General features: G+C 71.5%; 53 protein-coding genes, 1 tRNA gene and 1 pseudogene (2 of these 55 running past the window's edge). 24 read left to right on the top strand and 31 right to left on the bottom strand.

The genetic code is table 11. The annotated features are described in order from the left end of the window. The 3 genes in view from ACFYRX_RS39325 to ettA are tightly spaced (at most 6 nt apart) and all read right to left on the bottom strand, a layout consistent with a single transcriptional unit that may run on beyond the window. Positions 1–379: the 5' portion of a hypothetical protein gene (locus ACFYRX_RS39325; protein ID WP_389110973.1), read on the bottom strand. Its footprint begins 290 nt before the window's first position; the window shows 379 of its 669 coding nt (coding positions 1–379); the start codon lies at positions 377–379; its stop codon lies off the left edge, out of view. Beyond that, positions 376–789 (bottom strand): acyl-CoA thioesterase, encoded by a 414-nt coding sequence (locus ACFYRX_RS39330; protein WP_389110975.1) that lies wholly within the window; start codon positions 787–789, stop codon positions 376–378. The genes ACFYRX_RS39325 and ACFYRX_RS39330 overlap by 4 nt, the downstream gene beginning before the upstream one ends. A 6-nt stretch (positions 790–795) precedes the next feature. Beyond that, positions 796–2460 (bottom strand): energy-dependent translational throttle protein EttA, encoded by a 1665-nt coding sequence (gene ettA, locus ACFYRX_RS39335; RefSeq protein WP_389110978.1) that lies wholly within the window; start codon positions 2458–2460, stop codon positions 796–798. A gap of 178 nt (positions 2461–2638) precedes the next feature. Here ettA and ACFYRX_RS39340 point away from each other — a divergent pair, with 178 nt between their 5' ends. Beyond that, complete coding sequence (locus tag ACFYRX_RS39340) at positions 2639–3481, top strand: hypothetical protein (protein WP_389110980.1); 843 nt, start codon at positions 2639–2641, stop codon at positions 3479–3481. Here ACFYRX_RS39340 and ACFYRX_RS39345 read toward each other — a convergent pair. The 5 genes from ACFYRX_RS39345 to ACFYRX_RS39365 form a co-directional block, all read right to left on the bottom strand. Continuing rightward, complete coding sequence (locus ACFYRX_RS39345; protein ID WP_389110983.1) at positions 3478–3855, bottom strand: hypothetical protein; 378 nt, start codon at positions 3853–3855, stop codon at positions 3478–3480. The genes ACFYRX_RS39340 and ACFYRX_RS39345 overlap by 4 nt on opposite strands. Positions 3856–3888: 33 nt before the next feature. Next, the gene (locus ACFYRX_RS39350) at positions 3889–5301 is read right to left on the bottom strand and encodes a TQXA domain-containing protein (RefSeq protein ID WP_389110986.1); all 1413 of its coding nucleotides are present in this window, start codon (positions 5299–5301) and stop codon (positions 3889–3891) included. Positions 5302–5615: 314 nt separating this feature from the next. Further along, the gene (locus ACFYRX_RS39355) at positions 5616–6077 is read right to left on the bottom strand and encodes a single-stranded DNA-binding protein (RefSeq protein WP_389110989.1); all 462 of its coding nucleotides are present in this window, start codon (positions 6075–6077) and stop codon (positions 5616–5618) included. 197 nt (positions 6078–6274) lie between these two features. Continuing rightward, positions 6275–8419 (bottom strand): GTP-binding protein, encoded by a 2145-nt coding sequence (locus ACFYRX_RS39360; protein ID WP_389110992.1) that lies wholly within the window; start codon positions 8417–8419, stop codon positions 6275–6277. A 3-nt stretch (positions 8420–8422) separates the two neighbouring features. Continuing rightward, a complete protein-coding gene (locus ACFYRX_RS39365; RefSeq protein ID WP_389110995.1) occupies positions 8423–10030 on the bottom strand; it encodes a dynamin family protein in 1608 nt (535 codons plus the stop codon). A 322-nt stretch (positions 10031–10352) separates the two neighbouring features. On the opposite strand from ACFYRX_RS39365, the gene ACFYRX_RS39370 reads away from it, so the two are divergent. Then, positions 10353–10428 (top strand) — tRNA-Arg (locus ACFYRX_RS39370). Positions 10429–10678: 250 nt separating this feature from the next. Further along, positions 10679–11638, top strand: a complete 960-nt coding sequence (locus ACFYRX_RS39375; RefSeq protein ID WP_389110999.1) for a D-2-hydroxyacid dehydrogenase family protein — start codon at positions 10679–10681, stop codon at positions 11636–11638. Here the strand turns inward: ACFYRX_RS39375 and ACFYRX_RS39380 are convergent. After that, positions 11615–12178: a DUF2087 domain-containing protein gene (locus ACFYRX_RS39380; protein ID WP_389111002.1), complete on the bottom strand. Its 564-nt coding sequence runs from the start codon at positions 12176–12178 to the stop codon at positions 11615–11617. The genes ACFYRX_RS39375 and ACFYRX_RS39380 overlap by 24 nt on opposite strands. 193 nt (positions 12179–12371) lie before the next feature. Between ACFYRX_RS39380 and ACFYRX_RS39385 the strand changes: the two genes are divergently transcribed. Beyond that, positions 12372–12662, top strand: a complete 291-nt coding sequence (locus tag ACFYRX_RS39385) for a chaplin (RefSeq protein WP_389111005.1) — start codon at positions 12372–12374, stop codon at positions 12660–12662. Positions 12663–12766: 104 nt separating this feature from the next. Here ACFYRX_RS39385 and ACFYRX_RS39390 read toward each other — a convergent pair whose 3' ends face one another. From ACFYRX_RS39390 to chpG, 8 genes and pseudogenes are all read right to left on the bottom strand, one after another. Continuing rightward, the gene (locus tag ACFYRX_RS39390; RefSeq protein ID WP_389111008.1) at positions 12767–13633 is read right to left on the bottom strand and encodes a tyrosinase family protein; all 867 of its coding nucleotides are present in this window, start codon (positions 13631–13633) and stop codon (positions 12767–12769) included. Next, positions 13617–14102, bottom strand: a complete 486-nt coding sequence (locus tag ACFYRX_RS39395; protein WP_389111011.1) for a tyrosinase family oxidase copper chaperone — start codon at positions 14100–14102, stop codon at positions 13617–13619. The genes ACFYRX_RS39390 and ACFYRX_RS39395 overlap by 17 nt, the downstream gene beginning before the upstream one ends. A 126-nt stretch (positions 14103–14228) precedes the next feature. Beyond that, positions 14229–14741 carry a hypothetical protein gene (locus ACFYRX_RS39400; protein ID WP_389111014.1) on the bottom strand — a complete coding sequence of 171 codons (513 nt, stop codon included), beginning with the start codon at positions 14739–14741 and terminating at the stop codon, positions 14229–14231. 271 nt (positions 14742–15012) lie between these two features. Continuing rightward, positions 15013–15204 (bottom strand): annotated as a pseudogene (locus tag ACFYRX_RS39405) (vitamin K epoxide reductase family protein); the annotation flags it as partial. Beyond that, a complete protein-coding gene (locus tag ACFYRX_RS39410) occupies positions 15204–15701 on the bottom strand; it encodes a DUF5949 family protein (RefSeq protein ID WP_389111017.1) in 498 nt (165 codons plus the stop codon). The pseudogene ACFYRX_RS39405 and the gene ACFYRX_RS39410, both read right to left, overlap by 1 nt. Positions 15702–15862: 161 nt before the next feature. Next, the gene (locus tag ACFYRX_RS39415) at positions 15863–16150 is read right to left on the bottom strand and encodes a hypothetical protein (protein ID WP_389111020.1); all 288 of its coding nucleotides are present in this window, start codon (positions 16148–16150) and stop codon (positions 15863–15865) included. Between the two features lie 170 nt (positions 16151–16320). Continuing rightward, entirely contained in the window at positions 16321–17139 is an 819-nt protein-coding gene (locus ACFYRX_RS39420) for a hypothetical protein (protein WP_389111023.1), read from the bottom strand. Positions 17140–17398: 259 nt separating this feature from the next. Further along, positions 17399–17638, bottom strand: coding sequence for a chaplin ChpG (gene chpG / locus ACFYRX_RS39425; RefSeq protein ID WP_389111025.1), 240 nt, complete (start codon positions 17636–17638; stop codon positions 17399–17401). A 256-nt stretch (positions 17639–17894) separates the two neighbouring features. Here chpG and ACFYRX_RS39430 point away from each other — a divergent pair, with 256 nt between their 5' ends. From ACFYRX_RS39430 to ACFYRX_RS39470, 9 genes are read left to right on the top strand one after another with little or no spacing between them, the layout of a single operon-like run. Beyond that, on the top strand, positions 17895–18944 hold the full coding sequence (locus ACFYRX_RS39430) for a DUF3344 domain-containing protein (RefSeq protein ID WP_389111028.1): 1050 nt from the start codon (positions 17895–17897) through the stop codon (positions 18942–18944). A 50-nt stretch (positions 18945–18994) separates the two neighbouring features. Next, complete coding sequence (locus ACFYRX_RS39435; protein WP_389111031.1) at positions 18995–20170, top strand: glycosyltransferase family 4 protein; 1176 nt, start codon at positions 18995–18997, stop codon at positions 20168–20170. Further along, positions 20167–21591, top strand: coding sequence for an exopolysaccharide biosynthesis polyprenyl glycosylphosphotransferase (locus ACFYRX_RS39440; RefSeq protein WP_389111034.1), 1425 nt, complete (start codon positions 20167–20169; stop codon positions 21589–21591). Before ACFYRX_RS39435 ends, ACFYRX_RS39440 begins: the two co-directional genes overlap by 4 nt. Before the next feature lie 6 nt (positions 21592–21597). Continuing rightward, positions 21598–22893 (top strand): O-antigen ligase family protein, encoded by a 1296-nt coding sequence (locus tag ACFYRX_RS39445; protein ID WP_389111036.1) that lies wholly within the window; start codon positions 21598–21600, stop codon positions 22891–22893. Beyond that, on the top strand, positions 22890–24554 hold the full coding sequence (murJ, locus tag ACFYRX_RS39450) for a murein biosynthesis integral membrane protein MurJ (RefSeq protein ID WP_389111038.1): 1665 nt from the start codon (positions 22890–22892) through the stop codon (positions 24552–24554). The genes ACFYRX_RS39445 and murJ overlap by 4 nt, the downstream gene beginning before the upstream one ends. After that, complete coding sequence (locus tag ACFYRX_RS39455; protein WP_389111041.1) at positions 24538–25254, top strand: polysaccharide deacetylase family protein; 717 nt, start codon at positions 24538–24540, stop codon at positions 25252–25254. Before murJ ends, ACFYRX_RS39455 begins: the two co-directional genes overlap by 17 nt. A gap of 1 nt (position 25255) precedes the next feature. Beyond that, positions 25256–26410 carry a glycosyltransferase gene (locus ACFYRX_RS39460; protein ID WP_389111043.1) on the top strand — a complete coding sequence of 385 codons (1155 nt, stop codon included), beginning with the start codon at positions 25256–25258 and terminating at the stop codon, positions 26408–26410. Then, positions 26407–27081, top strand: a complete 675-nt coding sequence (locus ACFYRX_RS39465) for a lipopolysaccharide biosynthesis protein (protein WP_389111045.1) — start codon at positions 26407–26409, stop codon at positions 27079–27081. The genes ACFYRX_RS39460 and ACFYRX_RS39465 overlap by 4 nt, the downstream gene beginning before the upstream one ends. Further along, a complete protein-coding gene (locus ACFYRX_RS39470; RefSeq protein WP_389111048.1) occupies positions 27078–28190 on the top strand; it encodes a GNAT family N-acetyltransferase in 1113 nt (370 codons plus the stop codon). Before ACFYRX_RS39465 ends, ACFYRX_RS39470 begins: the two co-directional genes overlap by 4 nt. A gap of 28 nt (positions 28191–28218) precedes the next feature. Here ACFYRX_RS39470 and ACFYRX_RS39475 read toward each other — a convergent pair whose 3' ends face one another. Continuing rightward, complete coding sequence (locus tag ACFYRX_RS39475; RefSeq protein WP_389111051.1) at positions 28219–29541, bottom strand: glycosyl hydrolase; 1323 nt, start codon at positions 29539–29541, stop codon at positions 28219–28221. Positions 29542–29677: 136 nt separating this feature from the next. On the opposite strand from ACFYRX_RS39475, the gene ACFYRX_RS39480 reads away from it, so the two are divergent. Both ACFYRX_RS39480 and ACFYRX_RS39485 read left to right on the top strand, forming a co-directional pair. After that, positions 29678–30997, top strand: coding sequence for an ATP-grasp domain-containing protein (locus ACFYRX_RS39480; RefSeq protein WP_389111054.1), 1320 nt, complete (start codon positions 29678–29680; stop codon positions 30995–30997). Further along, entirely contained in the window at positions 30997–32265 is a 1269-nt protein-coding gene (locus ACFYRX_RS39485) for an FAD-dependent oxidoreductase (protein WP_389111056.1), read from the top strand. Before ACFYRX_RS39480 ends, ACFYRX_RS39485 begins: the two co-directional genes overlap by 1 nt. Positions 32266–32324: 59 nt before the next feature. Here the strand turns inward: ACFYRX_RS39485 and ACFYRX_RS39490 are convergent, their stop codons facing one another. The 3 genes from ACFYRX_RS39490 to ACFYRX_RS39500 form a co-directional block, all read right to left on the bottom strand. Beyond that, positions 32325–33182: a chaplin gene (locus ACFYRX_RS39490; protein ID WP_389111059.1), complete on the bottom strand. Its 858-nt coding sequence runs from the start codon at positions 33180–33182 to the stop codon at positions 32325–32327. A gap of 104 nt (positions 33183–33286) precedes the next feature. After that, complete coding sequence (chpD, locus tag ACFYRX_RS39495) at positions 33287–33514, bottom strand: chaplin ChpD (RefSeq protein WP_389111333.1); 228 nt, start codon at positions 33512–33514, stop codon at positions 33287–33289. 254 nt (positions 33515–33768) lie between these two features. Continuing rightward, positions 33769–34182 carry a rodlin gene (locus ACFYRX_RS39500; protein ID WP_389111062.1) on the bottom strand — a complete coding sequence of 138 codons (414 nt, stop codon included), beginning with the start codon at positions 34180–34182 and terminating at the stop codon, positions 33769–33771. A gap of 221 nt (positions 34183–34403) precedes the next feature. Here ACFYRX_RS39500 and ACFYRX_RS39505 point away from each other — a divergent pair, with 221 nt between their 5' ends. The 3 genes from ACFYRX_RS39505 (at position 34404) to ACFYRX_RS39515 (ending at position 36461) form a co-directional block, all read left to right on the top strand. Beyond that, entirely contained in the window at positions 34404–34805 is a 402-nt protein-coding gene (locus ACFYRX_RS39505; protein ID WP_389111065.1) for a rodlin, read from the top strand. Positions 34806–34913: 108 nt separating this feature from the next. Continuing rightward, on the top strand, positions 34914–35924 hold the full coding sequence (locus ACFYRX_RS39510; protein WP_389111336.1) for an LCP family protein: 1011 nt from the start codon (positions 34914–34916) through the stop codon (positions 35922–35924). Positions 35925–36050: 126 nt separating this feature from the next. Next, positions 36051–36461, top strand: a complete 411-nt coding sequence (locus ACFYRX_RS39515) for a rodlin (RefSeq protein WP_389111068.1) — start codon at positions 36051–36053, stop codon at positions 36459–36461. Between the two features lie 81 nt (positions 36462–36542). Here the strand turns inward: ACFYRX_RS39515 and ACFYRX_RS39520 are convergent, their stop codons facing one another. The 9 genes from ACFYRX_RS39520 to iolC form a co-directional block, all read right to left on the bottom strand. Further along, positions 36543–38462 carry an AMP-dependent synthetase/ligase gene (locus tag ACFYRX_RS39520; RefSeq protein WP_389111071.1) on the bottom strand — a complete coding sequence of 640 codons (1920 nt, stop codon included), beginning with the start codon at positions 38460–38462 and terminating at the stop codon, positions 36543–36545. Between the two features lie 73 nt (positions 38463–38535). Further along, on the bottom strand, positions 38536–40053 hold the full coding sequence (locus ACFYRX_RS39525) for a von Willebrand factor type A domain-containing protein (protein ID WP_389111073.1): 1518 nt from the start codon (positions 40051–40053) through the stop codon (positions 38536–38538). Positions 40054–40200: 147 nt separating this feature from the next. Further along, the gene (locus ACFYRX_RS39530) at positions 40201–41067 is read right to left on the bottom strand and encodes an ABC transporter permease (RefSeq protein ID WP_389111076.1); all 867 of its coding nucleotides are present in this window, start codon (positions 41065–41067) and stop codon (positions 40201–40203) included. Then, the gene (locus tag ACFYRX_RS39535; protein WP_389111078.1) at positions 41064–43700 is read right to left on the bottom strand and encodes an alpha/beta fold hydrolase; all 2637 of its coding nucleotides are present in this window, start codon (positions 43698–43700) and stop codon (positions 41064–41066) included. Before ACFYRX_RS39535 ends, ACFYRX_RS39530 begins: the two co-directional genes overlap by 4 nt. A gap of 300 nt (positions 43701–44000) precedes the next feature. Next, complete coding sequence (gene mmsA / locus ACFYRX_RS39540; RefSeq protein WP_389111081.1) at positions 44001–45503, bottom strand: CoA-acylating methylmalonate-semialdehyde dehydrogenase; 1503 nt, start codon at positions 45501–45503, stop codon at positions 44001–44003. A gap of 16 nt (positions 45504–45519) precedes the next feature. Next, on the bottom strand, positions 45520–47397 hold the full coding sequence (gene iolD / locus ACFYRX_RS39545; RefSeq protein ID WP_389111084.1) for a 3D-(3,5/4)-trihydroxycyclohexane-1,2-dione acylhydrolase (decyclizing): 1878 nt from the start codon (positions 47395–47397) through the stop codon (positions 45520–45522). Continuing rightward, entirely contained in the window at positions 47394–48209 is an 816-nt protein-coding gene (gene iolB, locus ACFYRX_RS39550) for a 5-deoxy-glucuronate isomerase (protein ID WP_389111087.1), read from the bottom strand. The genes iolD and iolB overlap by 4 nt, the downstream gene beginning before the upstream one ends. Before the next feature lie 10 nt (positions 48210–48219). Next, complete coding sequence (locus ACFYRX_RS39555; RefSeq protein WP_389111090.1) at positions 48220–49101, bottom strand: deoxyribose-phosphate aldolase; 882 nt, start codon at positions 49099–49101, stop codon at positions 48220–48222. Beyond that, entirely contained in the window at positions 49098–50048 is a 951-nt protein-coding gene (iolC, locus tag ACFYRX_RS39560) for a 5-dehydro-2-deoxygluconokinase (protein WP_389111093.1), read from the bottom strand. Before iolC ends, ACFYRX_RS39555 begins: the two co-directional genes overlap by 4 nt. Before the next feature lie 131 nt (positions 50049–50179). Here iolC and ACFYRX_RS39565 point away from each other — a divergent pair, with 131 nt between their 5' ends. The 4 genes from ACFYRX_RS39565 to ACFYRX_RS39580 all read left to right on the top strand — a co-directional run bounded on the left by ACFYRX_RS39565 (position 50180) and on the right by ACFYRX_RS39580 (position 53398). Beyond that, complete coding sequence (locus ACFYRX_RS39565) at positions 50180–51097, top strand: sugar phosphate isomerase/epimerase family protein (protein ID WP_389111096.1); 918 nt, start codon at positions 50180–50182, stop codon at positions 51095–51097. A 229-nt stretch (positions 51098–51326) separates the two neighbouring features. Continuing rightward, a complete protein-coding gene (locus ACFYRX_RS39570; protein ID WP_389111339.1) occupies positions 51327–52163 on the top strand; it encodes a helix-turn-helix domain-containing protein in 837 nt (278 codons plus the stop codon). Positions 52164–52557: 394 nt separating this feature from the next. Next, positions 52558–52758, top strand: coding sequence for an AlpA family transcriptional regulator (locus tag ACFYRX_RS39575; protein WP_123989353.1), 201 nt, complete (start codon positions 52558–52560; stop codon positions 52756–52758). Positions 52759–52831: 73 nt separating this feature from the next. Further along, positions 52832–53398, top strand: a complete 567-nt coding sequence (locus ACFYRX_RS39580; protein WP_389111099.1) for a GNAT family N-acetyltransferase — start codon at positions 52832–52834, stop codon at positions 53396–53398. Here the strand turns inward: ACFYRX_RS39580 and ACFYRX_RS39585 are convergent. Next, positions 53379–54422, bottom strand: coding sequence for a zinc-dependent alcohol dehydrogenase family protein (locus ACFYRX_RS39585; protein ID WP_389111101.1), 1044 nt, complete (start codon positions 54420–54422; stop codon positions 53379–53381). The two genes, ACFYRX_RS39580 and ACFYRX_RS39585, sit on opposite strands and share 20 nt — an antisense overlap. Positions 54423–54730: 308 nt before the next feature. Here ACFYRX_RS39585 and ACFYRX_RS39590 point away from each other — a divergent pair, with 308 nt between their 5' ends. Together ACFYRX_RS39590 and ACFYRX_RS39595 are read left to right on the top strand one after the other, a co-directional pair. Beyond that, positions 54731–54970, top strand: a complete 240-nt coding sequence (locus ACFYRX_RS39590; RefSeq protein ID WP_389111104.1) for a heavy-metal-associated domain-containing protein — start codon at positions 54731–54733, stop codon at positions 54968–54970. A 106-nt stretch (positions 54971–55076) separates the two neighbouring features. Further along, a protein-coding gene (locus tag ACFYRX_RS39595) for a heavy metal translocating P-type ATPase (protein WP_389111106.1) crosses the window boundary here: on the top strand, positions 55077–55378 show its 5' portion. The gene runs 1891 nt beyond the window's last position; 302 of the gene's 2193 nt are visible here — the first part of the coding sequence; the start codon lies at positions 55077–55079; its stop codon lies off the right edge, out of view.

Consider the following 55378-nt stretch of genomic DNA (forward strand, 5'->3'; position numbering starts at 1 on the left):
GCGCCCGCAGCGCGTCCGCGGTCGGCAACCCGGCCACCGCCCGCCAGTCACCGCGCGGCGGCAGCACCCCGGCCCACGGCGGCCCGGTCACCGCGTCGGGCACGACAGCCGTACCCGCCGCCTCGTCGACGGACTCCAGGAGCTCACCGGCGGACACGGTCACGTCGAGGGTGACGTCCAGGCCGTTCTCGTACGGCTTCGCCAGCCGCACCGCCCGGATCGCCAGCACCTCGAAGGACGGCGGCCGCCCGAAGACGGCGAGCGCGGTCCCGGCGCCCTGGAGGCGTACCGCGGCCGAGCGGTCGTAGTGGAGCAGCCGGGAGAGGAAGGCCGCGAGGTCGGCCGCCTCCCCCTCGTCGGCGAGGTGGAGCGCCGTCATGCGGCGACGGCCTCGTCCTTGGTGTCGTCCCGGTACCCCTCCAGGAACTCGCGTTCCTCGGCGGTGATCCGGCGCGGCCGCTGCGCCTCGAAGTCGAACGGCACGACCACCGTCGAGGCCTGTACGTAGACCAGGTCGTCGTCCTTCACCTCGTAGGTGATGGTGAAGGACGCCGCCCTGATCTGCGAGACCCACAGCTCGATGTCGACCGGGTGGTGCCGGTGGACGAGCTGCCGCTTGTAGTCGATCTCGTGGCGCGCCACCACGGACCCCTGCTGGAAGTCCTTGTCCGGCCGGAAGAGGAAGTCGATGCGGGCTTCCTCCAGGTAGCGGATGAAGACGGCGTTGTTGACATGGCCGTAGGCGTCCATGTCGGACCAGCGCAGTGGGCAGCGGTAGAGGTGACGCAAGGTCGATCAGCCCCGGGTCAGCTTCTTGTAGGTGGCACGGTGCGGACGCGCGGCGTCGGCGCCGAGCCGCTCGACCTTGTTCTTCTCGTAGGACTCGAAGTTGCCCTCGAACCAGTACCACTTGGAGTCACCCTCGTACGCGAGGATGTGGGTCGCGACCCGGTCCAGGAACCAGCGGTCGTGGGAGATGACCACAGCCGCGCCGGGGAACTCCAGCAGGGCGTTCTCGAGCGAGGACAGGGTCTCGACGTCGAGGTCGTTGGTGGGCTCGTCGAGGAGCAGCAGGTTGCCGCCCTCCTTGAGCGTGAGCGCCAGGTTCAGGCGGTTGCGCTCACCACCGGACAGGACGCCGGCCGGCTTCTGCTGGTCCGGGCCCTTGAAGCCGAAGGCGGAGACGTAGGCGCGGGACGGCATCTCGACCTGGCCCACGTTGATGTAGTCCAGCTCGTCCGACACCACGGCCCACAGGGTCTTCTTGGGGTCGATGTTGGCGCGGCTCTGGTCGACGTAGCTGATCTTGACCGTGTCGCCGATCTTGACCGAGCCCGAGTCCGCGGGCTCGAGGCCCTGGATCATCTTGAACAGCGTGGTCTTGCCCGCGCCGTTCGGGCCGATGATGCCGACGATGCCGTTGCGCGGCAGCGTGAACGAGAGGTCGTCGACCAGGACCTTGTCGCCGAACGCCTTCGAGAGGTTGTTGACCTCGACGACGATGGAGCCCAGACGCGGGCCCGGCGGGATCTGGATCTCCTCGAAGTCCAGCTTCCGCATCTTGTCGGCCTCGGCCGCCATTTCCTCGTAACGGGCCAGGCGGGCCTTGGACTTGGTCTGGCGGCCCTTGGCGTTGGAGCGGACCCACTCCAGCTCTTCCTTGAGGCGCTTGGCGCGCTTCTCGTCCTTGCGGCCCTCGACCTTGAGGCGGGTGGCCTTCTTCTCCAGGTACGTGGAGTAGTTGCCCTCGTAGGGGATCGCGCGACCGCGGTCGAGTTCGAGGATCCACTCGGCGACGTTGTTCAGGAAGTACCGGTCGTGAGTGACGGCGACGACGGCGCCCGCGTACTTCGAGAGGTGCTGCTCCAGCCAGTTCACCGACTCGGCGTCGAGGTGGTTGGTGGGCTCGTCGAGGAGGAGCAGGTCCGGGGCCTCGATGAGCAGCTTGCAGAGCGCGACGCGGCGCTTCTCGCCACCGGAGAGGTTGGTGACGGGCCAGTCGCCGGGCGGGCAGCCCAGCGCCTCCATGGCCTGCTCCAGCTGCGCGTCCAGGTCCCAGGCGTTTGCGTGGTCCAGGTCCTCCTGGAGCTTGCCCATCTCGTCAAGGAGCGCGTCCGAGTAGTCCGTCGCCATGAGCTCGGCGACCTCGTTGAAGCGCTTGAGCTTGCCCATGATCTCGGCGGCGCCGTCCTGGACGTTCTCCAGGACCGTCTTGGACTCGTCGAGCTTGGGCTCCTGCATGAGGATGCCGACGCTGAACCCGGGCGACAGGAACGCGTCACCGTTCGACGGCTGCTCGAGCCCCGCCATGATCTTCAGAACGGTGGACTTACCGGCACCGTTCGGCCCGACCACACCGATCTTCGCGCCGGGCAGGAAGCTCAGCGTCACGTCGTCAAGGATGACCTTGTCGCCGTGCGCCTTACGCGTCTTGCGCATGGTGTAGATGTACTCAGCCAAGAGAAACCGTCCGGCAACTTGAGATCTGGCAGTGGGCAGATACACCCCATCTTGCCTGAGGTCCAGCGTTGGGTGGTAACCCGTTTGGCCGGGGAGCTGTGACCTGGGGTTTCAGCGTCAGGTCCTGACCTGGACGAACATCTCCCAGCCGGACTCCTGTCAGGGATAGCCTGACAAGATGCCCGACGCCCCGGAAACGCCCCACAGCTCTTCCACCCCACCCACCCCCGAGCTGCACCGTCTGTCCCCCCGCGACGAGTCACGGGTCGCCCTCGCGCTCACGCTGCGGCAGCTCGCCGACGCCGTGCTGGACGCCGTGCCGGTGGAGCCGCATCCCGCGCCCGGGGACCTGCTGCGTACCGCTCTGAAGCTGCAGCGTCGGACGGAGGACGTGGTGCGGGAGGCCGTGGTCGCCGAGCGGGAGCGGGGGACCACCTGGGCCGAGATCGGGGAGGTCGCCGGCGTGACCCGGCAGTCCGCCCACGAGAAGTGGTACGGCGATGTGCACGCCTGGGCGGCCATCGGGCGCAGCGCGCTGCCACCGCATCTGAAGACGCTCGACGTGGCGACCGAGGCCGACACCCGGTACGCCGGGCTGCGTCCCGACCGGCCGCACGCGGTCACGTCAGGTCTGGACGCGGTCCGCTTCCCGGGGTCCCACGCGTACGAGGCCAGCCTGCGCGTGCGCGGTTCCGCCCTGCACACCCGGCGCACGGAACTGGACGCGCGGGTCACGAAGCTCAACGAGACATACAGCGCGCTGCACGCCCAGGGCCCCGTCAACTCGCCTCTCGGCGGCGACCCCAGCGTGGTCGACGCCCACCGCGGACACGCGGACGCGGTACGGGCCAACCGGCTCGCCATCGCTGACGTGCACGACGAGATCGCCACCGTCTACGACCAACTCGTCACCGCAGAGCCCCCGTTGGCCGAGGAACACCGCACCCAGTCCGACTGGCACCGCAACGCCTGCGCGCAGGCCCGCAGTTACGCAGGCCTCCTGAACGGCACCCGGGACTAGTCGTCGGCCCCACGCACGGCCAGCAGCACGGCGCCGGCCGCGACCACCGCCACCGCCCCTATCGCTCCCGCCGCCCCCGCGGACCGCATCAGCCCGTGCGACGAACGCCACGACAGCACCGACCACTTCGACTGGGCCGAGAACAGCGACCCCGTACTCAGCCAGGAGCCCGCCGAGACCAGGGACAGGGCCGATCCGATGGACCCCACGGACAGGGCGCTGCCGATCGAGCCGACCGAGAGGGCCGAGCCCACGGATCCGATGGACAGCACCGAACCCACCGAGCCGATCGACAGCACCGAGTCGTGCGACCACAGGGACAGCAGGGACGCCGAGGAGGCGTGACGCGCCGGTCGTGCGGTTGGCTTGGTCATGCCGCCATTCTGCCCGTCACCGACGCGCCGCGGTCAGTCCTGCGTCCCGTTCTGCTTCCTGCCCGTGAGGACCAGGGCCGCGCCCCCGATCACGACCAGCGCGATGGCCGTACCGGCGATCAGCGGGGTCGTGGCGGAACCGCCGGTCTCGGCGAGGTTGACGTCGGCGGAGGGTGCCGCCACCGTCGCCGGGCTGGGCTCGCTGAGGGTCTGGGTCGTGACGCCCGTGTCACCGCCACGGGTGCGGCAGTCGAGGACCCCGGTGAAGCGCGTCGCGAGACCGTCGGGGCCCTTGATCGTGAAGTCGTACGCCTGGTCCTCCTGGAGCGGGACCGTCACCGTGCGGGACTCGCCCGCCGCGATGGCGTACTCCGTGCCCATCAGCTCGAACCCGAACTCCTCGTCGCCCTGGTTGGTCGCCGTGATGTCCAGGCCGCCCACGGTGCAGTTGCGGGCCGCGGAGAGGGCCGGTACGGCACCCTGCTTCGCCCAGGTCGCACCGGCCGTCGCCGAGACCGTGGACTCGCTGGAGCCGGCGAGGATCTGTGTCTGGCTGCGGCTCTCGGAGGCGAACGCGCGGCCCACCGGCACGGTGGTCGAGGCCTGGACGGTGAGGTCGGCCGAGCCCGCCGCCGCGTCCTCGGGGACGTCGAAGTAGAGCTCGCTGCCGTTGCTCGCGGACGTCACCGGCTTGCCGTCCTTGCCGACGATCCGCACCCCGCTCGTGGCCGCGTCCGCCGGAGGGACGACCGTCGCACCGGCCGCGTTGGTGTGCACCGTCACCGGGCCGAGCAGCTCACCGGGGTGACCGGAGACGGCGGGCGGGTCGAGCGTCAGCGACGCCGCCGGTTCCGCGACGTCACGGGCGCTCTTCTCCAGGTAGTCCGCGAGCCTCTCGGCCTCCGGGTCGGCGGCGTCCACGTCCGCGGCATCCGAGTAACGCCAGATCGCGACCTGGGTCCCGGCCGCCGCGTCCTGCTCGGTGAGGCCCACGGAGATGCCGGCCTCGGCGGCGAGCGCCGCGAGGTCGTTCACCTGGGGGTAGGAGTTCTGAAGGATCCAACGGATCTTCCCGGCATCCTTGTTGACGCCCAGTGAGGTGCTTCTCCAGTCGGTCTCGTGGTACTTGGCGTCCTTCTGCGTCGGGTTGTAGAGGTCGACGCAGTACGTCTGAAGGGTGCCGCCGCCCTCCACCGACATCTCGAACAGCCCGGCCGACACCTGCAGATCACCGTCGGTGCCGTGTATCACCGCGTCACCGTAGGTCTTCAGAGCTCCTATCGTGGCGGTCGCCCCTCTCTGGTTCTGTGCCGTCCCCTCCGCGGACGCCGAGCCGGCGGCGGCCACCGTCGCACCGACGGCGAGCAGGCCGGAGACGAACGTGACGGCGGCGAGGCGAGCCGCCCCCCGTCCGCGCACGGACAGCGCAGAGAACGCAGGAAACACGGAATTCCCCTTCGAGCAGGACCCGTTGACGAGCGGGGTGGCGGTCCGGTGGCGGTCCCACCAGCAGAATCAGTAGCCCCGAGAGCTGTGTTCGGCATCCTAGGGACGCTGCTGCGCCCCTCTTCCCGGGAGGCGGTCGGAAGATCGATCCGACTCGGAATCGTTATCGCCGAAGCCCCCCACCGGCATGGCCTATCGACAAATCGACCGGAGGTTTCCGGAACGCATTCGCCGATAAGCCGTACTTCGGTCAGCGCCGGAGCCGGAGCCGGAGCCGGAGCCGGAGCCGGAGAACAGAGTGCCCCGCCCCGACGTCACGCCACCGCGACGGGCTCCTGCTGGTCCGCCGGTTCACCCGGCGATGTCTCCCAGACCGGCTCCGGCTGCGCACTCGTACCGGTGACGGTGTTCTCCGGCCGCTGTGTGCGCCGGAAGGCCGAGGTGCCGCGCGCGAGGTCGTGTCCGATCGCGACCGCGTCGATGTCGGCCGAGGTCCAGGAAGGCTGCCCCTCGCGCACTTCCGAACGCACCTTCAACCGGCCCTGGACGACCACCGGATCACCCACGTTGAGCGATGCGGACACGTTCGTGGCGAGCTGACGGTTGGCCCACACCGTGAAGAAGTTGGTGTGCCCGTCCGTCCATTCGTTCTTCTCGCGGTCCAGATAGCGCGCGGTCGCCGCCAGCCGGAACCGCACCGAAGCTCCCGTCGCCAGCTCCCGGTACACCGGCTGCGTCGCCACGTTGCCCACCGCGCAGATCATCGTCTCGTTCATCTCGGGGAACCCCTCCCTGACATGCGTACGGGCCCGTCCCGTACGGCTGCTGCTGTCTGCGTGCCGACCGCGTCACCGCGATCGCCGCGAAGCCAGACTGCCTCCGCCGGGACGAGCCCGCTGAGCCCTGTGCACCGCCCACGGGTTGTGGAAAACTCCGCCACCCGAACGAGGGACCCAGCCCACACGAACACCCCTCACCCCACCCCGACGACCCTCCCGTACTGCTCCCGGACCTCCCGGTAGCGCAGCAGCTCCGCCGCCACCGGATCCAGCACCCGAGCCCTGCCGCACCCGGCCGCCGCCTCCCGCAGCCGCCGCTCCGCGTCCACGCCGTACCGTCGTGCGGGCCCCCGGGCCGCGATCCGGCAGCTCCACTCGACGAGCGGGCCGCCGATAATGCCGCACACCATCAGCAGCACCGGAACCCCCAGGTTCGGCGCCATGACCCCGGCGATCTGGCCCCCCAGCCACAGCCCGCCGACGATCTGGAGGAGCGTCATGGACGCCTGTGCCAGCACGGCCACCGGCCACCAGCCCGGACGCGGCGGCCTGCCCGGCGGCAGCCAGGCCCGGGCCGTCAGCTCGTCCAGCGCCTCGGACAGCCCCTGGGAGCCGCGTACGGCAGCCTCGCGCACCGCCTGCGCCCAGGGCGCGGGAAGGCCCCTCGAAGCCCGGTCGGCGAGTGTCCGTACGGCCTGCTCGACGCGTTGCCGCGCGGTCGCCTCCTCGTCCGCCTGGGTGCGCACCTGCAGGCGGCCCGTGGGAGGTTCCCGCCGGTCCTGGTACCAGCGCCACAGCCGCAGCCAGGGCGTCCCGCACGCACGGTTGGCGTTGCGCAGCCAGGCACGTTCGGCCGCCTCGCCCGCCGCCGTGGCACCGACCGCGTCCGCGAGCCGGGCGGCGAAGTCGTCGCGCGCCTCCTCACTGAGCCCGGTGCGCCGCGCCGTCGCGTAGACGGGCCGCAGCCGCCACGCGGCCGCGTCCACATCGGCCGCGATCCGCCGCGCCGGGGCCCCGCGCTCCGCCACGAACTGGCCGAGCGCCTCGCGCAGTTCGCCGACGCCGTCCCCGGTGAGCGCCGACAGCGCGAGCACGGTGGCGCCCGGTTCGCCGTACTCCCCGAGCGCGATCCCGTCCTCGTCGAGCAGCCGCCGCAGATCGTCGAGAACCTGTTCGGCGGCCTCCCCTGGCAGCCGGTCGATCTGGTTGAGGACGACGAACATGACCTCCGCGTGGCCCGCCATGGGCCGCAGATAGCGCTCGTGCAGCATGGCGTCGGCGTACTTCTCGGGGTCGACGACCCAGATGACGGCGTCGACGAGAGCCAGGATCCGGTCCACGTGCTCGCGGTGCTGGACGGCGGCGGAGTCGTGGTCGGGCAGGTCGACCAGGACGAGCCCGCGCAACTGGGCCTCCGACTCGGCGGTCTGCAGCGGGCGCCGCCGCAGCCGGGGCGGGATGCCGAGCCGTTCGATGAGGCTGGCCGAGCCGTCGCTCCAACTGCACGCGATCGGCGCGGCGGTGGTGGGCCGGCGCACACCGGTCTCGGAGATGGCCACTCCGGCGAGCGCGTTGAACAGCTGCGACTTGCCGCTGCCGGTCGCGCCCGCGACGGCGACGACGGTGTGCTGCCCGGAGAGTCTGCGCCGGGCGGCCGCCTCGTCCAGGACCTGGCCGGCCTCGGCGAGCGTCCGGCTGTCGAGCCGGGTCCGCGAGAGCCCGATCAGCTCCCGCAGCGCCTCCAGGCGCGAGCGCAGGGAGCCGTCGTACGCCAGTGGGGCCGCGGGGGGCGCGTTGTGGCCGCGGACCTCCACGACGGCGACCTGCTCGGTCTCGGCGGTGACCCGCCGCGCGATGAGCCCGTCGTCCCAGGAACCGCCGGAGTCGCCATCACCGGGCGGCTCGGCGCCGGGCACCCCTTCGGCGACCGACCCGGCCGCTGCGCGCGCGTGAGCGGCCCCGGCCCGTGCGCGCCCCTCTTCAGCACGCCCGTGACCTTCCTCCGCACACCCGTCACCGGACTCGGCCGGCCCGTCACCCGTCTCCGCTCGCGCGTGTGGGGCCTCGGCACGCGGGCGGCCCTGTTCCGCGCCGGCGCACCCCGCCTCCGCGCTCGCCTCCACGTCGGCGTTCACCCGATCACCGCTCGCCTCCCCACGCGCGTGCCCGGCGTCGTCCCGCCCGTCACCGGAGCCCACGCGCGCGTGCTCGTCCTCTCCCTCCGGATCCGTCCCGCCCTCCGGCAGCGGCTTCTCGGTCGGTCCCTCCCCCTCCCCCGAATGTCCCGGTACGGCGTCCCCCGCCCGCTCCGTGTGGTCCTGATCCGTGACGGCGGTCATCGGTCACCTCTCCTTCTGAAGTACGGACAGCGCGGCGATGAGTTCGGCCTGGGGTTCGGGGTGTACGTCGAGGGCGTCGAGCGGAGCGAGCCGGCGCTCGCGCTCGGCGTGCACGACCCGGTCGAGGTGGTCGGCGAGCAGCCGTCCGCCCCGGTCACGCAGCCTGAGGGCCCCGTGGGCGCCGATCCGCTCGGCGAGCCCCTCACCGGCGACCCGTGCCCGGCGACCTCCCAGAAGCGCGGTGGCGACAAGGGCGGCGATCGTCTCGGGGTCGGGCGCGACACCGCGGTCGAGGTCGCGAACCTCCTCCTCGGCGTACTCCTCCAGCTCCCGCCGCCAGCGCCGTACGGCCATCCCGATCCGGTGCTCGGCGCTCTCCAGAGTCGGTTCACGGTTCGTCAGCTCCGGTGCGCCCGCGGCCGGTTCGCGCCGCCAGGCCTCGTCGACGCGCTCGTCGGCAGCGGTGACCGCGCACAGCAGGAGGGCGCCCAGGCTCTCCACAAGGGCGTCCATGAGCTCGGTGGCGGTGCAGTCGAGGGGGAAGGCCCGCCAGCGCTTGAGGGCGTCCCCGGCGAGCACGGCACCGGCCTGGAGCCTCCCCCGCAGACGCCCGTACTCGCTGTCGTACGCCCCGTCGACGGCGGCGGTGAGCCGCAGCGCGGCCGCGTACTGGGCGGCGGCCGCACCGGCCAGCTCGGGCATCCGGGACTTGAGGGAGGCGAGCACGCCGTGGGCCGTACGGGCGACGGCGTGCTGCCGGGCCGCCGGGTCCTGCACCTGGTGGGCGAGCCAGGCCCGCAGCGGTGCCACCGCGGTGGCCGGCAGCAGTCCCCCGCCCCAGGCCGACTCAGGCAGTTCCGGCACCGTGAACCGGGGCACCTCGCCGAGGCCCGCCTTGGTGAGCAGGGCACCGTACTGCCGTGAGACCTCGGAGACGACCTGGTGCGGGACCCGGTCGAGGACGGTCACCAGCATGGCGTCGTACTCCTTTGCGGTGCGCAGGAGATGCCAGGGCACGGCGTCGGCGTAGCGGGCGGCCGTGGTGACCATGATCCAGACGTCGGCCGCGCAGATCAGTTCGGCGGCGAGGACACGGTTGTCGGCGACCAGGGAGTCGACGTCGGGCGCGTCGAGGAGTGCGAGGCCGGGCGGGAGGGTGTCCGCGGTCTCGATGCGCAGCACGCGAGCGGGATTCTCGCCGGGCAGCAGGAGGTCGTCCCCCGGCTCCTGGTCCGGCACCCACACGCGCGTGAGGTCGGGCAGTACGCGCATTCCGCTGAACCAGTGATGGTCCTCCGGATGGCAGACCAGCACCGGTGTCCGCGTGGTGGGCCGCAGCACGCCCGCCTCGCTCACTCGCCGTCCCACAAGGGAGTTGACGAGGGTCGACTTGCCGGCCCCGGTGGAACCGCCCACCACGGCGAGCAACGGGGCTTCGGGGTCTCTCAACCGGGGCACCAGGTAGTCGTCTAGCTGGGCTAGCAGTTCGTCGCGGTTGGCACGCGCGCGTGGGGCCCCCGCCAGGGGCAGCGGGAAGCGTGCGGCGGCGACACGGTCGCGCAGGGCGGAGAGTGCGTCGAGCAGCTGAGGCCGTACGTCCAAGGTCACCACATGCGAAGAATGCCCAATTTTAGGGGATTTCTGAAGCATATGAGCATGTCTGCGCGCCGACAGGACACAAGGGATGGAAGGGATGACTGGGACGTAGGCACAGTCCAGGCATAACGAGTGCACAACACCCGGTGCGTGAGGCGCCAAAAGCGATGCACGATTCGTACCTGCCTGCGATTATCAGGACCGCTTCACCGAACCTCCACATTGAGCCACGGAGGCGAAGCAACAGGGACAAGGTCGTGGGAGCCCTATCCTTGTCCCCGGCAACGTCACGGAACCGCCCACACCCGGGCACCCACGACAGAGGCCACCACACCCGGCCCCCGTAGCTCAGTGGATAGAGCAGGCGCCTTCTAAGCGCTTGGCCGCAGGTTCGAGTCCTGCCGGGGGCGCCACACGGCGGCAAAGTTGGCCGAAATGATCGTCGGCCACCGTAAGAACCCGGCCGTCACCCTCGCATTTCGTCCCCGGTGTCCGCTTCGGCAGGACCAGGCCCCGCTTCCCCCTGCCCCCCACACCGGCGCCCTCAGTAGCCGCGAACGGGCCCCGACCGGGATCCCGCGCGACCGCCACTGACAGTGCCGCGGCGTAGAGTCGATCATCTGGCCCGGACCCGGCCGGGTCCGGGCGAGGGAGGGGACCGACATGCGTCTGCGGTGTGCCGTACTCGACGACTTCCAGGGCGCGGCGCCCGAGTCCGCGGACTGGTCGGCGCTCGCGGACCGGGTCGAAGTCGTCTTCCACGACACCCACTTCGCCGACGACGACGCCCTGGCCGCCGCCCTCGCCGACGCCGACATCGTGGTCACCCTGCGCGAGCGCGTCCCGTTCCGCGCCTCCCTCATCGCCCGCCTGCCCCGCCTGAAGCTGCTCGTGGCGTCCGGCATGCGCAACACCGTCATCGACTACGCGGCCGCCGAGGCCCACGGCGTGACCGTCTGCGGTACGGCGAGTTCCTCGACCCCGCCGGTCGAGCTGACCTGGGCGCTGCTGCTGGGCCTGGCCCGCGGGATCGTCGAGGAGAGCAACGCCCTGCGCACGGAAGGTCCCTGGCAGTCCACCGTCGGCGCCGACCTGCACGGGCGCCGGCTCGGGCTGCTCGGCCTCGGGAAGATCGGCGGCCCGGTGGCGCGGATCGGGCTCGCCTTCGGCATGGAGGTGAGCGCGTGGAGCCAGAACCTCACCAAGGAGCGTGCCGAGGAAGTGGGCGTCCACCGAGCCGCGTCCAAGGAAGAGCTCCTCGCGGACAGCGACTTCGTCTCCGTCCACCTCGCCCTGGGCGACCGCACCCGAGGCCTGCTCGGCCCCGCCGAACTCGCCCTCCTCAAGCCGACCGCCTACCTGATCAACACCTCGCGCGCGGCGATCGTCGACCAGGACGCGCTCCTCGCCGCCCTGCACGGGGGCCGCATCGCGGGCGCGGGCATCGACGTCTTCGACACCGAGCCCCTCCCCGCCGGCCACCCGATGCGCACAGCACCACGCCTGCTCGCCACCCCGCACCTCGGCTATGTCTCGCGGGCCAACTACACGACGTACTACGGCCAGGCCGTCGAGAACATCCAGGCGTACCTGGCGGGTTCACCCGTCCGACGGCTCCCCTGAGAGCGGTCGGCGGTAGATGCCCTCGCTCCGCCGCAGATGACCCAGATCCACCAGGTGCCGCCGCAGCGTCACATGGTCGATGTCGTCGCTGTCCTCGCACCACGCCCGCAGCTTCTCGTTGACGATCCGCTCCGGGTACTCGACGCCGGGCTCGAAGGTCTGCTCGGCGATGTGCTCCAGGACCAGCTTCTTGCGGGTCCACTGAGCGGGCAGCCGGACGAGCCGCCCGTCCCGGACGAAGGTCCGCAGCACCGGTTCGCCCGAAGCCGGACCCGTGTCGGCCTGCCGCGTCGCCTCCCGCGCGTACTCCCTGAACAAGCCGTACGCCACCCCCAGGGCCCCGTCGGCCCCCTCCTCCACCACGCCCTGCTCGCCCAGCCGGTGCAGCGCCACGGCGGTCTCCCGCGCGGACAGTCCGGCGGCCCGGGCGACCTCCGCGGGGCTGCCGGCGCCCAGGGCCACGGCGGCGAAGGCCCGCACGCGCTTCTCCTCGGCGAACAGACGGATCACTTGGTCGACGGGTTCGGTGTCGGTAGCCATGTCCGGAGGCTAGTGGAGCACCCCCGACCGGCCCGAGCGATTTTCCCTCGCACGCGAGAGCGGTCCCCGGATCTCCTGTCCAAAAAGGGTGATCCCCACATGAACGCCGTTACCAGGAGTGAGTGGGCGCGTTGAAGGGGAAGTGCGACGGCGTGTCCTGCCGCCGCACCCCCCGAGTCAAAAGGAGAACGTGATGTCTCGCATCGCGAAGGCAGCGGTTGTCGCCCTCGGCACCGGTGCCGTGGTCATCGGCGGCGCCGGCCTGGCGCTGGCGGACGCGGGCGCCCAGGCCGAGGCCGTCGGTTCGCCCGGCGTCCTGTCCGGCAACGTCGTCCAGGTCCCGGTTCACATCCCGGTCAACGTGTGCGGGAACACCGTCGACGTGATCGGCCTGCTGAACCCGGCGTTCGGCAACACCTGCCTCAACGACGGTGGCCACAAGGGCAACCCCGGCCCGGGTGGACACGGCGGCTACGGCGGCTGATCGTCCGTACGCGACACGGAAGCCCCGGCACCTCGAGCGCCGGGGCTTCTGCCATGTCCGCTGCCGTGTCCGCGGCGTCGGCGGGCGGACTCAGGCGCACCGGCTCAGGCGTACCGGTAGATCCCGCTGACGTCCTCCAGCTGATCCGGCGTCACATCCCACGGGGGCAGTTTCTCGTTGCGTGCCACGACCCGCTCGTGCTGGTCGCTCGCCGGGCCCGGCGGCCTGGCCGGCAGATAACGGGCGCCGTTGTGCCGGCGCTGCCAGCGGTACCAGCACAGGTCGATGAAGGCGTGGTGCATCCAGAAGACGGGGTCGTTGACGGACGCGCCGCCGACCATGGCCCCGCCCACCCAGCGGTGCACCCGGTTGTGGTTGCGCCAGGCGGCACTGCCCCGCCCGCTCCCCCACCCCTCCAGCTTGTTGCGGAACCCCTTGGTCACCGTCGAGTCCCAGGGCGAGACGTCGTAGACGGGGTCGGCGAGCGCCCCCTCCAGCTCGCTCTTCGTCGGCAGGGCGAGGGGCGCGCTCGCGCGTCCGAGGTCCCGGGTGAGGAACTCCCCGTCGGTGACACCCTCCTTGAGGGTCCAGTTGCCGCTCGCGAAGGCGAACGGCCCGGTCATCACCTGACGGTCCGAACGCCGCCCGTTGCCGCCGAGGAGGTCCTTGGTCCAGGGCGCCGACGTCGTCGTACGGTCGCGGGTCCAGTCCCAGTACGGCATGGTCACCGACGAGTCGACCCGGCGCAGGGCCCGCTCCAGGTCCAGCAGGAAGCGCCGGTGCCAGGGCAGGAAGGAGGGCGCCATGTGGGCCGTACGCAGGCCTTCCTCGCCGTCGGAGTTGTAGTACTCGATGTGGGTGCGCACGAACTGGTCGTACTCACCGCGCCGTTTCACCTCCAGCATCGCCTTCACGAACCGCCGCCTCTCGCCTGCGGTCAGTGTGCTGACGTCCTTACGCGTGTACGCCATGGTCTCCCCCCATGTGTTCTTGTCCTCCGTCACGCAGTTGCCGCCCGGGGCCGAGTTCGTCGACGGCGGCACGCGCGGCGTCGAGCGGTGTGGCGTACGACCGGTAGTGGTCGACCATGCTCAGCCAGGTGCCATCGGCGCGGCGCATCAGGTGCAGCGGCCGCCCGTCGACGGTGACGTGCCACCGGGCGTCGCCGAGGAATCCGTCCGCGGCGGCGACCACGGTGGTTCGGATGCCGCGGATGCGGCGGCCCCGGTAGGTCTCGTCGAAGGCGATGTCCGCGGGCGGTTCGGCGACGCGGAGCGAGCGGGAGGCGGCCACGACCGGGACGAACGCCGCTGCGACGGCCACCGGTCCGAACAGTCCGAGCAGCAGGCCCCGCCGGCTCACCCGGGCGGGCCCGCCTCTTTTCCGCGACGCCCCCCGGGGCCCCGCGCCCACCGCTGCTGCGCCGACACTCACGACCATCGCTGCTCCTCCGGTTCGGGTTGTCCCTACCGGTAACCGCCGCACCCCCCTCTCGGTCACCGTCGAAGGGCCGCGAAAACCGACGGGCCCGGGCAGCAGCGCCCGGGCCCGTCCGACAGGTCGGTCCTACAGACCCGGTCCCGTCACCAGGTCCGCGCCGGGGACCGTCTGGAGGACGGGAGCCAGGACGCCCACCTGGGGGAGCTTGGCGTCCGGGAGGCCGTAGTTGTCGGGGTTGGGCGCGGTGAGCGGGGCGTCCACGTCCAGGCCCGGGGCCAGGGTCCGCAGGTCGGAGGCGGGGGCCCCGACGCCGACGTGGTCGAAGTCGTCGCCGAGGAGATGCGGCAGCGGCGCGCGCAGGCCCGCTCCGGGCAGCGCACCGCCGACCGGCACCTGCGGCAGCACCCGCTCGGGGATGAGCCGCCCCTCGACGTACTGCGGGCCCTCGGGTGCGCCCGGCGTCAGCAGCGGAAGCTCCGCGCCGAGCTTGGGCAGCTGCATGTTGAGGGAGTTCTCGACGCCCTCCAGCGGCACGGGGACCGGAACCGTGGCCACCGCGGCGGCGGGGGTCGCGGCGCCCACCGCGGCCGCTACGCCCGTGATGACGGCGGCAATGGTTCCTCGGGTGGTCGACTTCATCTCAGGTACGGTGCCTTTCGGGAATCGGAGAAGCGGGAAGCAGGAAGGGGCAAGCTCAACGTCCTTCCCCCGTAACGATTCCGGGCCGGAGACCAGTACAAGATTCCCCCGTCTGCCGCAGTAATCAGACGTACGGCAATCAGCTCGTCCAGAAGTCCCACCGGCGATCCGGACGTGCAACAGCGGCAGCACCCAGGTGAATTCGGCGAGAAACGCCCTCAACCCGCTTGCCGCGGACAGGAATTGACTGCGTCGACGGCACCGCTGAAGGGACCAGGCCCAGCATCGGGTGGGGAAACCCGAAAACCGAGGCCTGGTCGCTCTTCATGACACCGCCGCAGGACACCACCGGGTTCAGGCTGCGGCCCGGGGTGAAGTCCGGGTCCTCCAGCAGCTTGAACTTGTCGAGGGTGATCACCAGCAGTGCGGCGGACCCGCGACTGCCGCCTGCGGTCCGCTCCATCAGCCGCGCAGGTTGCGGGGCGACAGCACGATGTGCGCCGCCTCGTTCAGCGTCTCCTCGGCACCCGCGAAGGCGGCCAGCGCCTCGGGGTCGACGGGCTTGCCGGGCTCGGCCTCGGGCCAGGGGCGGGTGGTGAACACGAAGTAGCAGAAGCCGCGTTCCTCGACCGCCGCGAGCCACTCCGGCGGCGGGACGCACTGGGCGTTGAAGCCCGGCATGGTGACGACGGCGGTGCCGGCCTCGACAAGCAGACTGACCGGGAGGCTGGGCCGCGCCTTGCCGTCGACGAGGTCGCCGCCGACGGGCAGGTCGTTGTTCTCCAGCAGTGCCTCGACGGCGGCCGTCGAGCCCTCCGGGCCGGCCGCGCCGTCGCCGAGGGAGTAGGCGAGGAGGTAGGGCATGTCGCCGTCGGGGGCTTCGCCGCTCCAGGCCATCACGACCAGCGTGCCCAGATCGGGTGCGTGGAAGGGGCGGGTTTCGCTTGAGGTTGAGGTCACCGCGCGACCTTATCGACGCACCGGATCGCCTCCGGCCGCCTTCTCACCCGACCGGGCGAGTGCCCGCGCCCGCTCCACACGAACGAGGGACGCATGTCGAACAGGCTGACAGGGCCGGTCCCTTGCGGTGTGACACCGGCCCTGACGGAACGAGAGGAAGGTCAGTTCTGAAGCGGAAGGCCACCGAGGAGACCGCCTGAGTTCAGGGTGGTGGTGGCGCCCTTCACGGTGTTGAGCACGGAGTCCTTGTTCTCGGTGTCGAGCGCGTCCGACTGGTGCTGGAGCGGCATCACGTCGGCGGGCTCGAGCCGGCCGCTGGTGAGCGTGTTCACGGCGCCGTTGAGGCTGGTGGGCGTGAGGTCGGCGGTGTTGTAGGCGAACGCGGGCGCGGCGGCACCGGCGAGGGCCAGGGAACCGGCAACTACGGCGGCAGCCTTCAGGGACTTCATCGGGTTCCTTTCTTTCGGCAACTCACGTCACCAGAGGGAATTCGGACGCCGTGCCCAACGATCTCTGCGCGCTACGGAAACCCCGCGCGACGTAATTGGGCTTTCATGAAAAAGCCGTCGTGCCGGCCCCGAAAGGACCGGCACAACGGGATGGTTCGAACGTGGAGGCCTTACGACGCCGGCAGCAGACCCGAGGTCGGCAGCGAACTCGTGGGCAGCGTGCTCGTGGGCAACGTGCTCGTCGGGAGCGAGCTGGTCGGCAGTGTGCTCGTCGGCAGGCTGGGCAGACTCGGCAGCGCCGGCAGCCCGGGCAGGTTGGGGAGCGGCAGGTTCCCGCCCAGCAGCGTGGCCGCCAGGACGTTGACCAGCCCGGTCAGCACGCCCGTGACCGCCGGGACCACCTGTGTGACGTCGCCGGAGGTGACCGCCTTGAGAAGGGTGTCGACCGCCTTCTGGAGAGCGGCCAGCGCGTCGGCGACGAGGTCGGCCGGAAGCTTCGCGGACGAAGCCGACGCAGCCGACGCAGCCTTGGAGTCGTCGGCGCTCTTGGTGAGCGAAGGAAGCGCCGGCAGCGCACTCGTGGGCAGCGTCGCGGCCGGCGGAGCCACCGGTACCGCGGGAGCCGCAGGAACTGCCGGAGCGGCCGGAACCGCAGGAGCAGCCGGAGCCGCCGCGGTGACCTTGGCGATGGCGTCCTTCACGGCGTCACCGAGCTTGGTCGCCTCCTCGGGCGAGAGCTGACCGCTGTCGGCCTTCAGCACGGCGTTGAGCAGATCGGTGACCGGAGTGAGCACCGCGCCGAGATTGCCCAGGCCCTGGACCTGGGCGAGGAGCCCGTCCGCACCGGGGACGGGCGCCCGCGAGGCGGCCTGGACGCGTTCGCGCGCCGTTTCGGTCTCGGCCGCCGCCGCGGCCGGCCCGGCGAGCCCCAGCAGTAGGGCGCCGCAGAGGGCGGAGGAGGCGATACGCCGGACGGACAGACCACGCATGGGTGTTCCTTTCGAAGCACGAGGATCTTGTGCCCACCGTGGAAGTGCCCACCGCGCTCTGCAACCGAGCGAATACCGAACGCAATCGCGCCCGCCGCGTCAACCTGGCGTTCTCCCTGGTGAGGGGCATGTCAAGCGCAGCCGACCGCGTCGGGCGCCCGACCCCCATTCGGGGCAACGGGTCAGGGGAAACAAGAACCGGCCGGGCTCCCGTGATGGAGTCACGGGAGCCCGGCCGGCAAAGGGGACGACGCCGACGTCAGTCGTTGACGCAGGTGTTGCCGAACGCGGGGTTCAGCAGGCCGATCACGTTGACGGTGTTGCCGCAGACGTTGACCGGGATGTGAACCGGAACCTGGACGACGTTGCCCGACAGCACACCCGGGGAGTGGGCGGCGGCGGCCTGCGCGCCGGAGTCGGCGGCAGCGAGGCCGGCACTGCCCGCAACGGCGGCGGCGGCAACAGTCGTCAGGGCCAGGCCCTTCGCAATACGCGACATGGGGAGGTGCTCCTTGGGTTGACACAAAACATCCGGGCGGGGATGCCCGGCGCTGTGTCAACGCGCGACGCGCCCATGGGTTGTGCCCCCAATGGGGTGATCTCACGAGAGCCGCCGCTCCGCCATTCCGACACACTTGTCGGCTTTCAGCTGATTAATACGGATAGCGGCTAGTGTTGCGGATCTCCTGAAACACCCCTATAGGCGGCACATCGCACGCATAGGGGCCGTACTTTCCGGAAGGGCAACGCCGGTCATGCGTCAATCCCCGGGTCCGCTGCTGCGTCGCACCCTGGCGGTCTCCCTGGCCCTCCTCGCCGTAGCCGCCGCGCCGCCCGCCCCGGACGGGCAGAGCATCCCGTTCGCCGAGCGCTATCACGCGCTCCAGCACGGCGGTGTGGTCCGCGCGGCCAACACCTCGATCAGCTGCCGTACGACGACGGCCGCCTGCCCCGCCGCCCGGACGGGCCGGGCCGCCAACGGCGACTTCGACATGTTCTACGTCGATGTCGACAGCGACCCGAACACCTACAACTCCTCCCGCGCCGAGGTCCGGCTGCCGGCGGGCGCCAGGGTCACGTACGCGCGCCTGTACTGGGGCGGCAACCTCAGGGTGGGCGAGCAGAAGCCGCCGAAGGACAACGGGCGGGTGCTCATCGCCGAGCCGGGCGGCCAGTACAAGGCGGTCCTCGCCGACACGCCCGTGGGCCACCGGGTGACCCGGGACGCGGACGCCTTCCAGGCCTCGGCGGACGTCACGAAGCTGGTGCGGGAGAGCGGTTCGGGGCTGTACACCGTGGCCCAGGTCAATGTGGCGATGGGCAGGTCGGCCGCCGGCGCGTGGGGCGGATGGACGCTCGTGGCGGCGTACGAGAACCCGCGCGAGCCCCTGAGACACCTCGCGCTCTGGGACGGGTTCGGCACTCTGGGGTCCGGCGTCGAGATGAGGATGCGGGGGCCCTTCCCGAAGGGGGCCACTGGCCGCGTGGGGCTCGTCGCCTACGACGGCGACCGGGGCCGCATGGGTGACTCGTTCACTCTTTCGACCGACGGCCGACCGGGGGGACCCCTCACCGACACCGCCAACCCCCGTACGGACGTACTGAATTCGACCATCAGCGAGCCCGGACCAGCCCCTGCGCCGCGCGAGCCCTCGTACTCGAACACCCTCGGCTACGACTCGGATGTGTTCGATCTCGGCAAGGCGCTCGGGTCCGGTGGTGACCAGCTGGCCTTCCGGCTCGTTTCCCAGCGCGACGCGGTGTGGGCCGGTGTGCTCTTCGCCGCCGTCGACGCCCGCAAGTGAGGCGCGTTCCCGCCCCTCTTGAGCACCACCCGTGAGCGAGGAAACCGCGCATGCACCAGTCAGGCACCGACCCCCGGCCACGGGTCCTGCACCTCACCCAGCCGGTGGACGGCGGGGTTGCCCGGGTGGTGACGGACCTGGCGCGGGCCCAGCTCGCGGCGGGCCTGCACGTCACGGTCGCCTGTCCGGACGGTCCGCTCCCGCCCGCGCTCCGGGCGCTCGGCGCCGACGTGCGCCCCTGGCAGGCGACCCGCTCGCCCGGTCCCTCGCTGCTTCAGGAAGTACGGCGGCTCTCCCGGGTGATCGACGGGGTGCGGCCCGACCTGGTGCACGCGCACAGCGCGAAGGCCGGGCTCGCGGGCCGACTCGCGGTGCGGGGGCGGATCCCGACCGTGTTCCAGCCGCACGCCTGGTCGTTCGAGGCGGTCGGCGGACTCACCTCGGCGCTCGCGCTGCGCTGGGAGCGGGAGGGGGCGTGCTGGGCGCACCGGGTGGTGTGTGTGAGCGAGGCGGAGCGCGCGACCGGCGTGCGCGCCGGGATCTCCGGACGCTGGAGCGTGATCCCCAACGGCATCGAGCCCGAGCGCTTCCACCCCGCCGCCGTCGGCACCGTCCGCGCGACGCTGCTGCCCGAGGTCGATCCGGCGGCCCCGCTCGTGATGTGCGTGGGGCGGCTGTGCCGGCAGAAGGGGCAGGACGTGCTGCTGCGGGCCTGGGAGGCCATCCTGGCGCGGGTGCCGCGGGCACGGCTCGTGCTGGTCGGTGACGGGCCGGACGCCGACGCCCTCAGGAACAGGTCACCGCGGTCCGTGGTGTTCGCGGGGTCCGTCGCCGACAGCGTGCCCTGGTACCAGGCCGCCGACCTGGTCGTCCTGCCCTCGCGCTGGGAGGGCATGGCGCTGGCGCCGCTGGAGGCGATGGCGTGCGGGCGGCCGGTGGTGGTGACGGACGTCGACGGTGCCCGGGAGAGCCTGCCGCCGGACCTCGCCCCGCGCTGCCTCGTACCGCCCGGCGATCCGGCCGCCCTCGCGCGCGCGGTCGCCGATCTGCTGCTCGACCCGCTTCTGCGCGAGTCCCTCGGCCACCAGGGGCGTCGGCACGTCCTGGCCATGCACGACGTACGGCACACGGCCGGGGCGGTGGCGGACGTGTACCGCGAGCTCCTCGGCGGCGAGTTCGCAGGGCGCCTCGCGCCCACCGAGTACAGGGAGTCCATCCACTCGTGACCGCGGAAAGTACCGTCCCCTCGCCCGGCGGGCAGCCACGGAATCTGCGATTCTCGCCCGTCTCGCTCATGCCGCCACGCGGCACCACCACCGGCTTCCGGTTCCCGCTGCGTCGGCCCCCGGCCCGGCCCGCCTCGCCGGTGCCGCTGCTCGCGGCCGATGTCTTCGCCGCACTGATCGGCGCCTCCGCGATGGCCGAGGCGCTGCGCCATCCGATGCTCGCGGCCCTGCTGGTCGCCGCGTCGATACTGCTGCGCCCGCAGCTGCCCGGCCCCGTGCCGGGAATCCTCGACGAACTGCCCACCGTCTGCGGCCGGATCGCGGTGGCGTGGCTCGCGGTCGCGGCGCTCGTCGCCGCCTACGACCCGGACCTGGCCCTCGGCACCGGCACGCTCGCCGGCGGTTTCCTCATCCAGTCGGTGGTGGCCTGCGCGGGCCGCGGCATCGTGCACCGGCGCCGCCGCACGGCACGGCTGGCCCGTCCGCGGGCCGCCCTCGTCGTCGGCCCGGTGGGCACCGCGCAGCGCGTGGCCGCCGCCGTGCAGCGTCATCCGGGCTGCGGAGTGCGGCCGGTGGGTGTCGTGGCGGACCAGCCGGACGGCGCCGAGGGTCTGCCCGTACTGACGACGGGCGAGGAGGTCCAGCGCGCCCTCATCCAGAACGGCGTACGGGACGTCCTCGCCGTCCATCCCTCCGTACGGTCCGAACAGGGGCCGCTGCTGCGGGCGCTCGCCGAGTCGGGCTGCGCGGTGTGGGAGGTGGACGCGGACTCCCCGTCGTACGCGACGCGGCACCAGCTCGCCGGATTCTCCTGCCGCCGTCTGGACATGGGTGGCCGGCGGCGGGGCAGCGTCGGCAAGCGGGCGCTGGACGTGGCCGTGTCCGGGACCCTGCTGCTGCTGGTCAGTCCGCTGCTGGCGCTGTGCGCGGTGGTGCTGCGACTCACCGACGGCCGGGGTGTGGTCTTCCGGCAGGAGCGCATCGGCAAGGACGGCAAGCCGTTCACCCTGCTGAAGTTCCGCACCCACCGCCCGGTCGACGAGCACGAGGCCGCGACCCGGTGGAGCGTGGCGAACGAGATCCGGATGTCCTGGTTCTGCCGCTTCCTGCGCAAGACCTCGCTGGACGAGCTGCTCCAGCTGTGGAACGTCCTGTGGGGCGACATGAGCCTGGTCGGTCCGCGGCCCGAACGCCCGTATTTCGTGGGGAAGTTCAGCCAGACCTATCCCGGCTACGCAGCCCGGCACCGGATGCGGACCGGCATCACCGGTCTCGCCCAGATCAACGGGCTGCGCGGCGACACCTCCATCGAGGACCGGGCCCGCTTCGACAACGCCTACATCGACAACTGGTCGCTGTGGCAGGACATCTGCATCCTGCTGCGCACCGCGGCCGCGCTCGTGCGTCCGACGGGGAGCTGAGCCGCCATGACCCACGCCCTTACCCTGCCCCGGGTTCGCGAACTTCCCCCGGTCCTGCCGGTGTTGGCGGTGATCGGCCTCCTCGCGCTGCCCATCGGCCCCGGCGGTGAGGGCGGCGCGGGCCCGGCCGACGCGGTCTCCGCGCTGGTGGTGCTGTCCTGCGTGCTGCGGCTCGTGCGGGAGCGGCGGCGCCCGCTGTCGGGTACGGCCGCCGTGCTGCTGGGCCTGCCGGTGGTCGGGCTGGCCGTCGCCGCGATGGGCGCGTCCTCGGCGGGCGCCGGGCTCACCGGCATGGGCCGCTACCTGCAGATCTTCGTGCTGGTACCGGCGGCCGTGCTGCTGCTGATCCGCGGCCGGGCCGACTTCCGGCTGCTGGCCTGGGCGTTCGTGGGGCTCGCGGTGTGGCAGGGGGCGATCGGTGTCCACCAGTTCCTGACCGGGACCGGCGCCTCCTACCAGGGCGAGGAGATCCGGGCGGTCGGCACCTTCGGGGCGCAGGACGTGATGGGCATGGCGACCGTCGTGTCCTTCGGGTTGGTGTGCGCGGTGGGGCTGGCGCTGGGGCGGACTCCGGTACGGCAGCGGGCTGTTGCCGCCGGCTGCGCGCTCGCGCTGCTGGTTCCGCTGGCGTTGTCCTTCAGCCGGGGCGCGTGGATCGCCACCGTGGTGACGATCGTCGTGCAGCTGGTGCTGGCCGGTCTCGGGCGGGCGTTGAAGGTGGGGGCGGTGGTGGCCGCCCTGGGCGTGATCCTCGTCGGTGGTTTCGGGGTGGGTTCGGCGATGCTCCAGGAGCGGGTCGACAGCATCACGCAGGTCACCGACACGCCCGACCAGTCCGTCACCGACCGGTACACGATGTGGGCGGCCGCGGTCGGGATGTGGCGCGAACACCCGCTGACCGGTGTGGGGTTGAAGGGTTTCCCGGAGCACCGGGACGCACATGCCTCGCTTGCCCTGTCCGCGGGCAGCGACACGGAGGGCGCGGGTGCCGCGTTCCGTAAGCAGCCGCTGCTGTCCCCGCACAACATGTATCTGCTGATCCTCGCCGAACAGGGCCTGATCGGGCTGCTGGCACTGGCGGGCGGCTGGCTGGCCCTGCTGGTGTGCGGTCTGCGCAGGCTGGCCCGGGTCCGCCGGTCGGGACCGGGTCTGGACTGCGCGCTGGTCGCCTGCGGGCTGCTGGTCTGGCAGTTGACCGACTTCGCGTACGCCGACATCGGCGGGCCCTCGACGGTGCTGACGGCGGTGTGCTTCGGGCTGGTGGCGTGGTGGGCGCTGGCCGAGAAGGCCGGAACGCGATGACGGTGACACCCTCCACCCCCTCCCGGACACCCGCGACCGGTTCGCCAACCGTTCCCCCGGCCCGCGGTCCCGACCAGGAACCGAGCGAACTCACTCCTGTCTCACGGAAGTTCCTCGCCAAGGCCACCCTCGTCACCGCCGTGCTGTCCATCGCCGGCGCCCTCCTCGGCCTGGTCCGCGATCAGGCCCTGGCCCGGCTCTTCGGGGCCGGCAGCGAGACCGACGCGTTCCTCGTCGCGTGGACCGTGCCGGAGTTCGCGTCCACGCTGCTGATCGAGGACGGGCTGGCGTTCGTGCTGATCCCGGCGTTCAGTCTGGCGCTGGCCCGGCGAGCGCAGGGCGCCCCGGGCGACCCGGTCCGCTCCCTGGTCGCGACGACCCTGCCCCGTCTCTCGCTCGCCTTCGTCGCCGTCTCCGCGCTGATCGTCGCCGCCGCCCCCTACCTGGTCGAGGCCCTCGCGCCCGGTCTGCCCGACCCCGCGCTCGCCGTCGACTGCACCCGTCTGACCGCGCTGTGCGTGCTGGGCTTCGGACTCACCGGATACTTCAGCGCGGCCCTGCGCGCCCACCGCCGGTTCGTGGCACCGGCGGCGATCTACGTGGCGTACAACGCCGGCATCATCGCGGCGATGTACGCCCTCGGCGGGCACTGGGGCGTGCGGTCCGCGGCGCTCGGGGTCGCGGTGGGCAGCGGACTGATGGCGTTGATCCAACTCCCTTCCTTTGTACGGCAGTTGCGCCACCGCCGAACCGCCGTCCAGACCGAGCCCGTCGAGAGCGCCGAGCGCGCGGTGACCGTGGCCCTCGTCGCCACCGTGCTGCTCTTCGCGCTGTGCCGTCAGTCCCAGGTCCTCATCGAGCGCTTCCTCGCCTCCACCCTCCCCGCCGGCGCCATCTCGCACCTGAACTACGCGCAGAAGGTCGCCCAGATCCCGATGACCCTCTCGCTGATGCTGTGCACGGTCACCTTCCCGGTGGTCGCCCGCGCCCTCGCCGACGGTGACATCGAGCGGGCCCGTACCCGGGTCGAGCGGGACCTGGCGCTCGCGGTGTGTGTGGTGCTTCTCGGTGCGGCCACGGTGATCGCGTGCGCCCCGCAGATCGTCGAACTCCTCTTCCAGCGAGGCGCGTTCACCGCCCGGGACACCTCCGCCACCGCGGACGTCATGCGGGTGTACGCACTCGGACTGCTCGGCCAGACGGTCACCGGCTGCCTGGTCCGCTCCTACTTCTCGGCGGGCCGCCCCACCTGGTACCCGGTCTCCGCGATGGCCGCCGGGATCGTGGTGACCTCGTGGGTCGGCGCCTGGACGGTCGGCCCCTGGGGTGTCCTCGGGATCGCCGCCGCCAACGCCTCCGGCATCACCGTCACAGCCGCCCTGCTGCTCGCCGGGATGCGCCGGCGCAGCGTCCCGATCCGCACCCGGCAGGTGCTCGCCGAACTCAGCAGGCCGGTGCGGGCGGCCGTGGTCGCGGCGCTTGCGGGCGCCTTCGTCGCGAGCCGGACCGACTCCGCCCCGACCGGCCTGGTCACCGGCGCGGCGACCGTCCTCGTCGTCTTCTTCCTGCTCGCCCGGGCCCTTGGCTCCCAGGGCCTGGAACCCGTAGTCCGGTCCGTCCGCTCCGTCACACGAAGGCTCACTCATGGCCGCACCCCCTGAATCCATCCCGTGGATCGCGATGTACCACTCGGTGGGCGACTGCTCCGACGACCCGTACCGCATCACCGTCACGCCCGACCGCCTCGACCGCCAGCTGTCGTGGCTGCGCCGGCGCGGTCTGCGGGGTGTCTCGGTGTCCGAGCTCCTCGCCGCACCCAGCCGCACGGGCCTGGTGGGGCTCACCTTCGACGACGGATACGCCGACTTCCTCGACCACGCCCTGCCCGTCCTGACCCGCCATGACTGCGGCGCCACCCTCTTCGTCCTGCCCGGCAGGCTCGGCGGCGACAACGCCTGGGACCCGCTGGGTCCGCGCAAGCCGCTGCTGACGGCCGACGGCATCCGCAAGGCGGCCGCGGCGGGGATCGAGATCGGCTCGCACGGGCTGACCCACGTGGACCTGACCAAGGCGCAGGACATCCCGCTGCACAGTGAAGTGGCCGACAGCAGAAAGCTGTTGGAGGAGCTGACCGACTCCCCCGTCACCGGCTTCTGCTACCCGTACGGCACCCTCGACCAGCGCGTCGTCGACACCGTACGGGAGGCCGGTTACACCTACGCCTGCGCCATCGACCCCGGCGAGATCAACAGCCCCCTCGCCCTGCCCCGCGTCCACATCGGACAGAACGACACCGCCGTACGACTCTTCCTCAAGTACCGGCTGCACCGGCTGCGCCGCCGCCCCGTCGAGGGGATCTGAGGTGAAGGCCCTCCATGTCATCACTGGGCTCGGCGTGGGCGGTGCCGAGCAGCAACTGCGGCTGCTGGTCGGACACTTGCCGGTCGACTGCGAGGTCGTCACGCTGACCAACCCGGGCCCGGTCGCGGACGGGCTGATCGCCGACGGCGTGCGGGTGACGCACCTCGGGATGGCCGGGAACCGGGACCTGGGAGCCCTGCCCCGCCTGGTCCGGCACATCCGTTCCGGCGGCTACGACCTCGTGCACACCCACCTCTACCGGGCCTGCGTCTACGGCCGTCTGGCCGCGCGGCTCGCGGGGGTCCGCGCGATCGTCGCCACCGAACACTCCCTGGGCGACTCGCAGATGGAGGGCCGCAGACTCACCCGGGGGGTGCGCGGGCTCTACCTCGCCAGCGAGCGGCTGGGCCGGTCCACGGTCGCCGTCTCCCCCACGGTCGCCGACCGGCTGCGCCGCTGGGGCGTGCCCGCGCCCCGGATCGAGGTCGTCCCCAACGGCATCGACCTGGACCGCTTCCGCTTCGACCCGGCGCGCAGGCTGCACACGCGGCGGCTCCTGGGCCTGCCCGAGACGGCGTACGTCATCGGCGGCATCGGACGCCTCGCGCCCGGTAAGCGTTTCGACGTCCTGATCCGAGCCCTGGCCCAACTCCCGGACATCTTCCGGTTGTTGCTGGTCGGCGGCGGCCCCGAGGAACACGTCCTGAGGCGCACCGCGCACGAGGCGGGCGTGGCCGACCGGGTCCTGTTCACGGGCGAACGCCCCTACGTCCCCGACGGCTCCCCGGGTCCCGACCTGCCCTCCCTCACCTCGGCGATGGACCTGCTGGCCTCCCCCTGTCCTGAGGAGGCCTTCGGGCTCGCGGCCGTGGAGGCGCTGGCGGCCGGGCTGCCCGTGCTCTACGTCTCCTGCCCGGCGATCGAGGACCTGCCGCCACAGACGACGGGAGCGGCACGCCAAGTCGCCTGCGACACCCGCGCGTTCGCCCGTGCCGTCGCGGCCACCCGCGCCCAGGACTCCGGTCCGCGCATCGCGCCCGACGCCGCCCACCACTACAGCATCACCCGCAGTGCCGCCCGGCTGATGAACGTCTACGCGGCCGCCGTGGCCGCCCCTTCCGTGTCCCCTCCACCCCAGGGAGCAAGTTCGCCATGACCTCCACGACCTCCACCACCGAGCACCCCGCCGCACCGCGCCGCCCCGCCCTGGCCCGCGCCAAGGCCCTCCCCTCCTGGTCGCTGATCGCGGCCGGCGTCCTCGCCGGCGGACTGCTCGGCGGCGTCTACGGCGTGGCCAAGCCGCCCGCGTACACGGCCACGGCGTATGTCGTCGCCGTACCGACCGAGAAGTCCGACTCGGCGTCCGCGCTCGGCTTCGCGCAGGCCTACGGCCGGGTCGCCACGCAGGTCGCGGTGCTCGGGGACGCCCAGGTGTGGGCCGGGGTGCCGGTGAAGACGCTGCAGTCGAGCGTGCAGGCGGCGACCTCGCCCGACGCGCCGATGGTCGCCATCACAGCGACCTCCTCCCGCCCCGACGTCGCCGCCGACATGGCCAACGCGGTCTCCCGCGCGCTGACCCGGCACGCCAACGACACCAAGAACGCCACCAACGTCGAGCTCCAGCAGTTCGCCCGCGCCACCAAGCCCGCCGAACCGTCCTCGGCCTCACCGGCGGTGACGGGCCTGGTCGGCGCGAGCGCGGGCGGGCTGCTCGGCGGTCTGGTGCTGCTCGCCCGGCCGCGCCGGTCCGGGGCCGGCCGGGACCAGGGCCGCCCTGCCTCGGTGCCCGCCCCGGCCGTGGCCGCCGAAGCCCACGGCCAGCTGTGACGTACACGACCCACCTCGTCACCGACGAGCGGGCCTTCGCCGAACTGGGCTCGGAGTGGGCCGGGCTGTACCGCCGCTGCGAGGCCGCGACCCCGTTCCAGAGCCACCCCTGGCTGCACTCCTGGTGGCTGTCGTACGGCAGGCCCGGGCGGCTGCGCCTGGTGCTGGTCCGGCACGAGGGCGAACTGGTCGCCGTCGCCCCGCTGATGCGGGTGGGCCGCCCGGTGCCGTCCCTCGTGCCGCTGGGCGGGGCGATCTCCGACTACGGGGACGTCCTGCTGGACGACGAGCGGGGCGAGGAGGCGGTGGCCGCGCTCACCGAGGGCCTCGCCCGGGCTGCCCGTACCGCGCTGGTCGACTTCCGCGAGGTGCGCCCGGGCGGCGCGGCCGAGCGGATCTACGACCACTGGAGCGGGCCCAGGCGCCGGGTCGGCGACTCGGTGTGCCTGGAGCTGCCCGCCGTGCCGATGGACGAGCTGGTCGCCCGACTGCCGTCCACGAAGGCCCAGCAGCGGGTGCGCGCCAAGCTGCGCAAGCTGACCTCGCTCGGGGTCGAGCGTCATGTCGTACACCCGGACGGAGTGGACTCGGCGCTCGGGCGGCTCATCGAGCTGCATCAGCTGCAGTGGCAGGGACGCAAGGTGACGTCGGAGCATCTGCGGCCGCGGTTCCGCGACCACCTGGTGCGCTCGGTCGGACCGATGGTGCGCTCCGGGGACGCGGTGGTCACCGAGTTCCGGCTGGACGACGACGTGGTGGCGGTCGATCTGACCCTGCTGTCACGGCGTCTGGCGGGCGGCTATCTGTACGGCGCGCATCCGCGGCTGCGGGAGCGGAAGGCGGACGTGGCGGTGATGCTGCTCGACGCGTGCACCGAGCACACCCGCGCGGGCGACCGCGGCACGCTGAGCCTGCTGCGCGGCAACGAGCCGTACAAGCAGCACTGGCGGCCCGAACCGGTGGTCAACCAGCGGCTGCTGCTGGCCCTGAACCACACGGCCCCGCTGCTGACCGCGGTCGTCTGTGACGTGGCCGCGCGGCGGCGGGGCAAGGAACTGCTGCTGCGCTGGAAGGGGCGGAGGGAACATGCCGGTGGCGGCAGGTCCTGAGGGGGCCTGCCGCCACCGGCCGACGGGGCTAGCGGTTGCGCGAGAACCAGTCGAAGCGCAGGCACAGCTTCCCGCCGATCCAGTACTCCACCCATTTGCCCAGATCCAGCGGCGAGCAGGTCGGCGGGGTCGTGGGAGCGGTGGGCGGCTTCGTGGGTTCGGTGGGCGGCGTCGTGGGTGTGGTGGGCGTCGTGGGTGTGGTCGGTTCACCGGTACGGCCGAAGAGCACCGACCGGTAGACCGCGGACGACTTGGGGTTGGCCGAGCACTGCCACACGCCGTGCGGGCAGTAGTCGGTCAGCGTGTTGTACAGCGGCTTGTGCTCGTCCATCCAGGCGAGCATGCGCTTCATGTACTCGGCGTTGTCACCGTTGCGGAAAAGCCCCCATTCGGGATACGAGATGGGCTTTCCGTGGGCCTTCGCGAAATCGACGTGTTCCTGAAGGCCGTAGGGCTCCTTGATCTGTTCGTCGAAAGTGAGTCCCGACGGCTGGTCGTAGGAATCCATGCCGACGATGTCGACGGTGTCGTCCCCGGGATAGCACTGGGTCCACGGAATGGCGTCCCGGCCGCGCGTCGGGGTGAAGTCGAACTTGAACTTCTGGCCCGGGACCGACCGCATGGTGGTGACGATCCTGTTCCAGTACTTCTTCCAGGCCACCGGGTCCGGACCGCAGCGATGGGTGTACGTGGTGCCGTTCATCTCCCAGCCGAGCACGATCACCGTGTCCGGGACCTTCAGCTCGACCAGGCGCTCGGCGAGGGTGCGGTAGTGCTCGTCGAACCGGCCGGCCGCGCCCTGACGGAGCAGGTAGCGGACCTCGGCGTCGGAGACGTTGTCCTCGTTGCGCTCCAGCATGGGGACGTTGAGGACGAACATCCGGTCGGCGCGTCCGGTGCGCCAGTCCGCCCAGAAGTCGAGGAAGTTCGGCCTGCCCTCGATGTTGCTCCACCGGTCGCCGGGCAGATAGGTGTGGCCGACGCGCAGGTCGGCGTTGCCCAGCCAGCGGCTGAGCTCGGCCATGCGCGTGATGCCGCCGGCACCGTAGTCCAGGTAGGCGCCGAAGGCGGGCAGGTCCTTGGGCGTGACGGGCTCCACCGGTTTCACGTCCACCGGCGGGACGGGCTCCACCGGGGTGACATCGCCCGGCGCGGGCGTCGGCCCGGTTGGCACGACGGGCGTCCCCGGGGGTTCGGGGACGGGCACGACCGCGGTCGGAGCGGGAGGATCATCGGCCCGCACCACCCCCGCGGCGAAACCCGGACCCGACGCCAGGGCGGCCGACGCGGCGACCGTCACCGCGATGAACGCCAGCCGTCCGGTACGAGTCCTTCGCTGCTGTGAGTCCATTCCCGCTCCTTTCCGCACTCTTGCGTTTTTCAGATAACTGACACTCAGTCATATCGATATGAACTCCGCCACCGCGCTTACGGCTTTCGAGTGGCGCCCTGGTCCGCACGAGTGAACCGACCCGAAGGAATAGCCCGTGTCGCTGTTCGACACCCGAGTCCCCGCCGTGCTGCTGCGGATCGACCGGAACCCCTTTCACCACGGCACGATGGGTGCCGTGCGCTCGCTCGGCAGGGCGGGCGTGGACGTGCACGTGGTCGCCGACTGCACGGGGAGCCCGGTCCGGGGCTCCCGCTTCGTACGGCAGCTGCATCCCCCGCCGCGCCCGGGCGCGTCGCCCGATGACATCGCCGCCGTGCTGCGCCGGGTGGCCGCCCGGATCCCGCACCCGGCCGTGCTGATCCCCATGGACGACGCGAGTGCCGTCGCGGTGGGCGCGCTGCGCGAGGAACTGACCCCCACGTATCTGCTGCCGCAGCAGCCCGGGGCACTGGCCGAACGGGTGGCCGACAAGGCGGAGCTGGCCGAGGTGTGCGCGGCGGCGGGGGTGCCGCACCCGGAGACGCTGATCCCGGAGAGCGCCGAGCAGGCGTCCGCCATGGCCTGGCGGCTGGGACTGCCGGTGGTCGCCAAGTGGAGCCGGCCCTGGCTGCTGCCGACGGAGGGCGGCCTGCGCAGCACGGTGGTGGTGCGGTCCACACAGCAGGCCCGCGAGCTGTATCTGCGCTCCGCGGAGGCGGGCAGCCGTCTGCTGCTCCAGGAGTTCCTGCCGCCCGGCCCCGACGGCGACTGGTTCTTCCACGGGTACGCCGACCGCTCCGGCGTGATGCGCGCGGGCGGCCCGGGCGTCAAGGAACAGTCCTGGCCGCGCGCCGCCGGGCTGACCGCGGTGGGGCACTGGCGGTCCAACCCGCGGGTACGCTCGCTCGCCGAGCGGCTGGCCGGCGCGCTGGGCTACCGCGGCATCCTCGACCTCGACTTCCGGCGCTGCGGCACGACGGGCGACTACCACCTGCTCGACTTCAACCCGCGACCCGGCGCCCAGTTCCGGCTCTTCACCGACTCCGCGGGCCTCGACGTCGTACGCGCGCTGCACCTGGACCTGACCCACCGGCCGCTGCCGGACGGGACGCCGCTGCCGGGACGGGCGTTCGTGGTGGAGAACTACGCGCCGCTGACCGCGCTGCGCCCGGCGCCCGGCGGACGCGAGTTCGCGTGGCACGCGGCGGACGACCGGGGGCCCGGCTGGGCGATGTGGGCGCTGTGGGGCCGCCATGTGTCCCGGCGCCTGCTCGACCGGGCGCGCCGCATGTGCACGCGGCGCGGGTACCGGGAAGCCGCGCACGTGGTCCGCCAGGGGGCGGCGCCCGTGCCGTCCCTCACCGACCTCACCGAACTGACCGGTCCGGCCGGGCTCTCCGACCTGCCCGGCGACGAGAAAGCGAGCAGCTGCTGATGTACGACCTGCTGGTGGTGGGCGCGGGCCCGTACGGGCTGTCGATCGCGTCCCACGCGGCGGCCGCGGGACTGCGACTGAAGGTCTTCGGCCGGCCCATGGCGTCCTGGCGCGACCACATGCCCCGCGGCATGTTCCTCAAGTCGGAACCGTGGGCCTCCAACCTCTCCTCTCCGGAAGGTAGTTGGACCCTGGACCGGTACTGCGCGGGTCAGGGCGTGGCGGCCCGGCACGGGGAACCGATCCCGGTGGAGATGTTCGCCGCGTACGGACTGTGGTTCGCCCGCAACGCCGTGCCCGAGGTGGACGAGCGCACGGTGGTCCGGATCTCTCCCTGCCCGGGCGGCTTCGAGGCGGTCACCGGGGACGGTGAGACTCTGCACGCCCGCACGGTCGCCCTGGCCGTCGGGGTCATGCCCTTCGTCGAAGTCCCGGGAGTTCTCGGCGAGTTGGATCCCGCCCTGGTCTCGCACAGCAGCCACCACAGCGCGCTCGACCGTTTCCGCGGCGGGGACGTCACGGTGATCGGCGGCGGTCAGGCCGCCCTGGAGACGGCCGCGCTGCTCGCTGAACAGGGCACGCACGCACGGGTGTTGGCCCGCGCGGACCGGCTGTTCTGGAACGACGTACCGCCGCCCTGGGAGCGCCCCTGGTGGCAGTCGGCCCGTTCCCCGCACAGCGGCCTGGGCTGCGGCTGGCGCAACTGGTTCTATGCCGAGCGCCCCGGTCTCTTCCACCGCCTCCCCGAGACGACCCGGGCCCGGATCGCGGCCACCGCGCTGGGACCCGCGGGTGCCTGGTGGGTGCGTGAGCGGGTGGAGGGCAGCGTCGAGGTGCTGCTCGGCCGGGAGGTCACGGCGGCCCGCGCGGCGGCGGGGGGCGTACGGCTGGACGTGGTGGACCGGGCCGGTGCGGTGCGCCCGGTCCAGACCGGGCACGTCATCGCGGCGACGGGGTTCAGCGCGACCCGGGAACGGCTGACGCCGCTGTCCGAGGAACTGCGCGGGGGCTTGGCCGCGGTGGCCGACGGGGCGCCGGAGATCGGGCGGGACTTCGAGTCGTCGTACCCCGGGCTCTTCATGGCCGGACTGGTCACCGCGTCGGGGTACGGCCCGGCGATGCGCTTCGTGCACGGGGCGACGTACACGGCGGGGGCGCTGGTACGGGGAGTACGGAGGCGACTGCACGAGGGGCCGCCGGCCGCAGGGGCGGTCCGGGTGCCGGGGAGCCGGCAGGGACGGGGAGCGGTGGACTCGGTGCGCCGCTGACGGAGCAGGGAGCAGGCGCGGGTGCCGGGCGGTCGACTCGCCCGGCACCCGGCGCGGTCCTACCGACGGGACGCGGCTCTGCCTCGTCGGTACAGGACGGCCCCGGCCACGATCATCGCGGCGCTGGCACCCGAGGCGGCCAGCAGGGCCTCACCGCTGCTGCCGGTGTGGGGCAACTGCGGCGGCGTCGTCGGGGGCGTCGTGGGCGGCCCCGTCGGAGGCCAGGTCGGCGGCCCGGTCGGGGGTGACGTCGGAGGTGTGCTGGGCGGTCCCGTCGGAGGCCAGGTAGGCGGACTCGTCGGGGGCTTCGTCGGCGGGGTGGTCGGCGGCGACGTAGGAGGCCCAGTCGGTGGCTTCGTCGGCGGAGTCGTGGGGGGCGAGGTGGGCGGGCCCGTCGGAGGCCAGGTCGGCGGTCCCGTCGGGGGTCCAGTCGGCGGCGTGGTGGGCGGCGACGTCGGGGGCTTGGTGGGTGGCGAAGTCGGGGGCTTCGTCGGAGGCTTGGTGGGCGGGGTGGTCGGGGGCTTCGTCGGAGGGGTCGTCTCCTCGCCGCAGTCCTCGCCGTGGCCGCCATAACCGCTGTCGGTGTCGCAGTCGTCGCCGCCGCCGTAACCGTGGTCGTCGTCCCCGTAACCGTGGCCGCCGTGGCGGCTGTGGGAGCCGCCCTTGTGCGACGCCGGGCCGTTCGCGCAGGAGTTGCCGAACGCCGGGTCGAGCGCGGCGATCACGTCCACGGAGTCGCCGCAGGCGTTGACCGGCACCTCGAGCGGCGCCTGCACGGTGTTGCCGGACAGCGCGCCCGGCGAGTCCTTGGCTGCCCCGCCCGCGAGCGAGTCGGCGATCGCGGGGCTGCCGCACAGGGACAGAATGCTCGTCGCGGCGGCGGCCGCGACCATTCCCTTACTCAGGGTCTGTCGCAATCTCGTTGTCTTCCTGCTTGAAGAAGTGGGAAAAGCCGGCCCCGAACGATTGGAAGACGTCCGGGACCGGCCAGTGCACAGCCGGGGGCTGATGCGTTACGTCGTCAGTCGTTGACGCAGTGGTTGCCGAACGCCGGGTTCAGCAGGGCGATGACGTTCACGGTGTTGCCGCACACGTTGACGGGCACGTGGATCGGAACCTGAACGACGTTGCCCGAGAGGACACCCGGGGAACCGATGGCGGCAGCCTCGGCGCCGGCGTCGGCGAAGGCCGGGGCGGCCATGCCGAGGGCCATGATCGCGCCCGCGACGACAGCAGCGGTCTTCTTCATGAGATTTCCCTTCTCTGCGGTCATGCCTCTATGACGGTCGAAACCGAGCGAGCACAGTCGGAACGGCTCGCACCATGACCTGCAGCTGTAGAACGAGGGATAGACAGCAAAGGAAACTGCGGAACGTGTGTCGCCGGGTAATTCACTCGAACGCCTTCGGCAAAACGCTTCATCCGAGTATCCACAAAGGAAATTGACGCCGTATCAACAAAAAATCGCCCGGGTGTTCACCCGGGCGATTTCGAGGCGGCGGATCAGCTGCGGTTGGCGCCGTTGCCGGACAGGGCCGAGATGTCGTCCAGGATGTGCGAGGCCGGCTCGTCGCCCTTGGCCTGGGTGGAGTTCTCGGCGCACTGCTGGTTCTGTGGGGCCGACAGGATCGGCACGTCCTGGAGGGCGCCGACGGCGGCGAGGCCGACGATGCCCTGGAGGTTCGCCTTCGCGGGCAGGCCGACGCAGAGCTTGTTGACCGAGCTCTGGACCAGCGTGGCCTGCGGGCTCATGTCGCCCTTGGTCGCCTGGTTGCCGAACGCGCTGTGGGCACCGTTGCCGCTGGCCGACGTGGTGCCATGGTCGTTGCCGATGGCAAGCGCCTGCGGGGCCGCCGCCGCCGTGGCACCGATGACGGACGCGGCGATCGCCGCCGAGGCCATTGCCTTCTTCAGCATTTCGCTTTCCTTTCCTGGGCACGGACGCACCGTCCTGCTTCCGCATCAACCGGCGACGGCCCGATTGGTTTCGACCCGTCACCCGAACGGGCCGCACGCGGCGTGCAGTCGACAAAAGTCGCCTGTGGGCCATCGGAGTGAACAGCAGCAACCAAGCGGCCCCGCGGCAGTTGACCAGAGCGCTCCGGTGGACGGGGTCTCTCCAGAAAAGGACTACTCACGTGATCAAGAAGGTTTTGGCTTCGGCCGCTGTCGCCGCGGCCGTCGTCGGTGCCGCCTCCCCCGCCATGGCCATCGGCAACGACAGCGGCACCACGTCGGCCAGCGGCAACCACGCTTCGCAGTCGTTCGGCAACTCCGCCACCTACGGCAAGATGAGCCCGCAGATGGCTCTCATCCAGGGCTCGCTCAACAAGCCCTGCATCGGCCTGCCCGCGAAGGCGAACCTGCAGGGGATCGTCGGCCTCGCCGCCGTCGGCGCCCTCCAGGACGTGCCGATCCTGTCGGCCCCGCAGAACCAGCAGTGTGTCGAGAACAGCACCCAGGCCAAGGGCGACGAGCCGCTGTCGCACATCCTGGACGACATCTCGGCCCTGTCCGGCAACGGTGCCAACGGCAGCTGAGCTGTCGCTCACCGTGGGCCGATGAGCCCTGGGGCTGGTTTCTCAAGTCCCCGTCAGCGGGCCGCCGTATCAACGGCGGCCCGCTGATCTACTTTGCGTCGCGTGACGATGAAGAGAACCCTTTCCTCGGTCGTCCTCGCGACCTCCGCCCTGCTGCTGCCGGGCGCCGTGCCGCCCGCGCCGGCCGCCCCCGCTGCGCACGGCACGAACATCCTGCTGATGGGCACGGACGGCCGGGACACCATCTCCGCCGCCGAGAAGCACAAGTTTCACGCCGGCGGCTTCGCCTGCGACTGCACTGACGTCCTGATGGTGGTCCATGTGTCGGCCCGCCGGGACCGCGTGAGCGTCGTCGCCCTGCCCCGGGACTCCTACGCCGACATCCCGGCCCACCGCGACGAGGCCACCGGTGCGAAGCGCCCCGCACGTCCGTCGAAGATCAACGGCGCGTATGCCGAGGGTGGGCCCAGGCTCACCGTCGCCACCGTCGAGTCGATGACCGGGATGGACTTCGACCACTACCTCCAGGTGGACTTCCGGCGTTTCATCGACGCCGTGAACCAGGTCGGCGGTGTCGAGGTGTGCACCGCGCGGCGCCTCAAGGACCCTGCCACCAGGCTCGACCTGAAGCCGGGCAAGCACCGGCTCGGCGGCGGAAAGGCGCTGCAGTACGTCCGCTCCCGGAAGGTGGACCAGGCGGCCGACCTCGGACGGATCCAGCGTCAGCAGCGGTTCCTGGTGCAGGCGCTGCGCGGGCTCCAGGCCAAGCGCCTGCTGACCGACCCGGTGGCGGCGGCCCGTGTGGTGCGCACGCTGCTCGGGTCAGCGCGCGTCGACCAGGGCTTCTCCGCCGGGGATCTGCTGGAGCTGGCGGCCGCGCTGCACAAGGTGCCGGCGAAGAACACCGAGTTCGCGACGGTGCCGGTCGCCGGATTCAACCCGACCCGGCCGGACATCGGTTCGACGCTGGCCTGGGACCGGGCGAAGGCGGACGCGATGTTCACGAAGCTGCGCAAGGACCAGCCGCTGCTCAAGGCGGGCGCGCAACCCAAGCCGTACGACCCGCCGCGCATGACGCGTGCGGTCACCGTGCGCGGGAGCGCTTACGCCTGTGGCTGAGGGGCGCTGACGGGGCCTGTGCGCGCGCTGGGCCAATCGGGGCAAAGAACGCAACCCCGACCGGGGTTCACGCGTTGACGATCATGCAGCTCCTCCCCGGAGTCCGCATTTCGAAAGGGAATGAACATGAAGAAGCTGTGGGCAACCGCCGCTGTCGCCGCCTCCATCGCTGGTGTCTCGGCTGCGGCCGCTCCCCAGGCGCTTGCCATCGGTAACGACCACGGCACCACGTCCTTCAGCGGCAACGGTGCCTCGCAGGAGTTCGGCAACTCGGCCACCTTCGGCGACATGAGCCCGCAGCTCTCGCTGGTCCAGGGTTCGCTGAACAAGCCCTGTGTCGGTCTGCCGGCGAAGCTGAACCTCCAGGGCCTCGTCGGCGTCGCCGCCGTCGGCCTCGTTCAGGACGTCCCGGTCCTGTCGGCCCCGCAGAACCAGCAGTGTGTCGAGAACAGCACCCAGGCCAAGGGCGACGAGCCGCTGTCGCACATCCTGGACGACATCTCGGCCCTGTCCGGCAACGGCGCCCACGGCAGCTGAGCTGTCGCTCCTCCGCGACGGCGGGTCACCGGTCCTCCGGTGGTCCGCCGTTTCGCGTGTCCGGGCACCACGGCAGGTGCCTCACGTGCGGTAGACGGACTCGATCTCCTTCGCGTACGCCGCCGTGACCACGTGCCGTTTGACCTTCAGGGACGGCGTGAGCATGCCGTTGTCCTCGGTGAACTCCCCCTCGACCAGCCGGAAGGCGCGGATCGACTCGGCGCGGGAGACGGCCGCGTTGGCGTGGTCGACGGCCTGCTGGATGTCGGCGCGCAGCCGTTCGTCCCGGACGAGCACGGCGTGCGGGGTGTCGGCGGGCAGTCCCCGGACCGACAGCCAGTGGGCCATCGCCTCGGGGTCGAGGGTGATCAGGGCGGCGACGAAGGGACGGTTGTCGCCGACGACGAGGCACTGGCCGACGGGGGCCCGGCTGCGCAGGCGGTCCTCCAGGACGGCCGGGGAGACGTTCTTGCCGCCCGAGGTGACGAGGATGTCCTTCTTGCGGCCGGTGATGGTGAGATAGCCGTCCTCGTCGAGTGCGCCGAGGTCGCCGGTGGCGAACCAGTCGTCCTTCAGGACGGCGTCGGTGGCCTGCGGGTTGTTCCAGTAGGAGCCGAAGACGACCCCGCCCTTGATGAGGACCTCGCCGTCGTCGGCGATGCGGATCGCGGTGCCGGGGACGGGCTGCCCGACCGTGCCGGGGCGGGGGCCGAGCGGCGGGACGACGGTGGCGGCGGCGCTGGTCTCGGTGAGGCCGTAGCCCTCGTAGACGATGATTCCGGCCGCCGAGAAGAACAGGTTGAGGTCGCGGTCCAGGGGTGAGCCGCCGCTGATGGCGTAGCGCATGCGGCCGCCGAGTTCCGCGCGGATACGGCGGTAGACCAGCAGGTCGTACAGGGCCCAGGCGGCGTAGAGGCCGGGCCCCGGGCCCTTGCCGGTCTCCAGGAACTTGTTCAGGTACGCCTCGCCGAAGCGGACGCCGATGCGGTGGGCGCGGTCGAAGGAGGCGGCCCGGCCCATCTTCTCGGCGGTGGCGCGGCCGGTGGCGTGGATCTTCTCGAAGAGGTACGGGACGCCGACGACGAAGGTCGGGCGGAACTCCTTGAGCGCGGGCCGGAGTTCGTCGGGCTTGATGCTCGGGCAGTGGCCGATCTCGATGCGGGCCATCAGACAGGCGATCTGCAGGGTGCGGCCCATGATGTGGGCGAGCGGCAGGAAGAGCAGGGTCGAGGCGACCTGGCCGGTGACGGCCTCGAAGACGGGGTGGAGCAGCTCGACGGTGTTGGCGGCCTCGGCGTGCAGGTTGGCGTGGGTGAGGACGCAGCCCTTGGGGCGGCCGGTGGTGCCGGAGGTGTAGCAGATCGTGGCGATGGTGTCGGGGGTCAGGGCGGCGCGGCGCTTGGTGACCTCCTCGTCGGGGAGGTCGTGGCCGAGGGCGGTGAGGCCGGTGAGATCTCCGGCGTCCAGCTGCCAGGAGTGGGGGGACTCCTCGTGGCCGGCCGTGCCGACGGCGACCGTGTCCGCGTTCTCGGCGGTCTCCACGACGATGTGCCGGGCGCCGGAGTCGCGGACGATCCACTCCACCTGCTCGGGCGAGGAGGTGGCGTAGACGGGGACGGTCTGGCCGCCGGCCGCCCAGATCGCGAAGTCCAGGACCGTCCATTCGTAGCGGGTGCGGGACATCACGGCGACACGGCCGCCCGGTTCGACACCGGCGGCGATCAACCCCTTGGCCACGGCGGTGACTTCACGGGCGAACTCCTGGGCGGTGACCGGGCGCCAGCCGGTTCCCTCCCTGCGGTGCAGGATCACGGTGTCGGGGGTCTCGGCCGCGTGGGTGAACGGGAGGTCGGCGATGCTTCCGGTGGCCAAGGGCGCGGCGAGGGCCGGCGCCCGGGCCTCCCGTACGGTTCCGGCGTCGTCCTTGACGGTCTCGACCCTGGAGCGACTCGCCAGGTCGGTGCGCTGTTTCGCCCGTTTCAGATCCTTGCGTACGCCCATCGTGGCTCCCCGGTCCGCTCCGACTGGGTGGTCAACTTACTCACAAGTAGGAAAAGGTCAATGGGGCCGGCCGCTACTCCGCGAGGTGCCGGGCCTCGCGGATGGTGGCGGCGAGTTGGCGTACCGCCTTGTCCTCGGTGGTGTCGGCCAAGTGGTCCGCGCGATCGGCCAGTTCACTCAGGGAGGGGCGGCCGGGGAGCCGACTCCCGCTGTCGCGCAGGGCATCCGCGAAGTAGGCGGCGACCGCGTCCACCTGGAAGCGGGGGCTCGCATCCCACAAGGAGTCGTCCAGGGTGTCGAGTTGTCCGGACTCCTCGTGCGGGGCGCGGGTCTTCGGGTCCTGCCAGCGAACGGTCGCGGTGGCGAGGTGGCCGTCGGCGCCGGGCCGGGTGCGGACCGCGTAGAGGGCGGTGACGGTGTGGCCGGGGCCGACTTCACCGCCGTCCACGCGGTCGTCGCGGAAGTCGTCGTCGGCGACGCGGCGGTCGTCGTAGCCGATGAGGCGGAAGGAGGCGACGTTCTCTGGGTCGAAGGCGACCTGGGCCTTGGCGTCGCGGGCCGTGAGGTCGATGTTCTGCGGGAGTTGCTCGCAGAAGACCTTCTCGGCGTCGTCGGCGCCGGAGACGTAGACGGTGTGGCCGTCGCCCTTGTCGGCGAGGCGTTCCATCAGGGCGTCGCCGTAGTCGCTGCCGACGCCTACGCCGAAGAGGGTGATGCCGTGTTCGCGGCGGGCGGTGTCGATGCGGTCGAGGATGGAGTCGGGGCTGGTGTCGCCGTCGTTGGCGAGGGCGTCGGAGATGAGGACGACCCGGTTGGTGGCGCCCTCGCGCAGGCCCTTCACGGCGGTCCGGTAGCCGGTCTCGACGCCCGCGGCGAGGTTGGTGGAGTACGTCGGTTCCAGACCGTCGATCGCCTCGTGGATCCGGCCGCGGTGGCCGCCGAGGCGGGTCATCGGCAGGACGGTCTCGGCCTGGTCGCTGAAGGTGACAAGGGCGACCGAGTCGTCGTCGTGCAGGCGTTCCGTCATGGTGTCGAGGGACTGCTGGGCGAGGTCGAGGCGGCCTGGTTCGGCCATGGAGCCGGAGATGTCGATGACGAAGGTGAGGGCGGCGGGCGGGCGTTCGTCCGGGTCGGCCGGTGCGCCCCTGGTGGCCAGGCCCACGCGGACCAGCGACCAGTCGTCCCGGTCGGTGCGGGCGCCGTCGACGGTGACCGTGAAGCCGTTGCCGTCGGGGCGGTCGTAGTCCTGGCGGAAGCTGTTGACGAACTCCTCGGGGCGGATCGTCGACGGGTCGGGGCGGCGGCCCTCGGCGAGGGTGCGGCGGGCGTAGCCGTAGGAGGCGGTGTCGACGTCGAGGGCGAAGGTGGAGAGGTAGTCGGGGGACGGGGTGGTGTAGTCGCCGCGGGACTCGTCGGAGTCCGTTTCGCCCTGGGGCTGGTTCGGGGCCGGGAAGCCCGGGTTGTACGAGCCGCCCTTCGATCCGTCGGCGCTGCTCGCGCCGTCGCTGTCGCTCCCGCTGCAGCCGGTGAGCAGCAGGCCGCCCGCCAGTGTGAGGGCGAGCATCACCTGTCGTGTTCGCTGTCGCTCCATCGTCCGTACCCCCTGGGCCTGTTGACGTCGACGTCTGTGACTGTGACGGCACCGGGGGGCGGAACGTGCGTGACGGAGCGTTGCGGATGGGTCTCGAAGGGGGCACGGCGGGGGTCCGTCGAGACCGGTGGGTGATCCTCCGTTGACCTAGGAGACGACGTCCTTGCGGGCGAAACCCCGGAAGGCCAGGGCGAACAGCACCAGGGCGAGCGTTACCGAAAGGGAGGTGCCCTGGATCATGTCGGACCACTGCAACTTCGGCTGTACGGCGTCCAGCCACGCGTACTGCCAGTGCGAGGGGAGGAAGTCGCGCCAGTCGCCGAGGGCCGTCACCTGATCGAGCACGTTGCCGACGATGGTCAGGCCGACCGCGCCGCCGACCGCGCCGAGGGGGGCGTCGGTCCGGGTGGAGAGCCAGAACGCCAGGGCGGCGGTGACGAGTTGGGAGACGAAGATGTACGCCACCGTGATCAGCAGGCGTTGGGCCGCGGTGCCCGCCTCCAGTGAGCCGCCGGTGGGCAGTTGCAGCGGGCCCCAGCCGTACGCCACCGTGCCGACCGCGAGGGCGACCAGCGGGAGCAGGAGCATCGCGGCGAGGCTGAGGGTGAGGCCGACGACGAGCTTGGACCAGAGGAGGCGGGCCCTCGGCACGGGGGCCGCGAGCAGATAGCGCAGGGAGGACCAGCTGGCCTCCGAGGCGACCGTGTCCCCGCAGAACAGCGCCACGGGGACGATCAGCAGGAAGCCCGCGGAGGCGAAGAGGTTCACCGCGGCGAAGTTCGGTCCGGACAGGGTGGCCGTGTCCATCAGGTTGACCCGGTTGTTGCCCGAGCCCGGTCCGCCGCCCAGCTGGAAGGCGATCAGCAGGACGAAGGGCAGGGCGGCCAGGATGCCGAACATGATGAGGGTGCGGCGGCGCTTCAACTGCCGTACCAGCTCGACCCGGACGGGCAGGGTGCGGCCCGCGCGGTAGCCGTCGGCGACCTCCGCGCGCACGGTCGAGGTGCTGCTCATGCGGAGTCTCCGATCAGGGTGAGGAAGGCGTCTTCGAGGCGGCGGTGCGGGCCCACCGAGGTCACGGGGACCTCAAGGCGGACCAGTTCGGCGACCAGGCGCTGTGCGCTGCCGTCGGCGTCGAGCCGTACGAGCAGGCCGTCGTCGGTGGTGATCGCCGACTCCACGCCCGGCAGGGCCGCCACCTTCTCGGCCACGGGTTCCTCCACCGGTTCGGCCGTGCCGACCAGGAGGGTGTCGCCGGAGCCGACGATCTCGGCGACCGGGCCCGCCTGGACGAGCTGTCCGTGGTCCATCACCACGAGGTGGGTGCAGGACTGCTCGACCTCCGAGAGGAGGTGGCTGGAGACGATGACCGTGCGGCCGGCCGCCGCGTAGCGGATCATCACCTCGCGCATCTCGCGGATCTGCGGCGGGTCGAGGCCGTTGGTCGGCTCGTCGAGGATGAGCAGGTCGGGCATGCCGAGCATGGCCTGGGCGATGGCGAGGCGCTGGCGCATGCCCTGGGAGTAGGTGCGGACCGCGCGGGCCAGGGCGTCGCCGAGACCGGCGATCTCCAGGGCCTCGTCCATGTGGGCGTCCTCGGGCGGGCGGCCGGTGGCCTGCCAGTACAGCTCCAGGTTCTCGCGGCCCGACAGGTGCGGGAGGAAACCCGCGCCCTCGACGAAGGCGCCGACACGGGAGAGCACGGGGGCGCCGGGGGCTATCGCGTGGCCGAAGACGCGGACCTCGCCGCCGTCCGGCTTGATGAGGCCCATCAGCATGCGCAGGGTGGTCGTCTTGCCCGCGCCGTTCGGGCCGAGCAGGCCGAGGACCTGGCCTTTCTCGACGCGGAAGGAGAGGTCGCGGACCGCGTAACGGTCGGCGGACTTGGCGTACCGCTTGCTCAGGTCGGTGATCTGGAGGGGGACTTCGGCCAGTTCCGGGTCGGGGGCGGCGGGGGCCGTGGTACGGCGGCGGCCCGTGGCCACCAGGGCGAGGGCGAGCAGCGCGCCGGCCAGGGGCAGCCACCACACCCAGGCGGGCAGGGGGGCCTGGGCGTTCTTCTCGCTGAGGGCCGTGGGGACGTGGAGGTCGCCCTTCAGGGAGACGGTGTACGTCGCCGGGGTCGCCGGGGAGGCGTAGCCGAGGTCCGTGGAGGCGAGGACCAGCTTGAGGCGGTGGCCGTCGTCGATCTCGTGGTCGATCGCCGGGAGGGTGATGGTGACGTCCTTGCCGGCCTTCGCGCCCTCGACCCGGATGGGCTCGACGAGCTGGGAGGGCAGCGTCTGCTGACCGTTCGCGCCCACGTCGTAGACCTTGGCGAAGAGGACCGCGTCGTCGCTCGTCGACTTCACGTGGACGGTGACCGTGGGCGAGCCGGTGATCTGCAGGTCGTCCTTGACCGGGGCCGACTCGAAGGCGGCGAACTGGCCGGGGAAGTCGAGGGAGACGCCCACGCCGAGGGAGGAGAGCTGGGAGAGACCGCCTCCGCCGAGGCCGGGGAGGGCCGAGACGGCGGGCGGGCTGGCGCCGGCCGGGTTGGCGAAGTCCTGTTGTTCGCGGCGGCCGGTCAGGGCGATCTCGCGGTCGTCGCTCTCCAGGCCCGGGTAGGTGTCGGCGGTGACGCCGGTGAGGCGGGGTTCGCCGTCGCTCGTACCGGTGCCGAGGGTGCGGGTGACGCGGAAGGCGGGGCCGGTGTCGACGCCCTTGTCGTCCTTGAGGTAGTGGTCGAACCAGTTGGCCACGCGGGACTGGACGCGGCTCGTCTCCATGTCGCCGCCGTCATGCCCGCCGGCGATCCAGTCGACGTCGACGGGGGCGCCGTTGGCGCGGATCGCCTTCGCGGCGGCGTCGGCCTGGTTCAGGGGAAACAGGGAGTCCGTCTGGCCCTGGACGAGGAGCGTGGGGACCTTGATGTCCTTGGCGACGGCCGACGGGGACCGCTCGTCCAGCATCTTCTCGGCCTGGGCGTCCGGGGTGCCGGACTCGGCGACGCGCTCGTACATCGCGCAGATCTGCGGCTCGAACTTGGCGCAGCCGCCCGCGCTGTTGACGAAGATGCCGGCCCAGAGCTTCTTGAACACGCCGTTCGGGAACAGGGCGTCCGCGAGGTTCCAGTACGTGATCTCGGGGGCGATGGCGTCCACGCGGTGGTCGTAGCCGGCGGCGAGGAGGGAGATCGCGCCGCCGTAGCTCGCGCCGGTGACGCCGACTCGGGGGTCGCCGGGCTTGTCGAGCTGGACCTGGGGCTGCTTCGCCAGCCAGTCGATCAGTTTGCTGACGTCGGCGACCTCGGCCTTGGGGTCGTTGAGGCCGACCTTGCCGGTCGACTTGCCGAAGCCTCTCGCGGACCAGGTGAGGACCGCGTAGCCGTCCCGGGCGAGGCTCTGGGCCTGTTGGCGTACGTCGTTCTTGCTGCCGCCGAAGCCGTGGCCTATGAGCACCGCGGGGCGCTTTTCGGTGCCGGGCGTCGTGAAGTACGAGGTGTCGATGCGGACGCCGTCGATGGACATGACCTGGTCCGCGCGGTGCACCGCAGGGGGGTCGTCGGAGGCGGCTGCTGTCCATGTCCCGGCGGCTGCGGCGAGGACGACGGCGGAGGCCGTGGCGGCGATCCACCGCTTCGGCCTCCGGGGGCGTCGAAGATCCATGCTTCAACGGTACGGGGTGAAACTGTCGGGGACGTATCTACCGAGGGCTGAACTCCTCGCCATCCTGGGGGTGGAGGGGGGTCCGTGGCGTACAGCGAGTGCGGTATGGCTACGAGCTCGGTCTCGTCCGTACAGATGCCGGGTGCGGGTGCGTTGTGGCTTGTCGCGCAGTTCCCCGCGCCCCTGGAAAGCTGGGGCTGCGCCCCGCTTTTGTCGGCCCGCAGGGCCGTCTCTTTGAGGGGCGCGGGGAACTGCGCGAGCAACCACGAACCACCCGCACCCGCCGACGCAGCGGAGCGCCTAGTGGTTGCGGGGGAAGCCCAGGTCTACGCCTGTGGGGCCGTCGGCCGGGTCGGGCCAGCGGGTGGTGACGACCTTGCCGCGGGTGTAGAAGTGCGTGCCGTCGTTGCCGTAGATGTGGTGGTCGCCGAAGAGGCTGTCCTTCCAGCCGCCGAAGCTGTGGTAGCCGACGGGGACCGGGATCGGGACGTTCACGCCGACCATGCCGGCCTCGACCTCCAGCTGGAAGCGGCGGGCGGCGCCGCCGTCCCGGGTGAAGATCGCGGTGCCGTTGCCGAACGGCGAGGCGTTGATGAGGGCGATGCCCTCGTCGTAGCTGTCGACGCGCAGCACGGTCAGGACCGGGCCGAAGATCTCGTCCTGGTAGGCCTTGGCGGTGGTCGGCACCTTGTCGAGGAGGGAGATGCCGATCCAGTGGCCGTCCTCGAAGCCCTCGACCGTGTAGCCGGAGCCGTCCAGGACGACCTCGCAGCCCTCGGCCGCCGCGCCGGTGACGTAGGACGCCACCTTGTCGCGGTGTACGGCGGTGATCAGCGGGCCCATCTCCGACGTCGGGTCGTTGCCGGGGCCGATCTTGATCTTCTCGGCGCGCTCACGGATCTTGTCCACGAGCTCGTCGCCGATCGAACCGACGGCCACGACCGCGGAGATCGCCATGCAGCGCTCGCCCGCCGAGCCGTAGGCGGCGGAGACGGCCGCGTCGGCCGCCGCGTCCAGGTCGGCGTCCGGGAGGACCAGCATGTGGTTCTTGGCGCCGCCCAGGGCCTGGACGCGCTTGCCGTTCGCGGAGGCGGTGGTGTGGATGTAGCGGGCGATCGGGGTCGAGCCGACGAAGGAGACGGCCTTGACGTCCGGGTGCTCCAGGAGGCGGTCGACGGCCACCTTGTCGCCGTGGACGACGTTGAAGACACCGTCGGGCAGACCGGCCTCGGCCAGCAGTTCGGCGATCTTCAAGGAGGCCGACGGGTCCTTCTCGGACGGCTTCAGCACGAAGGTGTTGCCGGTCGCGATGGCGATCGGGAACATCCACATCGGGACCATCGCCGGGAAGTTGAACGGCGTGATGCCCGCGACGACACCGAGCGGCTGGCGGATCGAGGCGACGTCCACGCGGCTGGCGACCTCGGTGGACAGTTCGCCCTTCAGCTGCACGGTGATCCCGCACGCCAGGTCGACGATCTCCAGGCCGCGCGCGACCTCACCGAGCGCGTCGGAGTGCACCTTGCCGTGCTCGGCGGTGATCAGCTCGGCGATCGCGTCGCGGTTCGCCTCCAGGAGCGCCCGGAAGCGGAACAGGATGGTGGTCCGCTTGGCGAGCGAGGAGGTGCCCCAGGTCTGGAACGCGTCCTTCGCGGCGGCTACGGCGGCGTCGACCTCGTCGACCGAGGCGAACGCGACCTTCGTGGTGACCGCGCCGGTGGCCGGGTCGGTGACCGGCCCGTAGTTGCCCGACGCGCCTTCGACGGTCTTGCCGCCGATCCAGTGGTTGACGATCTTCGTCATGACCGAGTACTCCTTTTCACAGATGGCGGCGTCGGGTTGAGACGTGCCGTTCGTACAGCTCACGGGCCTTCACCGCGGACGGTCGGGTCGCGGTCTCGGCCACAGGTACATCCCACCAGGCCTGCGCCGGAGGCGGGCCCGACACTGTGTCGGCCGTTTCGGTCTCGACGTAGACACATGTGGGAGTGTCGGCGGCCCGCGCCTCTTCGAGTGCGGCGCGGAGGTCTCGTACGGTCTTCGCGCGCAGCACGCGCATACCGAGGCTGGCCACGTTGGCGGCCAGGTCCACGGGCAGCGGGGCGCCCGTGTAGGTGCCGTCGTCGGACTGGAAGCGGTAGGCGGTGCCGAACCGCTCGCCGCCGACCGACTCGGACAGGCCACCGATGGAGGCGTAGCCGTGGTTCTGGATCAGGAGGAGCTTGATGGCTATGCCCTCCTGTACGGCCGTGACGATCTCCGTCGGCATCATCAGGTACGTCCCGTCGCCGACCAGCGCCCAGACGTTGCGGTCGGGAGCGGCCATCTTCACACCGATCGCGGCCGGGATCTCGTAGCCCATGCAGGAGTAGCCGTACTCCAGGTGGTACTGGTCCCTCGACCGGGCGCGCCACAGCTTGTGCAGGTCGCCGGGGAGGGAGCCGGCCGCGTTGATGACGATGTCCGACTCGTCGGCCAGGGCGTCCAGGGCGCCGAGGACCTGCGCCTGGGTCGGCCTGATGTCGGGCTCGTCGGCCTCGTAGCAGGCGTCGACGCGCTGTTCCCAGCGTTCCTTGTCGAGCGTGTACTCGTCGACGTAGGTGTCGGTGACGCGGTGGGCGTGCGCTCCGAGTGCGCCGGTGAGATCCGTCAGGGCGCTGCGGGCGTCCGCGACCAGCGGCAGGCCGGCGAGCTTGTGGCCGTCGTACGCAGCGATGTTGAGGTTGAGGAAGCGGACGTCGTCGGCGGCGAACAGCGTGCCGGAGGCCGTCGTGAAGTCGGTGTACCGGGTGCCGACGCCGATCACCAGGTCGGCCTGGCGGGCCAGTTCGTTGGCGGTGGCGGTGCCGGTGTGGCCGACGGCGCCGACGTCCTGGGGGTGGTCGTGGCGCAGGGAGCCCTTGCCGGCCTGGGTGGAGGCGACCGGGATGCCGGTGGCGCTCGCGAACTCGGCGAGCGCTTCTTCGGCGCGGCTGTGGTGGACTCCGCCGCCGGCGACGATCAGGGGGCGCTGGGCCGACCTGATCGCCCGTACCGCTTCGGCGAGTTCGGCGGGATCGGCACCCGGACGCCGTACGGCCCAGGTGCGCTCGGCGAAGAACTCCTCGGGCCAGTCGTAGGCCTCCGCCTGCACGTCCTGCGGGAGGGCGAGGGTGACGGCGCCGGTCTCGACGGGGTCGGTGAGGACCCGCATGGCCTGCAGGGCCGCCGGGATCAGGGCCTCCGGGCGCATGACGCGGTCGAAGTACCTCGACACCGGGCGCAGGCTGTCGTTGACGCTGATGTCGCCTGCGTACGGCACTTCGAGCTGCTGGAGGACCGGGTCGGCGACGCGGGTGGCGAAGATGTCACCGGGGAGCAGCAGGACCGGGAGGTGGTTGATCGTGGCGAGAGCGGCGCCGGTGACCAGGTTGGTGGCGCCGGGGCCGATCGACGTCGTCACCGCGTGTGCGGAGAGGCGGTTCGACTGACGCGCGTAGCCCACGGCCGCGTGCACCATGGACTGCTCGTTGCGGCCCTGGTGGAAGGGCATGTCGTCGGCGTACTCGACGAGCGCCTGGCCGAGCCCTGCGACGTTCCCGTGGCCGAAGATGCCCCAGGTCGCGGCGATCGAACGCTGCCGTACGCCGTCGCGTTCGGTGTACTGGGCGGCGAGGAAACGGACCAGCGCTTGCGCGACGGTCAGGCGGATCGTCATCGGTACCCCTCGGTGTGGTCCGGGTGGAAGCAGATCCGCCACTCCCGCGTCTCACCCGGCCCCGCCATGACGTTCAGGTAGTACATGTCGTGGCCGGGCTGGGCGACGGACGGGCCGTGCCATCCGTCGGGGACGAGGACGGCGTCGCCGGAGCGGACCTCGGCGAGGACGTCGGATCCGCCCTCACGGGAGGGAGATACGCGCTGGTAGCCGAAACCGTTCGGACCGTCGATCTCGAAGTAGTAGATCTCCTCCAACTCGGCTTCCACGCCGGGCCGGTTCTCGTCGTGCTTGTGCGGCGGGTACGAGGACCAGTTGCCGCCGGGGGTGATGACCTCGACGGCGATGAGCTTGTCGCAGTCGAAGGCGTCGGCGGAGGCGAAGTTGCGCACATGCCGCAACTGCGTGCCGCTGCCGCGGTCTTCGACGGGGACCTCCGGCGCGGGGCCGTAGCGGGCGGGGAGTCGTCGCTCGCACTTCGCTCCTGCCAGGGCGAAGCGGCCTCCCACGCCGGAGGCGATCGTTGCCTGGGCGTCCCGGGGCACGTACGCGAAGTCGGAGACTCCGGCGAACACGCTTTCCCGGCCCAGGAGTTGGAACTCTTTCCCGTCTGCTTCCACCGTGCAGCCGCCTTCCAGCGGAAGCACGATCCACTCGCTGTCACCGGCGGTGAAGGTGTGTGTGCCACCGGGTGCCAGCTCGACGACGCGCAGACTGCTGTAGGTCCAGCCGGCCCGCTTGGGGTCGATGTCCACGGTGTACTGGGCGCCCGCGGAACCGCCCTTGGGGACGTACAGCTCGTTCTGTGTCATGCGGCGGCCCTCACAGCAGTCCTACGGCGGTGTCCACGGCGGCGGCCACGTCGCCGTCCGCCGGGTACAGCAGCGAACGGCCGACCACCAGGCCGCGCACGGTGGGCAGTTGGAGGGCGCCGCGCCACTTCTCGTACGCGCCGTCCTGGTCGTCGCCGACCTCGCCGCCCAGCAGCACGGCGGGCAGGGTTGAGGTCGCCATGACGTCGGCCATGTCGTCGGGGTTGTCGCTGACGGGCACCTTGAGCCAGGTGTACGCCGAACTCCCGCCGAGTCCCGACGCGATGGCGATGGATCTGGTGACGGCCTCGGCGGAGAGGTCGTTCCTGACCTTGCCCTCGGTGGTGCGGCCGCTGATGAACGGCTCGACGAAGACGGGGAGCCGGCGGGCGGCCATGTCGTCGATCGCGCGGGCCGTGGACTCCATCGTGGTGAGGGAGCCCGGGTCGTTGTAGTCGATGCGCAGGAGCAGCTTGCCGGCGTCGAAGCCGAGGCGCTCGATGTCCTCGGGGCGGTGGCCGGTGAAACGGTCGTCGAGCTCGAAGCTGGCGCCCTGGAGGCCGCCGCGGTTCATCGAGCCCATGACGACCTTGCCGTCGAGGGCGCCGAGCAGGAGCAGGTCGTCCAGGATGTCGGCGGTGGCGAGGACGCCGTCGACGCCGGGGCGGGAGAGCGCCAGGCAGAGGCGTTCGAGCAGGTCGACACGGTTGGCCATGGCGAACTTGTCGGCACCGACCCCGAGGGCCCCGCGGGCCGGGTGGTCGGCGGCGACGATCATCAGGCGGCCGCTCGAACCCAGGAGCGGCCTGCGGGTACGGCGGGCCGCGGCCTCGGCGACCGCCTCGGGGCGCTCGGCGCGCAGGCGGACGAGTTCCGCGATGTCGACGGTCACTTCACGGCTCCTGCGGCGATCGCGGCTTCGATCTCGTCGGTCGTCGGCATCGCCGAGCTGCATTCCAGGCGGGAGGCGACGATGGCCCCGGCCGCGTTGGCGTGGCGCATGATCTTCTCCAGGTCCCAGCCTTCGAGCAGGCCGTGGCAGAGGGAGCCGCCGAAGGCGTCGCCGGCGCCGAGACCGTTGAGGACGTTCACGGGCAGCGGCGGGACCTCGGCTTCGTTGCCCTTGCTGTCGACGGCGAGGACGCCCTTGGGGCCCTGCTTGACGACCGCGAGCTCGACACCGGCGTCCAGCAGCGCCTGGGCCGCCTCGCGGGGCTTGCGCACTCCGGTCGCGACCTCGACCTCGTCGAGGTTGCCGACGGCGACGGTGGTGTGGCGCAGGGCCTCTTCGTAGAAGGGGCGGGCCGCGGCCGGGTCGTTCCAGAACATCGGGCGCCAGTCCAGGTCGAAGACCGTGGTGCCGGCCTTCGCGCGGTGGGCGAGGGCCGCCAGCGTCGCCGTACGGCTGGGCTCCTCGCTCAGGCCGGTGCCGGTGACCCAGAAGATGTTCGCCTCGCGGATGGCGTCGAGGTCGAGCTCGTGGGCGTCGATCTCCAGGTCAGGGGCCTTGGGCTGCCGGTAGAAGTACAGCGGGAAGTCGTCCGGCGGGAAGACCTCACAGAAGGTGACCGGGGTCGGCAGGCCGGGGACCGGGGTGACCCAGCGGTCGTCCACGCCGAAGCCCTGGAGGGCCTCGTGCAGATAGGTGCCGAAGGGGTCGTCGCCGGTGCGGGAGATCACCGCGGTCCGCCGTCCCAGGCGTGCCGCGGCGACCGCGACGTTCGTCGCCGATCCTCCGAGGAACTTGCCGAAGGACGTCACCTGCGGCAGCGGGACACCGGTCTGGAGTGGATACAGGTCCACACCGATCCGCCCCATGGTGATCAGGTCGTACGCCATCGGCTTCCCTTCGTACCTGCGTCGGCTCTCCCGGCGTTTGTAGTCCCGGACGGCGCGCCCTGTCAATGTTTTGTCCAGACATTCGGACGAGACCTTGACAGCGCTTGCTGTCCGAACGGAAGCTGACCGGCATGACGTCGTTGTCCCCTCAGCCCTCACTGTCCCGCATCCGGATCGGGTCGGCTCCCGACTCATGGGGTGTGTGGTTCCCCGACGACCCTCAGCAGGTCCCCTGGCAGCGCTTCCTCGACGAGGTCGCGGATTCCGGTTACGAGTGGATCGAGCTGGGGCCGTACGGGTATCTCCCGACCGATCCCGCGGTCCTCACCGAAGAGGTGAACCGCCGGGGCCTGAAGGTGTCCGCGGGCACCGTCTTCACCGGCCTCCACCACGGCGAGAGCGTGTGGGAGAAGACCTGGGCGCATGTCGCGGACAACGCGGTGCTCGCGCAGGCGATGGGGGCGAAGCACCTCGTCGTGATCCCGTCGTTCTGGCGGGACGACAAGACGGGCCAGGTCCTGGAGTCCGACACGCTCACGCCCGAGCAGTGGCGCAATCTCAGCGCGCTGACCGAGCGGCTGGGGCAGCGGGTGAAGGAGGAGTACGGCCTTCAGATCGTCGTCCACCCGCACGCCGACACCCACATCGACAGCGAGGAGAACGTCGTCCGGTTCCTGGACGCCACGGACTCCTCCCTCGTGTCGCTGTGCCTGGACACCGGGCACTACGCGTACTGCGGCGGCGACAGCGTGAAGCTGATCGAGACCTACGGGTCGCGGATCGGGTATCTGCACCTCAAGCAGGTGGACCCGGAGATCCTCGCGGACGTGCGCGCCAAGGGGACGCCGTTCGGGCCGGCTGTGGCGCAGGGTGTGATGTGTGAGCCGCCTTCGGGTGTGCCGGCGCTTGGTCCAGTGCTGGAGGCGGCCCAGAAGCTGGACGTGGATCTGTTCGCGATCGTCGAGCAGGACATGTATCCGTGTGAGCCGGATCGGCCGTTGCCGATTGCGCAGCGAACTCGGGCGTTTTTGCGGTCCTGCGGGGCGTAGTTTTTGGCTGCGGGCCGGTGGGGGCTTGTCGCGCCCACGCGGCGGAGCCGCATATCGACACAGCCCCGCGTCCCTGAGGGTGTTGCTGTGGCCCGTTGGCTGAAAAGCTGGGGCGATGGTGTTGGTCCGTACCGGGCGTGGGCCCGGCGGGTTCTGGGAGTTCGCCCTCGGGGCTCCTCATCCTCGGCTGCGGCCCGGGGTGTTGAGCTATCGCGGGGTCCGGCTGGCCATGGATCGGCCCCGGCGGCGGCTTGAGGCGCCGGTCGGGGCCGCCACCTTGTTACTGGGGTTCGATCAGCCCGTGCGGATCAGTCGTGCGGGGCACCCCCCCGAGACCCTCGTCTCCGTCTACTGCGGGCCCACCACCACACCCGCCGTCGGCGAGCACGGCGGACGTCTGGCCGGTGTCGAGGTGATGCTGGCCCCCTGGGCCGCCTTCACGCTCTTCGGCACCCCTCAGCACGAACTCGCCAATCGCACCGTCGACCCCGACACCCTCCCCCACGCCCTGGACCGGCAGGTCGGTGAACTCGCCGGCGCGCTGGCCGCGTTGCCGTCCTGGGAGGAGCGGTTCCGGCTGCTCGACGATGTGTTCGCGCGGTGGTGGGACGCCGGTACGCCCTGTTCAGCCCGGGTGGTGCGGGCGTGGGCGGAGCTCGTGCGGACGGGCGGCGCCATGCCGGTACGACGGCTCGCCGAGGAGGTGGGATGGAGTGTGCGGCATCTCGAGAACCGGTTCCGGGAGCAGATCGGACTGGGCCCCAAAGCGGCGGCGAGAGTCCTGCGGTTGCAGCGGGCCAGGCGGCTGCTCGCCGCGGGGCGCGGGCAGGCGGAGACCGCGGCGGCCTGCGGGTTCTACGACCAGGCGCATCTGAGCGGTGAGTTCAAGGCGATGACCGGGTGCACGCCGAGGGAGTTCACGACGGCCAGGCGGCTGCCGTTCGCCGCCGCGCCGCCCGGCGACCGGATGACCGGGGAGGCGACAAGCCTCGTCCTCGCTTCCGGGCCGCCCTCCGCGACATCGGGCCCGGGTGCGGATTTCTCCAAGACCGGCGGGCCCGCCTGACTGCACGCTGTGCGCGTCCGGCCGGTTGACCCGGGGAGCAACTCGGGGAGCGGGGGAACCGGCGGGCCGAGGGGGAACCGGCGGGCCGGGCCCGGCGCAGCGGGTCCGGCCCGCCCTCAGCGGGGTCGTCGGAGACCGGGGGCGGGCCCGATGTCAACGCGCCGCGCCCTCACGCCCGCGTGCGCCATTGCGTCACCTCTGTCACAAACACCACCTCCGTGTCACACATGTCGCGTGTACGCGGGTTGCCTGTCACACCCGGCACACAGGCCCTGACCGACAGTCACCGTGCGTCGTTCACGAGGCACAGGCTTTGTGATCGCCAGCGCAGCGCCCGGTACCCCCGACGGCCGTTCCCGGCCGCCGCCGTGGTGCGCGCGAGGAGGTGCACCCCATGACCGACCGAAGGCTCTGGTCGTACAAGGAGATCGCGGCGCACATCCGTGTGCAGCCGGACACCGTGCGGTCGTACCGCAAGCACGGGCTGCTGCCGCCGCCCGACCATGTCGAGGGCGGCAAGCCCTTCTGGTACGCGGACACCGTGCGTACGTGGGTCGCGTCCAGGCCGGGCAACCGGGGGCGCAGAGAGGACTGACGGCCGGGCCCGGCCTCGTCGCGCCCCGGAAATCCCGGGGCGCGGCGAGGTCGGGTTCTGGCACAGTCGGGCCATGAGCGCGTTCTCCGTCAAACCCGTGCTGACCGGCGACAGGACCGTGCTGCGGCCGTTCACGGAGGCGGACGCCGAGGTCATGGCGGAGATCATCGAGGACCCCGAGGTCGTCCGCTTCACCGGCGCGGCCTCCGGCGAACTCACCCTGGAGCGGCTGCGGTCCTGGTACGGCTCCCGGTCCGACCGGTCCGACCGGCTCGACCTCGCCGTCACCGACCGCGCCACCGGCGAACTCGTCGGCGAGGTCGTCCTGCACGAGGTCGACAGCGAGGCCCGCTCTTGCACGTTCCGTACGCTCATCGGCCCCCGGGGACGTGGCCGCGGGCTCGGCACCGAGGCCACCCGTCTCATCGTCGGGTACGGCTTCGAGCGGCTCGGTCTGCACCGGATCCAGTTGGAGGCCTACTCCTCCAACCACCGGGCGCTGCGGGTCTACGAGAAGGTCGGGTTCGTGGTGGAGGGGATCCGGCGGGAGGTCGAGTTCCGGGACGGCGAGTGGGTCGACGAGGTGCTCATGGCCGTGCTCGACCGCGACTGGGCCGCGCTCAGCGCCACGGCTCGATGACCGTCACCCCCGCTCCCGGTGCCGTGCCCATCGCGGCCAGGGCGTCCGGGACCGCGTCCAGGGTGATCGTGGACGTGACGAGCAGGTCCGGCCGCAGGATGCCCGCCCGGACCAGTTCCAGCATCGGCGGATAGGTGTGGGCGGCCATGCCGTGGCTGCCGAGGAGTTCGAGTTCCAGGGCGATCGCGCGGGCCATGGGGACCGGGGTCGTGCCGTCCGGCGAGGGCAGCAGACCGACCTGGACGTGCCGGCCGCGGCGGCGCAGGGAGTTGACGGATGCTGCGCAGGTCGCCGGGGAGCCGAGGGCGTCCAGGGAGACATGGGCGCCACCGTCGGTCAGCTCCCGGATCGCCGCCGCGGTGTCGGGCACGGCCGTGGCGTCCACGCACTCCGTCGCCCCGAACTTCCTTGCCAGGGCGAGGGCTCGGGGTGACACGTCCACCGCCACCACCCGGGCTCCCGAAGCCGCCGCGATCATCACCGCGGACAGGCCCACCCCGCCGCAGCCGTGCACCGCGACCCACTCCCCCGGGCCGGCCCTGCCCTGCTGCACCACCGCCCTGAACGCGGTGGCGAAACGGCAGCCCAGGGAAGCCGCCGTGATGAAGGACATCTCCTCCGGTACGGCTACGAGGTTCACGTCGGCGTGGTCCAGTGCCACGTACTGGGCGAAGGAACCCCAGTGGGTGAAGCCGGGCTGCGTCTGGCGCTCGCAGATCTGGTGGTCGCCCGCGGCGCAGGACGCGCAGGTGCCGCAGGCGCAGACGAAGGGGACGGTCACCCGGTCGCCGGCGTGCCAGTTGCTTACGCCGGGGCCGACTGTCTCGACTGTGCCGGCGAGTTCATGGCCTGGTACGTGCGGGAGGGTGATGTCGGGGTCGTGGCCCTGCCAGCCGTGCCAGTCGCTTCTGCAGAGGCCCGTGGCTTCTACGCGGACGACGACTCCATGGGGGGCCGGGTGGGGGTCGGGGACTTCACGTACCTCCAGTGGGTCGCCGTACTGTTCGAAGAGAACCGCTCGCATCTTCCATCCCATCGCCGTTGTCGTCCGCGGGTTCATCGTGGCTGGTCGCGCCCCGCGGCGGAGCCGCATATCGATACAGCCCCGCGCCTCTGGGTGGCCCGTCAGCCTCATCACCTGCTGGAGACGGAGATGCCGTGCGGGGTACTCGCCCCCTTCGGGCACGGTCTGTGGACGGTGATCGTGGGCTGGGGGCTGCTGTGGGTACGGTCGTCGGCGTCGCTGGACCCTTCTTGGAGAAATACCCCCTAGGGGTATAGGGTGTGCACCATAGACCCTGCACGCCTCTCATGACTCATGAGGAGAACGACATGACCGCACAGACCGACACCACGGGTTCCGTCACCGCCGTCTACAAGGTGAGCGGGATGAGCTGCGGCCACTGCGAAGGGGCCGTCTCCGGCGAGATCTCCGAGATCGACGGGGTCGACTCGGTGAAGGCGGTCGCCTCCAGTGGCGAGGTGACGGTCATCTCCTCGGTGCCACTGGACGAGGAAGCCGTGCGGGCCGCGGTGGACGAGGCCGGGTTCGAGCTCGTCGGCAAGGCTTGAGAAGCGCCTCATGAAGTGCCGTGGTGGGTCGTCGGGCGACTGACGGCCCGTTGCGGCTTGTCGCGCAGTTCCCCGCGCCCCTGATCATCGTCCTCGGAGTTTGAACATGCCCTCCCCCACAGCGCCCGAAGTCGAGCTCGTCATCGGCGGGATGACCTGTGCCTCGTGTGCCGCTCGCGTGGAGAAGAAGCTCAATCGCATGGACGGGGTCACGGCCACGGTCAACTACGCGACCGAGAAGGCAAAGGTCAGCTATCCGGCCGGGGTAGAGGTCGCCGATCTGATCGCGACCGTCGTGAAGACCGGGTACACGGCCGAGGAGCCCTCGCCACCCGCGCAGGAAGAGGCCCCCGAGCTCGCCTCCCTCCGGCAGCGACTCCTCGTCTCCGTCGCCCTCGCCGTCCCCGT

Origin of the sequence: Streptomyces sp. NPDC005374 (genome assembly GCF_042872225.1) — a bacterium.
Lineage (GTDB): Bacteria > Actinomycetota > Actinomycetes > Streptomycetales > Streptomycetaceae > Streptomyces.

What these genes read in the sequence shown, in the direction of transcription:
- ACFYRX_RS39340 (WP_389110980.1), top strand. Translation starts at nt 2,639, where the DNA reads ATGCCCGACGCCCCGGAAACGCCCCACAGCTCTTCCACCCCACCCACC.
- ACFYRX_RS39345 (WP_389110983.1), bottom strand. Translation starts at nt 3,855, where the DNA reads ATGACCAAGCCAACCGCACGACCGGCGCGTCACGCCTCCTCGGCGTCC.
- ACFYRX_RS39355 (WP_389110989.1), bottom strand. Translation starts at nt 6,077, where the DNA reads ATGAACGAGACGATGATCTGCGCGGTGGGCAACGTGGCGACGCAGCCG.
- ACFYRX_RS39360 (WP_389110992.1), bottom strand. Translation starts at nt 8,419, where the DNA reads ATGACCGCCGTCACGGATCAGGACCACACGGAGCGGGCGGGGGACGCC.
- ACFYRX_RS39375 (WP_389110999.1), top strand. Translation starts at nt 10,679, where the DNA reads ATGCGTCTGCGGTGTGCCGTACTCGACGACTTCCAGGGCGCGGCGCCC.
- ACFYRX_RS39380 (WP_389111002.1), bottom strand. Translation starts at nt 12,178, where the DNA reads ATGGCTACCGACACCGAACCCGTCGACCAAGTGATCCGTCTGTTCGCC.
- ACFYRX_RS39385 (WP_389111005.1), top strand. Translation starts at nt 12,372, where the DNA reads ATGTCTCGCATCGCGAAGGCAGCGGTTGTCGCCCTCGGCACCGGTGCC.
- ACFYRX_RS39390 (WP_389111008.1), bottom strand. Translation starts at nt 13,633, where the DNA reads ATGGCGTACACGCGTAAGGACGTCAGCACACTGACCGCAGGCGAGAGG.
- ACFYRX_RS39395 (WP_389111011.1), bottom strand. Translation starts at nt 14,102, where the DNA reads ATGGTCGTGAGTGTCGGCGCAGCAGCGGTGGGCGCGGGGCCCCGGGGG.
- ACFYRX_RS39400 (WP_389111014.1), bottom strand. Translation starts at nt 14,741, where the DNA reads ATGAAGTCGACCACCCGAGGAACCATTGCCGCCGTCATCACGGGCGTA.
- ACFYRX_RS39415 (WP_389111020.1), bottom strand. Translation starts at nt 16,150, where the DNA reads ATGAAGTCCCTGAAGGCTGCCGCCGTAGTTGCCGGTTCCCTGGCCCTC.
- ACFYRX_RS39420 (WP_389111023.1), bottom strand. Translation starts at nt 17,139, where the DNA reads ATGCGTGGTCTGTCCGTCCGGCGTATCGCCTCCTCCGCCCTCTGCGGC.
- chpG (WP_389111025.1), bottom strand. Translation starts at nt 17,638, where the DNA reads ATGTCGCGTATTGCGAAGGGCCTGGCCCTGACGACTGTTGCCGCCGCC.
- ACFYRX_RS39430 (WP_389111028.1), top strand. Translation starts at nt 17,895, where the DNA reads ATGCGTCAATCCCCGGGTCCGCTGCTGCGTCGCACCCTGGCGGTCTCC.
- ACFYRX_RS39435 (WP_389111031.1), top strand. Translation starts at nt 18,995, where the DNA reads ATGCACCAGTCAGGCACCGACCCCCGGCCACGGGTCCTGCACCTCACC.
- ACFYRX_RS39445 (WP_389111036.1), top strand. Translation starts at nt 21,598, where the DNA reads ATGACCCACGCCCTTACCCTGCCCCGGGTTCGCGAACTTCCCCCGGTC.
- murJ (WP_389111038.1), top strand. Translation starts at nt 22,890, where the DNA reads ATGACGGTGACACCCTCCACCCCCTCCCGGACACCCGCGACCGGTTCG.
- ACFYRX_RS39455 (WP_389111041.1), top strand. Translation starts at nt 24,538, where the DNA reads ATGGCCGCACCCCCTGAATCCATCCCGTGGATCGCGATGTACCACTCG.
- ACFYRX_RS39465 (WP_389111045.1), top strand. Translation starts at nt 26,407, where the DNA reads ATGACCTCCACGACCTCCACCACCGAGCACCCCGCCGCACCGCGCCGC.
- ACFYRX_RS39475 (WP_389111051.1), bottom strand. Translation starts at nt 29,541, where the DNA reads ATGGACTCACAGCAGCGAAGGACTCGTACCGGACGGCTGGCGTTCATC.
- ACFYRX_RS39485 (WP_389111056.1), top strand. Translation starts at nt 30,997, where the DNA reads ATGTACGACCTGCTGGTGGTGGGCGCGGGCCCGTACGGGCTGTCGATC.
- chpD (WP_389111333.1), bottom strand. Translation starts at nt 33,514, where the DNA reads ATGAAGAAGACCGCTGCTGTCGTCGCGGGCGCGATCATGGCCCTCGGC.
- ACFYRX_RS39500 (WP_389111062.1), bottom strand. Translation starts at nt 34,182, where the DNA reads ATGCTGAAGAAGGCAATGGCCTCGGCGGCGATCGCCGCGTCCGTCATC.
- ACFYRX_RS39510 (WP_389111336.1), top strand. Translation starts at nt 34,914, where the DNA reads ATGAAGAGAACCCTTTCCTCGGTCGTCCTCGCGACCTCCGCCCTGCTG.
- ACFYRX_RS39515 (WP_389111068.1), top strand. Translation starts at nt 36,051, where the DNA reads ATGAAGAAGCTGTGGGCAACCGCCGCTGTCGCCGCCTCCATCGCTGGT.
- ACFYRX_RS39520 (WP_389111071.1), bottom strand. Translation starts at nt 38,462, where the DNA reads ATGGGCGTACGCAAGGATCTGAAACGGGCGAAACAGCGCACCGACCTG.
- ACFYRX_RS39525 (WP_389111073.1), bottom strand. Translation starts at nt 40,053, where the DNA reads ATGGAGCGACAGCGAACACGACAGGTGATGCTCGCCCTCACACTGGCG.
- ACFYRX_RS39530 (WP_389111076.1), bottom strand. Translation starts at nt 41,067, where the DNA reads ATGAGCAGCACCTCGACCGTGCGCGCGGAGGTCGCCGACGGCTACCGC.
- ACFYRX_RS39535 (WP_389111078.1), bottom strand. Translation starts at nt 43,700, where the DNA reads ATGGATCTTCGACGCCCCCGGAGGCCGAAGCGGTGGATCGCCGCCACG.
- mmsA (WP_389111081.1), bottom strand. Translation starts at nt 45,503, where the DNA reads ATGACGAAGATCGTCAACCACTGGATCGGCGGCAAGACCGTCGAAGGC.
- iolD (WP_389111084.1), bottom strand. Translation starts at nt 47,397, where the DNA reads ATGACGATCCGCCTGACCGTCGCGCAAGCGCTGGTCCGTTTCCTCGCC.
- iolB (WP_389111087.1), bottom strand. Translation starts at nt 48,209, where the DNA reads ATGACACAGAACGAGCTGTACGTCCCCAAGGGCGGTTCCGCGGGCGCC.
- iolC (WP_389111093.1), bottom strand. Translation starts at nt 50,048, where the DNA reads ATGGCGTACGACCTGATCACCATGGGGCGGATCGGTGTGGACCTGTAT.
- ACFYRX_RS39565 (WP_389111096.1), top strand. Translation starts at nt 50,180, where the DNA reads ATGACGTCGTTGTCCCCTCAGCCCTCACTGTCCCGCATCCGGATCGGG.
- ACFYRX_RS39570 (WP_389111339.1), top strand. Translation starts at nt 51,327, where the DNA reads ATGGATCGGCCCCGGCGGCGGCTTGAGGCGCCGGTCGGGGCCGCCACC.
- ACFYRX_RS39575 (WP_123989353.1), top strand. Translation starts at nt 52,558, where the DNA reads ATGACCGACCGAAGGCTCTGGTCGTACAAGGAGATCGCGGCGCACATC.
- ACFYRX_RS39580 (WP_389111099.1), top strand. Translation starts at nt 52,832, where the DNA reads ATGAGCGCGTTCTCCGTCAAACCCGTGCTGACCGGCGACAGGACCGTG.
- ACFYRX_RS39585 (WP_389111101.1), bottom strand. Translation starts at nt 54,422, where the DNA reads ATGCGAGCGGTTCTCTTCGAACAGTACGGCGACCCACTGGAGGTACGT.
- ACFYRX_RS39590 (WP_389111104.1), top strand. Translation starts at nt 54,731, where the DNA reads ATGACCGCACAGACCGACACCACGGGTTCCGTCACCGCCGTCTACAAG.